The 56,658-nt window shown below is 65.3% G+C and carries 53 protein-coding genes (2 of these 53 only partly in view); 34 read left to right on the forward strand and 19 right to left on the reverse strand.

What is annotated here, in order from left to right; all coding sequences use genetic code 11:
- On the reverse strand, positions 1-2,699 hold the 5' portion of the coding sequence (locus tag J2X19_RS16505; protein ID WP_310374878.1) for a YhdP family protein. Its footprint begins 1,387 nt before the window's first position; the window shows 2,699 of its 4,086 coding nt (coding positions 1-2,699); it begins with the start codon at positions 2,697-2,699; its stop codon lies beyond the left edge, outside the window.
- Positions 2,700-2,768: 69 nt separating this feature from the next.
- On the opposite strand from J2X19_RS16505, the gene glnE reads away from it, so the two are divergent.
- The 6 genes from glnE to J2X19_RS16535 all read left to right on the forward strand — a co-directional run bounded on the left by glnE (position 2,769) and on the right by J2X19_RS16535 (position 13,935).
- A complete protein-coding gene (gene glnE, locus J2X19_RS16510) occupies positions 2,769-5,489 on the forward strand; it encodes a bifunctional [glutamate--ammonia ligase]-adenylyl-L-tyrosine phosphorylase/[glutamate--ammonia-ligase] adenylyltransferase (protein WP_310374880.1) in 2,721 nt (906 codons plus the stop codon).
- A 204-nt stretch (positions 5,490-5,693) separates the two neighbouring features.
- Positions 5,694-7,214 (forward strand): diguanylate cyclase domain-containing protein, encoded by a 1,521-nt coding sequence (locus J2X19_RS16515; RefSeq protein WP_310374882.1) that lies wholly within the window; start codon positions 5,694-5,696, stop codon positions 7,212-7,214.
- Between the two features lie 272 nt (positions 7,215-7,486).
- Positions 7,487-8,227, forward strand: coding sequence for a CerR family C-terminal domain-containing protein (locus tag J2X19_RS16520; protein ID WP_310374884.1), 741 nt, complete (start codon positions 7,487-7,489; stop codon positions 8,225-8,227).
- The gene (locus J2X19_RS16525; protein WP_310374886.1) at positions 8,224-9,630 is read left to right on the forward strand and encodes an efflux transporter outer membrane subunit; all 1,407 of its coding nucleotides are present in this window, start codon (positions 8,224-8,226) and stop codon (positions 9,628-9,630) included. The genes J2X19_RS16520 and J2X19_RS16525 overlap by 4 nt, the downstream gene beginning before the upstream one ends.
- 19 nt (positions 9,631-9,649) lie before the next feature.
- Positions 9,650-10,807 carry an efflux RND transporter periplasmic adaptor subunit gene (locus tag J2X19_RS16530; RefSeq protein WP_310374888.1) on the forward strand — a complete coding sequence of 386 codons (1,158 nt, stop codon included), beginning with the start codon at positions 9,650-9,652 and terminating at the stop codon, positions 10,805-10,807.
- Between the two features lie 11 nt (positions 10,808-10,818).
- Positions 10,819-13,935 carry an efflux RND transporter permease subunit gene (locus J2X19_RS16535; protein ID WP_310374890.1) on the forward strand — a complete coding sequence of 1,039 codons (3,117 nt, stop codon included), beginning with the start codon at positions 10,819-10,821 and terminating at the stop codon, positions 13,933-13,935.
- A gap of 125 nt (positions 13,936-14,060) precedes the next feature.
- On the opposite strand, the gene J2X19_RS16540 is transcribed toward J2X19_RS16535, so the two are convergent.
- Complete coding sequence (locus J2X19_RS16540; RefSeq protein WP_310374892.1) at positions 14,061-14,921, reverse strand: SDR family oxidoreductase; 861 nt, start codon at positions 14,919-14,921, stop codon at positions 14,061-14,063.
- A gap of 96 nt (positions 14,922-15,017) precedes the next feature.
- On the opposite strand from J2X19_RS16540, the gene J2X19_RS16545 reads away from it, so the two are divergent.
- Positions 15,018-15,440 (forward strand): winged helix-turn-helix transcriptional regulator, encoded by a 423-nt coding sequence (locus J2X19_RS16545; protein WP_310374894.1) that lies wholly within the window; start codon positions 15,018-15,020, stop codon positions 15,438-15,440.
- 107 nt (positions 15,441-15,547) lie between these two features.
- Here J2X19_RS16545 and J2X19_RS16550 read toward each other — a convergent pair whose 3' ends face one another.
- Entirely contained in the window at positions 15,548-16,486 is a 939-nt protein-coding gene (locus J2X19_RS16550; protein WP_310374896.1) for a DMT family transporter, read from the reverse strand.
- 52 nt (positions 16,487-16,538) lie between these two features.
- Here J2X19_RS16550 and J2X19_RS16555 point away from each other — a divergent pair, with 52 nt between their 5' ends.
- Positions 16,539-17,417: a LysR family transcriptional regulator gene (locus J2X19_RS16555; protein WP_310374899.1), complete on the forward strand. Its 879-nt coding sequence runs from the start codon at positions 16,539-16,541 to the stop codon at positions 17,415-17,417.
- 32 nt (positions 17,418-17,449) lie between these two features.
- Here the strand turns inward: J2X19_RS16555 and J2X19_RS16560 are convergent, their stop codons facing one another.
- Positions 17,450-18,415: a LysR family transcriptional regulator gene (locus J2X19_RS16560; RefSeq protein ID WP_310374901.1), complete on the reverse strand. Its 966-nt coding sequence runs from the start codon at positions 18,413-18,415 to the stop codon at positions 17,450-17,452.
- Positions 18,416-18,518: 103 nt separating this feature from the next.
- Between J2X19_RS16560 and uraD the strand changes: the two genes are divergently transcribed.
- The 7 genes from uraD to J2X19_RS16595 all read left to right on the forward strand — a co-directional run bounded on the left by uraD (position 18,519) and on the right by J2X19_RS16595 (position 28,589).
- Positions 18,519-19,094 (forward strand): 2-oxo-4-hydroxy-4-carboxy-5-ureidoimidazoline decarboxylase, encoded by a 576-nt coding sequence (gene uraD / locus J2X19_RS16565; protein WP_310374903.1) that lies wholly within the window; start codon positions 18,519-18,521, stop codon positions 19,092-19,094.
- Positions 19,095-19,114: 20 nt separating this feature from the next.
- Complete coding sequence (locus tag J2X19_RS16570) at positions 19,115-20,095, forward strand: Bug family tripartite tricarboxylate transporter substrate binding protein (protein WP_310374905.1); 981 nt, start codon at positions 19,115-19,117, stop codon at positions 20,093-20,095.
- Positions 20,096-20,861: 766 nt separating this feature from the next.
- Complete coding sequence (locus tag J2X19_RS16575) at positions 20,862-25,403, forward strand: PAS domain S-box protein (RefSeq protein ID WP_310374907.1); 4,542 nt, start codon at positions 20,862-20,864, stop codon at positions 25,401-25,403.
- Positions 25,400-26,338: a diguanylate cyclase domain-containing protein gene (locus J2X19_RS16580; RefSeq protein ID WP_310374909.1), complete on the forward strand. Its 939-nt coding sequence runs from the start codon at positions 25,400-25,402 to the stop codon at positions 26,336-26,338. The genes J2X19_RS16575 and J2X19_RS16580 overlap by 4 nt, the downstream gene beginning before the upstream one ends.
- A 257-nt stretch (positions 26,339-26,595) precedes the next feature.
- Entirely contained in the window at positions 26,596-26,919 is a 324-nt protein-coding gene (locus J2X19_RS16585) for a low molecular weight protein tyrosine phosphatase family protein (RefSeq protein ID WP_310374911.1), read from the forward strand.
- A gap of 52 nt (positions 26,920-26,971) precedes the next feature.
- Complete coding sequence (locus J2X19_RS16590; protein ID WP_310374913.1) at positions 26,972-27,592, forward strand: hypothetical protein; 621 nt, start codon at positions 26,972-26,974, stop codon at positions 27,590-27,592.
- 226 nt (positions 27,593-27,818) lie between these two features.
- Positions 27,819-28,589 carry a hypothetical protein gene (locus J2X19_RS16595; RefSeq protein ID WP_310374915.1) on the forward strand — a complete coding sequence of 257 codons (771 nt, stop codon included), beginning with the start codon at positions 27,819-27,821 and terminating at the stop codon, positions 28,587-28,589.
- Between the two features lie 43 nt (positions 28,590-28,632).
- Here J2X19_RS16595 and J2X19_RS16600 read toward each other — a convergent pair whose 3' ends face one another.
- Positions 28,633-29,535: a LysR family transcriptional regulator gene (locus J2X19_RS16600; RefSeq protein ID WP_310374917.1), complete on the reverse strand. Its 903-nt coding sequence runs from the start codon at positions 29,533-29,535 to the stop codon at positions 28,633-28,635.
- Between the two features lie 76 nt (positions 29,536-29,611).
- Here J2X19_RS16600 and J2X19_RS16605 point away from each other — a divergent pair, with 76 nt between their 5' ends.
- The 4 genes from J2X19_RS16605 to J2X19_RS16620 are packed head-to-tail and all read left to right on the forward strand — an operon-like array spanning position 29,612 to position 32,887.
- Positions 29,612-30,121: a cytochrome P460 family protein gene (locus tag J2X19_RS16605; RefSeq protein ID WP_310374918.1), complete on the forward strand. Its 510-nt coding sequence runs from the start codon at positions 29,612-29,614 to the stop codon at positions 30,119-30,121.
- A 13-nt stretch (positions 30,122-30,134) separates the two neighbouring features.
- A complete protein-coding gene (locus J2X19_RS16610; protein WP_310374919.1) occupies positions 30,135-30,848 on the forward strand; it encodes a DUF4405 domain-containing protein in 714 nt (237 codons plus the stop codon).
- A complete protein-coding gene (locus J2X19_RS16615; protein WP_310374920.1) occupies positions 30,836-31,687 on the forward strand; it encodes an aldo/keto reductase in 852 nt (283 codons plus the stop codon). Before J2X19_RS16610 ends, J2X19_RS16615 begins: the two co-directional genes overlap by 13 nt.
- Before the next feature lie 51 nt (positions 31,688-31,738).
- On the forward strand, positions 31,739-32,887 hold the full coding sequence (locus J2X19_RS16620) for an aldo/keto reductase (protein WP_310374921.1): 1,149 nt from the start codon (positions 31,739-31,741) through the stop codon (positions 32,885-32,887).
- Positions 32,888-32,922: 35 nt separating this feature from the next.
- On the opposite strand, the gene J2X19_RS16625 is transcribed toward J2X19_RS16620, so the two are convergent.
- Positions 32,923-34,047 (reverse strand): SLC13 family permease, encoded by a 1,125-nt coding sequence (locus J2X19_RS16625; protein ID WP_310374924.1) that lies wholly within the window; start codon positions 34,045-34,047, stop codon positions 32,923-32,925.
- Positions 34,037-34,540, reverse strand: coding sequence for a D-glycero-beta-D-manno-heptose 1-phosphate adenylyltransferase (gene rfaE2, locus J2X19_RS16630; RefSeq protein ID WP_310374925.1), 504 nt, complete (start codon positions 34,538-34,540; stop codon positions 34,037-34,039). The genes J2X19_RS16625 and rfaE2 overlap by 11 nt, the downstream gene beginning before the upstream one ends.
- 67 nt (positions 34,541-34,607) lie before the next feature.
- Here rfaE2 and J2X19_RS16635 point away from each other — a divergent pair, with 67 nt between their 5' ends.
- Positions 34,608-35,810, forward strand: coding sequence for an HD-GYP domain-containing protein (locus tag J2X19_RS16635; protein WP_310374927.1), 1,203 nt, complete (start codon positions 34,608-34,610; stop codon positions 35,808-35,810).
- Position 35,811: 1 nt separating this feature from the next.
- On the opposite strand, the gene J2X19_RS16640 is transcribed toward J2X19_RS16635, so the two are convergent.
- Positions 35,812-36,684, reverse strand: coding sequence for a ferritin family protein (locus J2X19_RS16640; protein WP_116607784.1), 873 nt, complete (start codon positions 36,682-36,684; stop codon positions 35,812-35,814).
- Positions 36,685-37,062: 378 nt separating this feature from the next.
- On the opposite strand from J2X19_RS16640, the gene J2X19_RS16645 reads away from it, so the two are divergent.
- The 9 genes from J2X19_RS16645 to J2X19_RS16685 all read left to right on the forward strand — a co-directional run bounded on the left by J2X19_RS16645 (position 37,063) and on the right by J2X19_RS16685 (position 45,376).
- Entirely contained in the window at positions 37,063-38,358 is a 1,296-nt protein-coding gene (locus J2X19_RS16645) for an NAD(P)/FAD-dependent oxidoreductase (RefSeq protein WP_310375346.1), read from the forward strand.
- On the forward strand, positions 38,355-39,089 hold the full coding sequence (locus J2X19_RS16650; RefSeq protein WP_310374930.1) for a DUF1365 domain-containing protein: 735 nt from the start codon (positions 38,355-38,357) through the stop codon (positions 39,087-39,089). Before J2X19_RS16645 ends, J2X19_RS16650 begins: the two co-directional genes overlap by 4 nt.
- 5 nt (positions 39,090-39,094) lie before the next feature.
- Positions 39,095-40,327, forward strand: a complete 1,233-nt coding sequence (locus tag J2X19_RS16655) for a class I SAM-dependent methyltransferase (protein ID WP_310374932.1) — start codon at positions 39,095-39,097, stop codon at positions 40,325-40,327.
- A gap of 74 nt (positions 40,328-40,401) precedes the next feature.
- Positions 40,402-40,863, forward strand: coding sequence for a chalcone isomerase family protein (locus J2X19_RS16660; RefSeq protein ID WP_310374934.1), 462 nt, complete (start codon positions 40,402-40,404; stop codon positions 40,861-40,863).
- The gene (locus J2X19_RS16665; RefSeq protein ID WP_310374936.1) at positions 40,860-42,107 is read left to right on the forward strand and encodes an MFS transporter; all 1,248 of its coding nucleotides are present in this window, start codon (positions 40,860-40,862) and stop codon (positions 42,105-42,107) included. Before J2X19_RS16660 ends, J2X19_RS16665 begins: the two co-directional genes overlap by 4 nt.
- Complete coding sequence (locus tag J2X19_RS16670; protein ID WP_310374938.1) at positions 42,104-42,628, forward strand: DUF3833 domain-containing protein; 525 nt, start codon at positions 42,104-42,106, stop codon at positions 42,626-42,628. Before J2X19_RS16665 ends, J2X19_RS16670 begins: the two co-directional genes overlap by 4 nt.
- Positions 42,629-42,692: 64 nt before the next feature.
- Positions 42,693-43,454 carry an SDR family NAD(P)-dependent oxidoreductase gene (locus J2X19_RS16675; RefSeq protein ID WP_310374940.1) on the forward strand — a complete coding sequence of 254 codons (762 nt, stop codon included), beginning with the start codon at positions 42,693-42,695 and terminating at the stop codon, positions 43,452-43,454.
- Positions 43,451-43,879: a nuclear transport factor 2 family protein gene (locus tag J2X19_RS16680; RefSeq protein ID WP_310374942.1), complete on the forward strand. Its 429-nt coding sequence runs from the start codon at positions 43,451-43,453 to the stop codon at positions 43,877-43,879. The genes J2X19_RS16675 and J2X19_RS16680 overlap by 4 nt, the downstream gene beginning before the upstream one ends.
- Positions 43,880-43,936: 57 nt before the next feature.
- Positions 43,937-45,376 carry a sensor histidine kinase gene (locus J2X19_RS16685; RefSeq protein ID WP_116607776.1) on the forward strand — a complete coding sequence of 480 codons (1,440 nt, stop codon included), beginning with the start codon at positions 43,937-43,939 and terminating at the stop codon, positions 45,374-45,376.
- Here the strand turns inward: J2X19_RS16685 and J2X19_RS16690 are convergent.
- Both J2X19_RS16690 and J2X19_RS16695 read right to left on the reverse strand, forming a co-directional pair.
- The gene (locus tag J2X19_RS16690) at positions 45,360-45,965 is read right to left on the reverse strand and encodes a DUF4337 domain-containing protein (protein ID WP_310374945.1); all 606 of its coding nucleotides are present in this window, start codon (positions 45,963-45,965) and stop codon (positions 45,360-45,362) included. The genes J2X19_RS16685 and J2X19_RS16690 overlap by 17 nt on opposite strands.
- A gap of 131 nt (positions 45,966-46,096) precedes the next feature.
- Positions 46,097-47,128, reverse strand: a complete 1,032-nt coding sequence (locus J2X19_RS16695; protein ID WP_405048674.1) for an SLAC1 anion channel family protein — start codon at positions 47,126-47,128, stop codon at positions 46,097-46,099.
- An 82-nt stretch (positions 47,129-47,210) separates the two neighbouring features.
- On the opposite strand from J2X19_RS16695, the gene J2X19_RS16700 reads away from it, so the two are divergent.
- Positions 47,211-48,164, forward strand: coding sequence for a GlxA family transcriptional regulator (locus J2X19_RS16700; RefSeq protein WP_310374949.1), 954 nt, complete (start codon positions 47,211-47,213; stop codon positions 48,162-48,164).
- Between the two features lie 30 nt (positions 48,165-48,194).
- Here J2X19_RS16700 and J2X19_RS16705 read toward each other — a convergent pair whose 3' ends face one another.
- From J2X19_RS16705 to J2X19_RS16720, 4 genes are all read right to left on the reverse strand, one after another.
- The gene (locus tag J2X19_RS16705; protein WP_310374951.1) at positions 48,195-49,031 is read right to left on the reverse strand and encodes a DUF4399 domain-containing protein; all 837 of its coding nucleotides are present in this window, start codon (positions 49,029-49,031) and stop codon (positions 48,195-48,197) included.
- A gap of 159 nt (positions 49,032-49,190) precedes the next feature.
- A complete protein-coding gene (locus J2X19_RS16710; RefSeq protein WP_310374953.1) occupies positions 49,191-49,580 on the reverse strand; it encodes a surface-adhesin E family protein in 390 nt (129 codons plus the stop codon).
- The gene (locus J2X19_RS16715; RefSeq protein ID WP_310374955.1) at positions 49,577-50,086 is read right to left on the reverse strand and encodes a GNAT family N-acetyltransferase; all 510 of its coding nucleotides are present in this window, start codon (positions 50,084-50,086) and stop codon (positions 49,577-49,579) included. The genes J2X19_RS16710 and J2X19_RS16715 overlap by 4 nt, the downstream gene beginning before the upstream one ends.
- A gap of 30 nt (positions 50,087-50,116) precedes the next feature.
- A complete protein-coding gene (locus J2X19_RS16720) occupies positions 50,117-50,998 on the reverse strand; it encodes a LysR family transcriptional regulator (protein WP_116607770.1) in 882 nt (293 codons plus the stop codon).
- Positions 50,999-51,106: 108 nt separating this feature from the next.
- On the opposite strand from J2X19_RS16720, the gene J2X19_RS16725 reads away from it, so the two are divergent.
- Positions 51,107-51,706, forward strand: coding sequence for a short chain dehydrogenase (locus tag J2X19_RS16725; protein ID WP_310374957.1), 600 nt, complete (start codon positions 51,107-51,109; stop codon positions 51,704-51,706).
- 86 nt (positions 51,707-51,792) lie between these two features.
- Here J2X19_RS16725 and J2X19_RS16730 read toward each other — a convergent pair whose 3' ends face one another.
- The 5 genes from J2X19_RS16730 to J2X19_RS16750 form a co-directional block, all read right to left on the reverse strand.
- Positions 51,793-52,236, reverse strand: coding sequence for an ABZJ_00895 family protein (locus tag J2X19_RS16730; protein WP_310374959.1), 444 nt, complete (start codon positions 52,234-52,236; stop codon positions 51,793-51,795).
- A gap of 74 nt (positions 52,237-52,310) precedes the next feature.
- Entirely contained in the window at positions 52,311-53,003 is a 693-nt protein-coding gene (locus tag J2X19_RS16735) for a YkgJ family cysteine cluster protein (protein WP_310374961.1), read from the reverse strand.
- Between the two features lie 29 nt (positions 53,004-53,032).
- Positions 53,033-53,464 carry a GNAT family N-acetyltransferase gene (locus tag J2X19_RS16740; RefSeq protein ID WP_310374963.1) on the reverse strand — a complete coding sequence of 144 codons (432 nt, stop codon included), beginning with the start codon at positions 53,462-53,464 and terminating at the stop codon, positions 53,033-53,035.
- 78 nt (positions 53,465-53,542) lie between these two features.
- Positions 53,543-53,980, reverse strand: a complete 438-nt coding sequence (locus J2X19_RS16745; protein ID WP_310374965.1) for a hypothetical protein — start codon at positions 53,978-53,980, stop codon at positions 53,543-53,545.
- Between the two features lie 159 nt (positions 53,981-54,139).
- The gene (locus J2X19_RS16750) at positions 54,140-55,057 is read right to left on the reverse strand and encodes a LysR family transcriptional regulator (protein WP_310374967.1); all 918 of its coding nucleotides are present in this window, start codon (positions 55,055-55,057) and stop codon (positions 54,140-54,142) included.
- A gap of 143 nt (positions 55,058-55,200) precedes the next feature.
- Here J2X19_RS16750 and J2X19_RS16755 point away from each other — a divergent pair, with 143 nt between their 5' ends.
- The 3 genes from J2X19_RS16755 to J2X19_RS16765 all read left to right on the forward strand — a co-directional run.
- Positions 55,201-55,776, forward strand: coding sequence for a flavodoxin family protein (locus J2X19_RS16755; protein WP_310374969.1), 576 nt, complete (start codon positions 55,201-55,203; stop codon positions 55,774-55,776).
- A gap of 37 nt (positions 55,777-55,813) precedes the next feature.
- The gene (locus tag J2X19_RS16760) at positions 55,814-56,260 is read left to right on the forward strand and encodes an ester cyclase (RefSeq protein WP_310374971.1); all 447 of its coding nucleotides are present in this window, start codon (positions 55,814-55,816) and stop codon (positions 56,258-56,260) included.
- Between the two features lie 187 nt (positions 56,261-56,447).
- Positions 56,448-56,658: the start of a methyltransferase gene (locus J2X19_RS16765; protein ID WP_310374973.1), read on the forward strand. The gene runs 971 nt beyond the window's last position; 211 of the gene's 1,182 nt are visible here — the first part of the coding sequence; its start codon is at positions 56,448-56,450; its stop codon lies beyond the right edge, outside the window.

Consider the following 56,658-nt stretch of genomic DNA (forward strand, 5'->3'; position numbering starts at 1 on the left):
ACATCGCGCACATAGTTGACCGAGCCCAGCCCCTTGAGCTCCAGCAGCAGGCGGTCGCGCTGCGGGCCCGGGGTAGCCGGCAGCAAGGTGTTTTCAAAGCGCAGCGGCAAGCTGGCCTCGGCGCTCTTGTTCAGCGGAGCCGGCAAAGCCAGGGCCAGGCCTTGCAGGCTGCTGGTGACGCTGGTTTCCAGCAGCCCCTGGCGCACGCCCAACACGGCGGAATAGGCCGCGCTGCCCGTGGCCTGGCGCGCCAGCTGGGATACCAGGCCCAGCGCCGGCGCCTGGCGCAGGCCTTCGGCCGTAGCCACGCCCTGGACCCGGAACAACAGGCTGCCATGCGCATCGCCGCCCAGATGGGTGGCCCCGAATACCGGACGGGTGCCGCCCTCCAGCTTGGCGTCGCCACCCAGCAGCCGCGCCTGGACGCCGGCCAGCGTGAAGCCGGTTTCGGTGAAGTTGACCGTACCGCGGGCTCGGCCCATAGGCAAGGTGTCGGGCGCCACCACCAGGTCGTTGCCCGCCAGGGTCAGGCTGCCCTGGACCTTGCTGTGGTCGATATCGTCAATCGGCAGCTGCAGCCGCAAGCGCAGATCGGCGGCGCCGCTGCCGGTGGCCTGGTCCAGTGCATGCGAGGTCATGGAGGCCAGGGGCGAACGCGCCACCAGGCCCAGCATGTCGTTCACCGGCCCCCGCGCCTGGCCGTTGAAGACCACCACCGAGCGGTTCAGATCCGCAATCGAGGCCTGGGCCTGGGTGATCTGGAAGCCCGCCGCACCGCTGAGCTTGCCAGTGGCCCGGTTCACCTGCAGCGAGGCACGGTCTATCACCAGCTCGCCCGAGAGCTGCTCCAAAGCCGGCCACTGCAGGGCTTCGCCCGGCCGCAGACTGGGCGGTACATAGGCGTAGGTGGCGTTCTGTACGTCGGCCGTGACCTTGAATTCGCCCTGCCGGCTGGTGTTGAACGGAAAGTCGTACAAATCGCCCTTGACCCGGAACTTGACCCGGCTGGCTGAGCCGGCGCGCACCGCATCGCGCACATAGTGGCGGGCCTCGGCATCCAGCTCCAGCGGCAGGTAGCGGTGTACCCGCGTGCCATCGGCCCGCGTCAGCTGGCCCTGCAGGTCCAGCACGCCGGGAAAGCGCGACTTGCTGGCCGACACCGCGGCATCGCTGGTGCGCCAGCCCAGCTGCAGATCGCCAGCCGCATCGGCATTGGCAAACCGCACATCGCTGAGCTTGACCGCCAAGGCGTCGCCGCTGTGCTGCCAGCTTACCGACGCAGACAGCTGGTCGAGCGGCACCACCGGCTCCTCGAAGATGCCCGGCAGGTCCAGCGCGCCCTTGTCGATGCGCAGCGTGGCCTTGCCGGCCGCCTGGTTGGCATCGAACTCCAGCGCCGCGCCGCGCACGCCGGGCCGGCCCTCTGCCAGCGTGCCAGCAGCCAGCGCCAGGCCACTGGCCCGGCCTTTCACCTGGTACTGCGTGGGCGCCTCCAGCGGACCGCGCCAGCTGGCATCCACCTGCTCGACCAGGCCTTGCGGCGCATAGGTGTCCAGGGCCGCGTGGGTGGCATCGCCCAGCGGAAGGTGCGCGGCAATGCGCGACAGCGTGGCCAGGTCCAGCCGGTCGGCACGCAGCTGGCCGCCCTCGGGCTGGCTGCGCACAAACAGATTACCGCCCGACCAGGGCAGGCCGGCATCGGTGGTGAACTGCAGGCCTTCGGTCGACAGCTCCATGCCGCCGGGTAAAGGCTTCACGCCCAGCCGGCCTTGCAAGGACTGCAGCGCCAGGGGCTCCAGATCGGTCGCCAAGGTGACACGGATATCCTGCAGAGCCACATCGGCCGTGCTGGCCAGCACCTGGCCGTGGCGGATATCGGCCCAGAGCCGCAAAGCCCCCACGCCCTGGGCGATGTCAAAGCCCAGATCCGCATGCTGGCGCAGCTGCGCCATGTCGACCCGCGGCAGGCTGGCATAGGCCGGGCCATCCCAGTCCTGCCAGCGGCCGCGCCGGGTGCTGAGCAAGGGCTGGCGGAACTGGGCCTGGACGCTGAAGCGCTCGCCCCATTCGGCCGGCGGCGAGGCATCCAGGCGCAGGTGGTGCCGCAGCCCCCGGTTGCGCATCACAAAATCTACCCCGCTGAGCGCCAGCGTGGGCGCGGCGCGCTGCTCGTCGGTCCAGCGCACGGTGCCGCCGCGCACCACCAGCTCGGTTTGGGAAAACAGCCAATCGGCTGCCCGCCCGTCGCTCTTGTCGGTCTGCGAGAAGTCCAGCCCGGCGATAAAAATCTTGCCGTCGGCGCTGCGGCGGATGTCCAGCGCGGGCTGGTCGATCACCAGCTGCTCGAAGCTCAGCTTCAGCAGCGAGGCCGGCGACAGCGCCGCCACGATCCTGGGCAACTGCAAGGCGGTACGGCCCTGGGCATCGAGCAAAGCCACATCGCGCAGCTCAAAAGTGGGGATCAGGTGTACCGATTCGGCAGAAATCGCGCCTATGCGCACCGGTAAGCCCAGTGCCCGCCCGACCTCTCTCTCCAGCTGCGGGCGAAACTCGCCAATTCGCGGCACAATCCAGCCGTGCAAAGCCCCCCAAGCCATGGCGAGCATCAGCCAGCCCGCCAGCACCACGCGAAGAGACCAGGTTGCTGCGGTAGCAGCCAGTTTGAGCAGACGCGAGGGCAAGGGCTTGGATTCAGTCATGGGACAGATGGATGCAACAGGAATTATGACTCCCGCCCCAGCGGGCATTGAATGCTTTACGGTGACGTTTTGTTAAACCTCCAGACTCCCCCTGCCGCCCTGTCGTTCCATTCACGTTTTGTGCAGCGCCTGCGCCGCCGCTATGCCGACCAGCTCGACCTGCTGCCTGCGGGCGCGCCGGTGCGTGCCAGCATGGAAGCCACCCTGGCCACCCTGCTGACCCAGGGCCTGGAACTCGGCGCCGCCCTGCGCACCCTGCGCCAGTTGGTGATGGAACGCCTGGTCCAGCTGGACTGCGATGAACAGGCGCCGCTGCAAGTGGTGACCCGGGCCGTCACCGAACTGGCCGAAATCGCCCTCGATGCCGCCTGCGAGCACGCCCAGCAGACGCTGGACGTCCAGCATGGCGCGCCCCTGGCGACCGACGGCCAACGCGCCCAACTGTGGGTGGTGGGCATGGGCAAGCTGGGTGCGCGCGAGCTCAACGTATCCAGCGACATCGACCTGATCTATGTCTACAACCAGGATGGCGACACCGCCGGTACCGCCGAAGGCAGGGGCCGCATTTCCAACCACGAATACTTTGGCAAGGTGGTCAAGACCATCTACAGCCTGGTGGGCGACACCACCGAACACGGCTTTGTGTTCCGGGTCGACCTGGCGCTGCGGCCCAATGGCAATTCCGGCCCGGTGGCGGTATCGCTGGACGCGCTGGAAGACTATCTGCAGGTGCAAGGCCGCGAATGGGAGCGCTTTGCCTGGCTGAAAAGCCGGGTGGTGGCGCCGCGCGCCTGCATCGCCGACGCCTGCGCGCTGCGCGGCGTGGTGCTGCCGTTTGTGTTCCGCCGCTACCTGGACTACGGGGTGTTCGATGCGCTGCGCAGCCTGCACCAGCAGATCCGCGAACACGCGGCCAAGCGCAGCGCCGGCCGGCCCGAGCGCGCAAATGACGTCAAACTGTCGCGCGGCGGCATCCGCGAAATCGAATTCACCGTACAGCTGCTGCAGGTGGTGCGCGGCGGCCAGTTTCCCGAGCTGCGCACCCGCCCCACGCTGGACGCACTGCAGCGCCTGGCCCGCGCCGGCCTGATGCCGCAGGCCACGGCCGATGCGCTGGCCGAGGCCTATACCTTTCTGCGCCGGGTCGAGCACCGCATCCAGTACCTGGACGACCAGCAAACCCATGTGCTGCCCACTGTCGATGCCGACCTGGCCTGGATCGCCGAAACCATGGGCTGCGCCGATTGCTGCGAGTTCCTGACCGCGCTGGACACCCACCGCGAAAGGGTGGCGCAAGAGTTCGACACCCTGCTCGGCGGCAAAAAGGAATGCAAGGGCTGCAACGGCAAGAGCGCCAAACCGGCGGTCGGCGACGCCAGCGGCGCCCCCGACCTGGCCAGCCTGGCCGAGCAGCTCGACCCGGCCCTGCGCGAACGCCTGCTGGCCTGGAGCGAAAGCCCGCGCGTGCTGGCCCTGCGGGATGTCTCGCGCGCCCGCCTGGCCCGCCTGGTGCAGCGCACCGCCGCCTGGCTGCGCGAGGGCCAGACCAGCCTGGAAGGCGTGCTGCGCTGGATGGACTGGATCGAGCCGCTGCTGCGCCGCGAAAGCTACCTGGCCCTGCTGCTGGAGCGCCCGGCCATCCACCAGCGCCTGCTGCGCCTGCTGGGCGCCGCCAAATGGCCGGCCCGCTACCTGCTCCAGCACCCGGGGGTGATCGACGAGCTGGCCGCCGAGACCATGCTGTCCGAGCGCTTTATTGCGGCCGAATTCGAAGCCGAACTCGAAGCCCGCCGTACCGCGCTGGCCCGCACCCAGGAGGACGACGACGAAACCCTGCTGAATCTGCTGCGCCGCGCCCACCATGCCGAGCTGTTCCGCACCCTGGCGCGCGACGTCGAAGGCCGCATCAGCGTCGAACAGGTAGCCGACGACCTGAGCGCCCTGGCCGAGGTGGTGCTGCGCGTCACCGCCCGCTGGTGCTGGCAACGGCTTAAAAACCACCATCTGGACGAGCCGCGCTTTGCCGTCATCGGCTACGGCAAGCTGGGTGGCAAGGAGCTCGGCTATGGCAGCGACCTGGACATCGTCTTCGTCTACGAGGACGAAGACGACCGCGCGCCCGAAGCCTATGCGAACCTGGTGCGCAAGCTGATCAACTGGCTGAGCGTCAAGACCGCCGAAGGCGATCTGTTCGAGATTGATACCGCGTTGCGGCCGAACGGCAACTCGGGCCTGCTGGTCACCACCATGAACGCCTACGCCAGCTACCAGGAAGGCCGCGGCAGCAACGTTGCCTGGACCTGGGAGCACCAGGCCATGACCCGCGCCCGCTGCGTGCTCGGGCCGAACGACCTGCACCAGCGCTTTGATGCGATCCGCGAGAACGTGATCACCGCGCCGCGCGACCATGCCGCCCTGAAGGCCGAGATCGTCGCCATGCGCGACAAGGTCCGCGCCGCCCACCCGGTGCGCGGCGGCCACTTCGACGTCAAGCACAGCAACGGTGCCATGGTGGATGCCGAGTTCGCGGTGCAGTTCCTGGTGCTGGCCTATGCCGCACAGCACCCGGCGCTGCAAGACAACGTGGGCAATATCGCACTGCTGCAGCGCGCCGAACTCTGCGGCCTGTTGCCGGCCGGCGTGGGCGAAGCCGCCGCCAAGGCCTACCGTGCGCTGCGCAAGGTACAGCACCAGGCGCGCCTGAACGAAGCCCCCACGCAGGTCGTGCCGCCCCTGCTGCAGGCCGAACGCGACGCCGTGCTGGCGCTATGGAAGGCCGTGTTCCACTAAGGGATGGTTGCTAGCGGCAGCGGATTTTTACCCGCATTGCCGCTGCGCGGTTCCAGCGCTAAGCTGTACCGCTATGACTGCCCTTACGTTCCCGCCATGGGCCCGTTGAAGCCACGCCCGCGTGCGACCCTGGGAATAGGCCCCCGGATCGTGGTCATGTTCACCCTGGTATTTAGTTTGATGGGCGGTCTAGGGCTGCTGGTCATGAAAAACAGCTTGCTGCCGGCCTTCGACAGCATCGAAAAGCGCTTCGCACAAGACAGCGCCAAACGCCTGCTGAGCGGCTTCGATGAGCAGCTATCCGGGCTCAGCGTATTGAACCGCGACTGGGCTTACTGGGACGAGCTGTACAACCATATGCTGCGACCGAACAAGGCATTTGAAAGCAGCAACATCGGCCCTCCCGCCATGTCGACATCGAACCTGAACGCAGTTCTGTTCATCGACCGCAAAGGCCGGCCCGCTGGCTTTGGCGCCCGCGCACTGGGCAACGGCCTGATGCCCCGCCAGGAAGACCTGGTGGAACCGCTGCAACGCCGCTGGGTCGGCCAGCCGGTACCCGCCCAATCCACCCAGTGCGGGCTCACGTTCATGCAGAAAGTGCTGGCGGCCGTCTGCTGGACGCCCATCGTCCACAGCGACGGCCGCGGTGCCTCGGTCGGTGTGGTGGTGATGGCCCGCGAGCTGAACGACAGCGCCCTGGCCGTCATCGCCCAGAACGCCGGCGCGGCCTTCTCCATCGAGCCCCACACCGGCCCACCGACGGCGGCCGCGCCCGCGCTGCTGACCTGGGAGCTGCCGAAGTTTCTGCATTTCGCCAACCGCAGCCTGACCGCGCTGTACGACGCCAGCAGCATCACACTGCGCTACCAGCTGCAAGACCTGGAAGCCCAGCCCCTGGCCTGGGTGCGCATGCGGCTGGAGCGGAACCTGGCGGCCCAGGCCCAGCACATCGTCAGCGATGTGGCTGTGCAGCTGGCCGTGGTGGCCCTGGCCACCGGCCTGGTGCTGCTGCTCACCGTCCACCTGTGGCTGGTGCGGCCGATCCGCCGGCTGCATGCCGATCTGGCGTCCCTGACCGCGTCGCGGCGCTGGGACAGTGTGCTGGCCTACGACCGGCCGGATGAAATCGGCGCGCTGACCCAGGGCGTGAATGCGCTGTTGCAAGTGCTCGGCGAGCAGGTGGAAGCGCTGGAGACCCTGTCCAGCACCGATGCACTGACCGGCATCGCCAACCGCCGGCAGTTTGACGAGCGCCTGGCCTACGAATTCGTCCGCCTGGCGCGGCGCCCCGCGCCCCTGTCCTTGCTGCTGCTGGATGTAGACCACTTCAAGCGCTACAACGACCTCTACGGCCACCCCATGGGCGATATCGCGCTGCAGAAGATCGGCGGCTTGCTGCAGAAGTTCTGCCGCCAGCAGGATCTGCCCGCGCGCATAGGCGGCGAAGAGTTCGCCCTGCTGCTGCCCGAGACCGATGCCGCCGGCGCCATCGCCCTGGCCGAGAAACTGCGCCAGGCGTTGCATGGCCTGGCCATCGTCCACGACCACTCGCCGACCGACCCGCTGGTCACCGCCAGCATCGGCATCGCCACCTGGGGCTCGGACCACCGCGGCGAGGCCAGCGCGCTGCTGCTACAGGCCGACGAGGCGCTGTACAGCGCCAAGCGCAGCGGGCGCAACCGCGTCTGCCACCGCCGCTACCCCGATCTGCCCGCGCACTGAAGCGGCTGACATAAAACGACACAAATAGATACGCAGTTGCGCAGACCTGCGGCGCCAACGCCGGCACCATAGCGCACTGGGTCCAACGCCCCCTGGCAGCGGCTGCGCAGCATCCCCCGAATGGGGGAAAAGCGCCGGCCGCGTGTGGGGAACAACGGCGCCAGCCCATTACGATGGCTCCCCCCAACCTGGCCCCGCAAGCACCGCAAAGCGCATTTCGCACCGCCCCACACTTCAATCAATCGTTTGATTTATATGCTCTAATGCCACCGATGCGCCGATCTCCAGCCCCCGCCACACCTACCCCCACCGAGCCCGAACGCCGCAAGCCGCGCAGCGACGGCATAGAAGCCCGCACCCGGCTGCTGCATACGGCGCTCAAGCTGTTCTCCGAAAAAGGCTTTGCCCGCACCTCGACCCGCGAGATCGCCCTGGCGGCCGGGGTGAATATTGCCGCCATCCACTACTACTTTGGCGACAAGACCGGGCTCTACAGCGCCTGTTTCACCGAGCCCCTGGGCGGCAGCCCGCGCGATGCGGTGGCGCTATTCAGCGACCCCGAACTCAGCCTGCGCGAAGCCCTGGTGCGCTTCTTTGCCGCCTATCTCGACCCGCTGAAGCAGGGCGAACTGGTGCGGCAGTGCATGCGCCTGCACATGCGCGAAATGTTGGAGCCCACCAGCCAGTGGGCGGTGGAGCTGGAGCAGGACATGAAGCGCCCGCACCTGGCCATGGTGGCGCTGCTGAGCCGCCACCTGGGCCTGGCCCGCGCCGACGACGGCGTGCACCGCCTGGCCTTCTCCATCAGCGGGCTGGCGATCCAGCTGTTCGCCTGCGGCGAGATGGTGGAAGCCATCCGCCCCTCGCTGGTCAAGACCCCGCAATCCATAGACCGCTGGAATCCGCCCTTGGTCGAATACGCGCTGGCCATGGTCAGCGCCGAGGCCGCACTCCGTTCAGTCCGCAGCCCTGCCACGTCAGCGCCGCGCAAGCGCAAGGAAAAACCTGTATGAAACACCTCCGATGGACCCTGGTGGGCACAGCCGTCTGGCTGTCCGCCTGCGCCAGCACCGCGCCGCCCACCAGCGCGCCAGCCCAGGCGCCCGCCCAATGGCAGGCCCCGCTACCGCACCAGGGCCAGCTGGGCGACCTGGCCAGCTGGTGGCAGCGGCTGGACGACCCGCTGCTGGTGCAGCTGATAGACGCGGCCCAGAGCGTCAGCCCCTCGATGGCCTCGGCCGCATCGCGCATCGGCCAGGCCCGCGCCACCGCGGTGGGCGCAGGGGCCGCGCTCATGCCTAGCCTGGATGCGACCGCCAGCGCCAGCCGCGGCGTGTCGCAACCCGCCGTGCCCATCGCCAGCACCGCACAGGCCGGGCTGCAGGCGGCCTGGGAGATCGACCTGTTCGGTACCAACCGCGCCGCGCTGAACGCCGCCCAGGCCCGCCAGCAGGGCGCGCAAGCCCAGTGGCATGACGCCAGGGTGGCGGTGGCGGCCGAGGTGGCCAGCCAGTACGTGACGGTGCGTGCCTGCGCGCTGCTGCGCGGCCTGGCCGGCGAAGACGCGCAATCGCGCCAGGAGACCGCCCGCCTGTCGGGACTCAGCACCCGCGCCGGCTTTACCGCGCCAGCGGTGGACGCCCTGGCCCGCGCCAGTGCCGCCGAAGCCAAGAACCGCCTGGTGCAGCAGCTCACCCAGTGCGACATCTACCTGAAGGCCATGGTCGCGCTGACCGGCCTGCCCGAAGCCGATTTGGCACAAAAACTGGCTGCAGCGCCCATGCCTCCTGCGCAAATAGCTCTTTTTTCCATAGCATCCATCCCTGCCCAGGCGCTGGCCCAGCGGCCCGATATCTTCAGCGCCGAGCGCGATGTAGCGGCCGCCAGCTTCGACGTGGGCAACGCCCAGGGCCAGCGCTACCCGCGGCTGAGCCTGAGCGGCGCCATCGGCGGCATGCACGTGCGCTCGGCCGGGGCCAGCGACAACTTCAACACCTGGTCGATCGGCCCGCTGGCGCTGTCGCTGCCGCTGTTCGACGGCGGCCAACGCAGTGCCAATGTGGATGCCGCCCAGGCCCGCTACACCGAGGCCGTGGCCGTGTACCGCGGCAAGGTGCGGCAGGCGGTGCGCGAGGTGGAGGAAGCCCTGGTGAACCTGCGCAGCAGCGCCGACCGGGCGGCCGACACCCAGGTCGCCGCCGAGGGCTACCAGGCCTCGTTTGCCGCCACCCAGGCGCGCTACCAGGCCGGCGTGGCCAGCCTGCCCGAGCTGGAAGACGCGCGCCGTACCGCCCTGGCGGCCGACACCAATGTGATTGCCCTGCAGCGCGAACGCCTACTGGCCTGGGTGGCGCTGTACCGCGCCGTCGGCGGTGGCTGGACCAGCCCCGCCGACAGCACCGCCAGCCTGCCCTAAATACTTACCGGACACCCGCATGACACCCATCGCCTTCAAACCCAACGCTATTGTTTTCGCAGCTGCTCTGGCAATAATCACCTGCGCTGGCGGCCTGTTTGCCACGTATTCGCGGGCGGCCGACGAAGACAAGGTGGCCCAGCCCAAGGCGGCGCTCACCGTCACCACCGTGCAGCCGCAGCAAAGCCCGTGGACGGTGCAGCTCAGCGCCAACGGCAACGTCGCCGCCTGGCAAGAGGCCAGCATCGGCAGCGAGGCCAACGGCCTGCGCCTGCTGGAAGTGCGCGCCAATGTGGGCGACGTGGTGCGCGCCGGCCAGGTGCTGGCCACCTTTGCCGCCGACAGCGTGCAGGCCGACGTGGCCCAGGCCAAGGCCAATCTGCTGGAGGCCGAAGCCAATGCGCTGGACGCCGCCGGCAACGCCAGCCGCGCCCGCACCCTGCAGACCACCGGCGCCTTGAGCGAGCAGCAGATCAACCAGTACCTGACCACCGAGCAGGTAGCCAAGGCCCGGGTCGAGGCCGCCAAGGCCACCCTGGTGGTGCAGCAACAGCGCCTGAAGCACACCCAGGTGCTGGCGCCCGACAGCGGCACCATCAGCGCCCGCAGCGCCACGGTAGGCGCAGTGCTGGCCAGCGGCACTGAGCTGTTCCGCATGGTGCGGCAAGGCCGGCTCGAATGGCGTGCCGAAGTCACCGCCGCCGAGCTGGAACGCATCAAGGTCGGTACCCAGGCCCTGGTCAGCACCGCCAACGGCACGCCGGTCAAAGGCAAGGTGCGCATGGTGGCGCCCACGGTCGACCCGCAAACCCGTATGGGCCTGGTCTATGTGGACCTGCAGAGCAATTTGCTGAAACCCGGCATGTTTGCCAAAGGCGCCTTCGAGCTCGGCCAGAGCGCCGCGCTGACCGTGCCGCAAACCGCCGTGGTAGTGCGCGACGCCTTCAGCTACGTCTACCGCGTGGGCGCCGACAAGCGCGTGGCCCGGGTCAAGGTGCAGACCGGGCGGCAGATCGGCGACCGGCTGGAGATCACCAGCGGGCTGGACGCGAACGCGCTGCTGGTGGCCAGCGGCGCGGGCTTTCTGAACGACGGCGATCTGGTGCGGGTTGTCGAGACTTCTAAGCCAAATACGGCTCCAGCGCAGGCAAAACCTGCGCAAGCAGCTAGCAAATAAGGAGCATCCAGATGAATGTCTCCGCCTGGTCCATCAAGAACCCGATTCCGGCCGTCATGCTGTTTGTGCTGCTGACCTTTGCCGGTCTGCTGTCCTTCAACGCCATGAAGGTGCAGAACTTTCCCGACATCGACCTGCCCACGGTGATCGTCACCGCCAGCCTGCCCGGCGCCGCGCCGGCCCAGCTGGAAACCGAGGTCGCGCGCAAGCTGGAGAACTCGATTGCCACGGTGCAAGGCCTGAAGCACATCTATACCTCGGTGCAGGACGGCAGCGTCACGGTGACGGCCGAGTTCCGTCTCGAGAAAGCCGTGCAGGAGGCGGTGGACGACGTACGCTCCGCCGTGGCCCGGGTCCGCAGCGACCTGCCGGCCGATGTGCGCGACCCCATCGTCAACAAGATGGACATGGCGGCCCAGCCGGTGCTGGCCTTCACCATCCGCTCCAGCAAGCTGGACATCGAAGCCCTGTCCTGGTTTGTCGACAACGACGTGACGCGCAAGCTGCTGGCGGTACGCGGCGTGGGCGCGGTGACCCGCGTCGGCGGCGTGACCCGCGAGGTGCAGGTGGCGCTGGACCCGCTGAAATTGCAGGCCCTGGGCGCGACCGCCGCCGACATCTCGCGCCAGCTGCGCCAGGTGCAGCTGGACAGCGCGGGCGGCCGTACCGACATCGGCAGCGGCGAGCAACCGGTGCGCACCCTGGCCACGGTGCAGACCGCCCAGGAACTCGGCCAGCTGCAGCTGGCGCTGAGCGATGGCCGGCGCATCCGGCTGGACCAGGTGGCTTCTGTGCGCGACACCACGGCCGAGCAACGCTCCGCCGCCCTGCTGAACGGCCAACCGGTGGTCGGCTTCGAGGTCTCCCGCAGCCGCGGCGAGAGCGAGGTGGCGGTGGGCACGGCGGTGCAAAAGGCGCTGGCCGAGATGAAGCTGCAGTACCCCGACATGGAGCTCACCGAGTCCTTCAACTTCGTGGCGCCGGTGGAAGAGGAGTACACCGGCTCCATGCACCTGCTGTACGAGGGCGCGATCCTGGCGGTGGTGGTGGTCTGGCTGTTCCTGCGCGACTGGCGCGCGACCTTTGTGTCGGCCGTGGCGCTGCCGCTGTCGGTGATTCCGGCCTTCATCGGCATGTACTGGCTGGGCTTCTCGGTCAACGTGATCACCTTGCTGGCGCTGTCGCTGGTGGTCGGGATTCTGGTCGACGACGCGATTGTGGAGGTGGAGAACATCGTGCGCCACTTGCGCATGGGCAAGACGCCCTACCAGGCGGCGATGGAGGCGGCCGACGAAATCGGCCTGGCGGTGATCGCCACCACCTTCACCCTGGTGGCGGTGTTTTTGCCCACCGCCTTCATGAGCGGGATTGCCGGCAAGTTCTTCAAGCAGTTCGGCTGGACCGCCGCGCTGGCGGTGGTGGCCTCGCTGCTGGTGGCCCGGGTGCTGACGCCGATGATGGCGGCCTACATCCTCAAGCCCCTGGTCGGCGCCGAGAAGGAAGCCGGCTGGCTGCGCATCTACATGCGCTGGGCCACCTGGTGCCTGAAGCACCGGGTGCTGACCATGGTGGGCGCGACGCTGTTCTTCTTCGGCTCGATCGCGCTGATCCCGCTGCTGCCCACCGGCTTCATCCCGCCGGACGACAACTCGCAAACCCAGGTGTACCTGGAACTGCCGCCCGGCTCCACCCTGGCCCAGACCAGCGTGTCCGCCGAGCAGGCGCGCAGCCTGATCGCCAAGGTCGAGCATGTGAAGAGCATCTACACCACCATCGGCGGCGGCAGCGCGGGCGGCGACCCGTTTGCCCCGGCCGGCGCGGCCGAGGCGCGCAAGGCCACGCTGACGATTTTGCTCAGCGACCGCGGCGAGCGGCCGCGCAAGCAGGGCATTGAAAACAACATCCGCGCCGCGCTCGAAGCCCTACCGGGTGTGCGCAGCAAGGTCGGCCTGGGCGGCTCGGGCGAGAAGTACATCCTGGTGCTGACCGGCGAAGACCCGGTAGCCCTGCAAGCCGCCGCGCTGGCGGTAGAGAAGGATTTGCGCACCATTCCCGGCCTGGGCAGCGTGGCGTCTACCGCCAGCCTGATCCGCCCGGAGATCGCGGTGCGGCCCGACTTTGCCAAGGCCGCCGACCTGGGCGTGACCAGCAACGCCATCGGCGAAACCCTGCGCATTGCCACCGTGGGCGACTTCGATGTGTCGCTACCCAAGCTCAACCTGTCGCAGCGCCAGGTGCCCATCGTCGTCAAGCTGGACGACGCGGCGCGCAAGGACCTGGGCGTGCTGGAGCGCCTGGCCGTGCCCGGCAGCAAAGGCCCGGTGATGCTGGGCCAGGTGGCGACGCTGGAGACCAATGGCGGCCCGGCGGTGATCAGCCGCTACGACCGCTCCCGCAACGTGAACTTCGAGATCGAGCTGTCCGGCCTGCCGCTGGGCGACGTGACCGCTCTGGTGCAAAAGCTGCCCGCCATCCAGCAGCTGCCGCCCGGCGTGAAGGTGGTGGAAATCGGCGACGCCGAGGTCATGGGCGAACTGTTCGCCAGCTTCGGCCTGGCCATGCTGACCGGCGTGCTGTGCATCTACATCGTGCTGGTGCTGCTGTTCAAGGACTTCCTGCACCCGGTGACCATCCTGTGCGCGCTGCCGCTGTCGCTGGGCGGTGCTTTTGTGGGCCTGCTGATCGCGCAGAAGAGCTTCTCCATGCCTTCGCTGATCGGCCTGATCATGCTGATGGGCATCGCCACCAAGAACTCCATCCTGCTGGTCGAATACGCCATCGTGGCCCGCCGCGACCACGGCATGACCCGGGTCGAGGCCCTGCTCGACGCCTGCCACAAGCGCGCCCGCCCCATCGTCATGACCACGCTGGCGATGGGCGCCGGCATGCTGCCCATCGCCCTGGGCTGGGGCGCGGCCGACAGCAGCTTCCGCAGCCCGATGTCGGTGGCGGTGATTGGCGGCTTGATCACCTCGACGGTGCTGAGCCTGCTGGTGGTGCCGGCGGTGTTTACCTATGTCGATGACCTGGAGCATTGGTTCAGGCGCATGGGTGCGAAGCTGCGTGGGAAACCGGCCCCAGCGCCGGCGCAGCTGCCACCGGCACCGCAGACCCAGTTGCTATCGTAATAAAAGCTGCTGGCGCAGGTGGTACCTGCGCCAGCAGCCATTTTTGTTTAAACCCTGGTACAGCCTCTGCCATGCCACGCGTTGGGGCAGCGCCCTCCACGCCTGTGCAGAGTGGAGGTGCGTGGTCAAGCCGAGATCTCGGCCAGCCACTCTTGCAGTGTGCGCGGCGTCAGCCCCAGCAGGCGCTGTGCGCTCTGGGCTTGGGTGATCGTATTCGCGGAAGACCTGGCCTGGGCCTGGTAGCCCGCGACGACCCCCGCAGCCGCACCAGCACCAAACAAGGGGGCGATCATCTCGCCGAAGGCTTCTGGCTCCAGGCTGCTGAACGACACAGGGCGATTCAGGTAACGCGCAAAGGCTTCTGCCAAATCCACGCCGGCAATCCCGGGCGACTGGCCCACGCCGACAAGGCCCGTCACGGAAGCGTCGAGCAGCAGGCGCTCAGCAGCCTCGGCGACGTCCAGATGGGAACTCCAGGACACCAGGAGATCTGCCCGCAAGGGATAGCGAAGAATCCCCGCCGACTTCACCGGTCCCAGCACGACGGGGTTCAGCAGATTTTCGAAGAACAGGCGCGGAGCGACCACCGCGAGCGAAACGCCCGACTGCTGAACTTCGCGGATCAGCGTTGCAATCGCGCTGTCAGGCGGGTTCTGCAGGGGTGAATCGGGCTCGTCTACCACCCAGCCGCTGGTGGAGATCACCACCCGCGCGGGCTTGGCGCGTGCGACAGCCTGGGCAATGTTGCGCGCATAGACCAGGCGCTCGGGCTCCGAAACCACCGGCAGATGCACGAAAACGCCGTCGGCACCCCAGTAAGCCTCGGCCAGCGAATCCACCGATGCGTTGTCCACCGCCACTGCGGGAACATCCTGGATAGCAGACGGGTTACGGACTGCAGCAACAGCCCGCTTGCCGGACTGGGTCAGACGCGCCAGCAGCGGGCCGCCTTGGGCGCCCGTGGCGCCGTGGATTACATAGGTCATGAGAGAAGGCTTCTTTCTAATAGTGCTGTTATTGGAGTATTGATGGTCTAAGATTTGCATCAGTTACGTCAAATGCACTAATGGAGATTCCTGAACATGGAGCAGAAAACGACAGCTTGCTGCGGCGTGGCCCGCTTCCTGACCATCCTGGATGGCCCCTGGGCCACGCTGATCGTGCGCGAACTGCTGCACGGCCCCCTAAGATTCACCCAACTGAGGGAGGCGCTGCCAGGTATCAGCGCCCACACCTTGACGCACCGGCTCAAGGGCTTTGAACGCAACGGGCTGGTCACACGCACCGCCTATGCGGAGACACCCCCCAGGGTCGTCTACGAACTCACACCTCTGGGCGAGGGGCTGCGCGACGTGCTGGAGGCCATGAAAGTATGGGGCGACGCCTTGCCGCCCGATGCAACGCCAGAAAAACCAATCCAGGACACTGGGGATGCGGCTGCATCTGACACGAACGCCGATTGCCCTTTTAGTCAGCTCGGCAAGAGCATCGCAATAGTGAAATGAAACGAAGTGAATGCGCAGGCTGAAGATGGCGGTGGTCTTTGCAGTGCCCCGGTCAACGAATTGCAAGCACGGTTGACCAATCCGCTCCAAGAAATGTTCTTGCCTGCTCAGGGTGGAGCGCGTTTGGAGGACTCCATCAGCTGGCGCCTTCCAAGGTGCATCAACAGCATACCCAAGATAGCCAGTGCCCCACCGGTCAACAACGATGCAGTGAAGGGTTCTGCCAGCCAGAGGCTGGAGAACACCATGCCGAACAGCGGAACTAGCGACATGTATGCCGCTGCCGACCCTGCTCCCAATACCTTCACCCCGTTCAAATACCACGCGTAAGCCAGAGCTGTTGCGCCCAAGGCAAGCGCAAAAATGCTGTACCAAGCCGCTGCGGGTGCGTCGGCCAAGTGGCCCCACGCAGCTGGCCCCTCCAGTGCCATGCTGGCGCCGAGAAGTAACACCGCGCCCATGACTGCGGTGGCGGTTGCGGTGGTGAGTGCGTCGACCGTAGCGAGCACCATCCGGCCAATCAAGGTGTAGCCCACCCAGCATGCTGCACAGCCCAGCAACAACAACTCTCCAGCTCCCGATGGGCCAGCATGCAGGCCAGCCACCGCGCCTCCGCTGAGGGCATACAGCGCCCCTGCAACAGCAAGAACGACGCCGGTGCACATAACCCAGTTCACGGCTTCGCGGAATAGCAGCACAGCGAACAGCAGTGTCAGGACCGGGTTGAAAGCCACGACCATGGCGGCCTTACCTGCCGGGACGGTTTGGAGGGCCAGTAAAAAGAAGATGGAGTAACCCAGCACGCCCACTGCGGATGCGCAGCCCAGTCCCGCCCACTGGCGGATGCTGAGCACACGCAGTCCTCCCATGTGGCCACTGCGGTACAGCCAAAGCAGAAGCACGGCGCTCGCCAACAGAAAGCGCAGGCTGGCAGCTGCCAACGGCGGCATGGCCTGCGCGACGACCCGCCCCCATGGCCAGGAAGCGCCCCACAAAGCAGCCATGCAGACCAAACCCACATGCGTGGAATATCGAGAAGAGTTCATGAGAGCGGTACTATCCGCTCTTGAAGACTCATCGTCGAATGAGCAAATACTCATGACCTTCACGCAGCTGGAAATCTTCTCCGTACTCGCCAAAGTGGGCAGCTTCTCGAGGGCGGCAGCGGCATTGGGCATCACACAAAGCGGCGTCAGCCACGCCTTCAAACAGCTGGAGAGCGAGCTCGGCGTCAGCCTGCTCATTCGCGAGAGTGGTACGCCCGTATTGACCGATATAGGCGCCCGCCTCCTGGTGCGGGCGAATGACATCCTGCAACAGAAGGAAGCTCTGCAGCAGGAAGCAGGCCTGGAGCAAGGTATTGCGCGAGGAACTCTGCGCATCGCCTCCTTTGGCGCCACCTCGTCCCTGCGCCTATTGCCCTCGTTGCTGGCGCGCTTTCAGAAAGCGCATCCATTGGTCGAGGTGCATATAGACGAAGTGGTGGATGGCGTGGTGGTGCAACACTTGCTGGAACGGCGCGTGGAACTGGGCTTTGTGGTTTTGCCCGACGAGCGGTTTGACACCTTGTCTTTGGTCGTGGATGAACTGGTGGCGGTGTTGCCAGCATCGCATCCGCTGGCGTCAAAGCCATCGATCAAAGCACAGGATCTTCACGACCAGCCGTTTATTCGCACCTCGGCAGGCTCGGGTCCGCACATCGACCAGTTCCTGGCAGCACAGGGGGCCATCCCCAAGACACTGTTTCGGTTTGAACAACTGAGCTCGATGATGGGGTTTGTGTTGGCAGGCAATGCTGTCGCCATAGCGGCCCGTCTTGCGTTACCGGAGCCACCTGCAGGCGTTGTCTACCGGAGCCTTCAGCCGCGCAGGCCCCGAGAGATTGCCTTGGCTGCCTTGAGGTTTGACAAACTGTCGCCCGCGGCGAAAGCATTTGTGGAAATAGCCACCAAGCATCGAAAACGCCTGCAGAGCTGACGCTTTGCTTCTGCGCCAGAAGCATTTTTCGTCTAAACCTTGGATACCGCTTCTGCCATAACCGTGCGCGCACCTTGTGCACGGGCCGCCGCAAGGCAGTCCTGCAGCGCTTGGATGAGCCGCTCGGACACCAGCTTCACGACCGGTCCGGGCGGCTTGGTGGCATCCACGGCCACGCTGATCTCCTGGGGTTCGGCCCCCCGGTCCCGGATCGGGATGAAGACCAGCTGTCCGGTGGCCAGCTCCGACGCCACGTCCAGCTCGGACGTAAACACCACATGGTTGCCGCCCAGCGCCAGCTGCTTGACCAGCTGCAGCGAGTTGGTCTCGGTATAGCGGCGCGGTTCCTTGAACAGCCAGCTGTACTGGGCCTCCAGGTAACGCCGTATCGTCAGCGCCTTGCTCTGCAGCGCAACCGGGTGGGCCATGGCCTCCTGGAAACTCACCGTCTCGCGCTGCACCAGCGGGTGGCCGGGTGCCACCACGCAGCCCAGCGGCAGCGCGCTCTTCCAGAGCACCAGCAGTTCCCGGCGAGGTTTCAGGTTGAAGATGGCGGCCAGGTCGGCCTGGCCGGTCAGCAGTGCAGCCTCGGCATCGTCGGGGGTGGCCAGCGCGATGGACAGGCTGACCAGCGGATGCTGCACACCCAGATCCCGCACCAAGGCAGGCATGACGCTGGTGGCATGGCTGTCCATGGCCACCAGCGACACATGGCCCTGGTGGACGCCCTGGAGGCGCCGGATCTCGGCGACCACGCCACGCTCGTCCTGCAGCCAGTGGCGCGCCAGCGTGATGAGTGCGTCGCCCGAGGCCGTCAAACGCATGCCGCGCGGCAGCCGCTCGAACAAGGGCACGCCGAGTTCTTCCTCCAGCTGCAGGATCTGCCGGTTGATGGCCGACGCCGCCACGTGGAGTTCGCGCGCGGCCTTCTGGATGGAGCCCGAGCGCGCAACCTGGTCGGCGTAGCGCAGTCCGGCGGGAACAAGCGAATGGCGCATGGATAGGTCAGGAGTAGTGCAGGCAGAGTGTACTAATTTTGCGTATGCAGCACTGCAAAAATGGTGATGGACGGCAATGATTTGCGTCCCTAAGATCCGTTGCATGAGCACACAATCCAGCCTGAAACACCTCAACACCTGCGCACCCGAGGTCTTTTGCGCCACCCTGGCCGACATCTGGGAGCATGCCCCCTGGGTGGCTCACGGCGTCGTCGGCCAGCGCCCTTTTGCGACGGTCGATGCCTTGCACACAGCGATGGTGGAGGTGGTGGCCGCTCTGGACGAGTCTGCACGCGTGGCCTTCTATGCCGGACACCCGGAGCTGGCCGGTGACGACGCCCGCCGGGGCACGATGACCGATGCGTCGATTGCAGAGCAGGGCACGCTTTCACTGGCGCAGCTGGACACCGTTGATGCCGAGCGCTGGAGCGCGCTCAACCGGGCCTACCGGGCGCGCTTCGGCTTCCCGTTCATCCTATGCATCCGCCGCCACACGCGAGAGTCGGCCTTGCAGGCGTTCGAGCAGCGGTTGGCACACGACCGCAGCACCGAGCTGGCCACCACACTCGGCGAAATCGCCGCCATCACCCGCCTGCGGCTGGACCACCTGGTGCCCGATGTGCCCGATGTGCCCGATGTTTCCCATGTTGCCTGCCACGGCGAATCCATTCCTTCCTGACCTACCTACCGGAGCTATCCATGAACACTCGACGCAGAATGTCCCTCCTGGCGTGCGCGCTGGGCCTGCTGGCCACAGCCATGCCCGCCAGCGCCCAGGGCAGCTATCCCGACCACCCGGTGAAACTGCTGGTGGCACTGCCTGCCGGCGGCGGGGTGGACATCATTGCGCGCCTGATCGGCCAGAAGCTGGCCGCTGCCACCGGCCAGCCTTTCGTGGTGGACAACCGGGCCGGAGCCTCCGGCCGCATCGGCCTGCCGGTGGTGGCCAAGGCCACGCCAGACGGCTACACCTTGATGGCTTCACCCGCCTCGTTCCTGACCACCAACAAAAGCATCTTCAAAGAGCTGCCTTACGACCCGCAGGCAGATTTCGCCCCCATCACCAAGCTGGCCAACCAGTCCATGGTGCTGGTGGTCAATGACAAGCAGAAGTTCCCCAGCGCTGGGGCGCTTCTCGCCGCAGCCAAGGCCAAGCCCGGTGGTCTGAACTACGCCAGCTCGGGCGACGGCAGCCCGCAACACCTGGCCGCGCTGATGTTCGAAACGCGGGCGCAGGTGCGCATGACCCACATACCTTACAAAGGGGGCGCACTGGCCATCACCGACCTGCTGGGTGGCAACGTGGACCTGCTGTTCGCGCCCCTGCCCGAGGCGCTGCCCTACCTCAAGTCCGGCAAGCTGACAGCGCTGGCGCTGATGAGCGACAAGCGCTCGGCGCTGATTGCCGACGTGCCCACAATGCGCGAAGCAGGCATCCCGAACATGGTCATGCAGACCTGGATCGGCCTGCTGGCTCCAGCGGGCACGCCCCGCCCCCTGGTGGACCAGCTGAACCGCCAGGTGCACGCCATCCTGCAGAGCGAGGACGTGAAGAAACAACTCTATGAGATTGGCATGGACCAGGCGCCCACCACACCCGAACAATTCCAGCAAACCATCGCACAGGAGATCGCGCTGCATGCCGAACTGGTGAAGGCTTCGGGGCTTGTGCCGCAATAGGGGGCAGCAAAGTCGGAACACCGCAGCCAGCACCGGCAAGAGATCCGTCGCCCCGCGATGGATCGCGGCGGTGCCAGCGCAGTTGTCGCCGGAACCGCAAACCCAGCTGCTATCACAATCAGAGCTGCCAGTGCAGGTACCATCTGCGCTAGCAGCCTCCGGGGCATAACCCTTGCCCCAAAATCGGCGAGCCACACGCCAGCCAACTTCCACAGCTGCGTCTCAGTGGAATATCCACGAAGCAGCACATCGTAAGACCGCAGTGGATCTGAAGCCATTGTTCAACGCCTATCGCAGCAGTTGGGGTGCGGCGACCTCATCACCTCCACGGCGCCAAGCGTGCTGAAGCTGCCGGTGCACTCCAAGGGCTAAACGTCCTCCAAATTGGGGAAAGAATTGCCCAGCCGGTCAAAGGCAAACGTAACAATATCTTCGCAAGTTTGCGCTCTGATGTGGTTAGCCCTTGGCGGGAGAAAGCCCCCATGCACGCCCCGGTGAAATCGGCAGCCGCATTGACGAAAGTGATTGCCCTGCCCACCACCGCAGGCGCTCCGAACATGCCGGAGGGCTCCTTCCGGACTGATCTCTGTCCGTGGCCTGGAGCGCGGTGCATCGCGGGTAGATGGCAGGTCCAACCCATGGCAAACTGCAATAAGCCGGAAACCGATATTGCAATAGGGAGGTACTTCTCCGTGAACTCCGGGTGCAGACCGATGGCGTACAGACCATCGCACGCTGCATTTCACCCAGAACCAAGGAGCCCACCATGCTGCGGCTGAAATCTATCGTGCAAGTGTTGTCGGCCAACCGCCTGACGCTATGGGCCATATTGGTACTTTGCGTTTTCGATGCTGCCATCGTCTGGCTAGCCGGCCAGCAGGCGCATGCTTACACCAAAGAACAGCAGGAATCGAGGCTGACCGCCCGTACCCAGGTCATCACAAAGGCATTGGAAGAGAGCCTTGCCGAGTTTCGCAGTGATGTTATTTTTCTATCCAAGTTGCCTCCGATTTCAGGCATGGTGCGTGCCAGTCTACCGGGCGGCTACGACGCCATGGAACAGACGCCGCTGTCGCTATGGCAGCAACGTCTGCAAACCATTTTCAGCGCCTACGCCCAACACAATGCCAACATCACACAGGTGCGCCTGATTGGGATAGCCGACGCAGGGCGTGAACTGGTCCGCGTCGACCGCCTGGGCGACACCACGACGATCACGCCGGACAGCCAGCTCCGGACCAAGGGCGACCGTGACTATTTCCAGGCCACCGCTTACTTGGGCCCCGGTAAGGTGCACGTCTCGGACATCACGCTGAACCGCGAAGACGGCAAACTGCAGCAGCCCATCGTGCCCACACTGCGGGTGGCCACGCCCATCTTCGATGCGGACGGAAAACTGTTCGGCATGGTGGTCATCAACATCCACGCCCGCGTGCTGCAGGCCCCCCTGCAAGACAAACTTCCACCGCAGTTCGTGGGCTATCTGACCAACAGCCAGGGAGACTTTCTGTTCCATCCGGACGCCCAACGCAGCTTTGGCTTCGAACTGGGCCATCCCTGGCGCTGGAACGATGCGTTCCAAGCCCTGCGCCCTGCCGAGCCAGGACAGGTCTACCAGGACTATGTGGGTTCGGCTGGCACCATCCACGCGACCGAGCGAGCCATTACCCTGGATGCCAACGATCCCAGCCGCGTGCTGCACGTCATCATGACCGTGCCCAACGACGTGATCACCAGTGCCGCCAACCATGCCCGCGCCATGGCCTTGCTTGCCGCCATGGTGGGCAGTTTGCTGGTAGGCGGGTTCGGGCTGCTGCTGATGCGCCAGCGCCGCCGGGCCGACGCGCAGCAGGCCCAACTGGCCGCCATCGTCGAAAGCTCGCATGACGCCATCATCGGCAAAACATTGCAGGGCCAGGTGCTCAGCTGGAACGCTGGCGCCGAGCGCATCTTTGGCTTCACGGCCGCGCAAGCCGTAGGCCATAAGCTGGCCGACCTGATCGTGCCGCCAGCGTTGATTTCCGAGGAAATCGACATTCTGCAGCGCATCGGACAGGGCGAGGTGATGTCCAGCTTCAACACCGTCCGCCAGCGGCGCGATGGCACCCAGCTGGATGTGTCGGTCACGGTGTCACCGATCTACGCCAGCAGCGGCCAGATTGTGGGTGTCTCCAAAACAGTACGCGATATCAGCGCCCAGAAAGCAGCCGAAGACCAAGTCCATGCATTGAATGCCAATCTGGAACAACAGGTGCTGGAGCGCACAGCGCAAGTCGAACACTATGCCTCGCTACAGCGGACCATTCTGTCCAACGCGCCTTACGCCATCATCGCAACCGATACCGAGGGTATCGTCACCCTGTTCAACCCGGCTGCCGAGCACATGCTGGGTTACACGGCGCAGGAGTTGCTGGGCCAGCTGACCCCCGTGAAGTTTCACGTAGCCGAAGAGATACAAGCGCGTGCCCTGCTGTTCTCGCAAGAATTGGGCACACCCATTGCAGCCGGCTTTGAAGCACTGGTAGCCAAAGCCCGCCGCAACCTGCCCAATGAAGAAATATGGACCTATGTGCGCAAAGACGGATCACGCTTTCCGGTATTGCTGTCGGTATCCGCGCTGCGCCAGGACGATGGGGCGATCAACGGTTTCCTCGGCATTGCTTCGGACATTTCACTGCGCGAACAGAATCGGCGCGAACTGGTCTCGACGCGCGACCAGTTGCTGACCGCAGCCACGGTAGCCGAGCTTGGCATCTGGACCTGGCATTTGTCCGACAACAGCTTGGTCTGGAATGAGCGGATGTACCAAATCTACGGCCTGCCCCTCTCGCAGCAGGAGGTGGGGGCGAAGTACGAAGACTGGTACGCGCGGGTGCATCCTGACGACGTGGAGGCCGCCGCCGCCCAACTGATAACGGCTATCGAGGGCCATAACGCGTTCGACACCATATTCCGCATCGTGCACTCGGACGGGAGCATCCGCTTCATCCAGGCCGCGGCTTTGGTGGAGCGCGATGAAAAAGGCCAGGCCCTGCGTATGCTGGGCATCAACCGCGACATCACGCAGCAGCACGAAACACAAGAGCTGATGCGTTCCGCCAAGCTCGCAGCAGACCGCGCCAACCAGGCCAAATCAGAATTCGTGGCCAATATGAGCCACGAAATCCGCTCACCGATGAATGCCATTCTCGGCATGCTGCAGCTGCTGCAAAGAACCCCGCTGGATGAACACCAGCAGGACTACGCCACCAAAGCCGAGTCGTCTGCGCGTGCGCTGCTGGACATCCTGAACGACATCCTCGACTTTTCCAAAGTAGAAGCTGGCAAACTGGCACTGGACCTGCACCCCTTCAATCTGGACAAGCTGCTGCGCGATATGGCGGTCATTTTGTCGGCCAATTTGGCGGGCAAGGAAATCGAGCTATTGTTCGATGCAGACCCCGCTCTGCCAAAGTGGGTCGTGGGCGACGCGCTGCGTTTGCAGCAAATTCTGCTCAACCTGGTGGGCAATGCCATCAAGTTCACCGCGCGGGGTGAAGTCGTGCTGTCAGTGGCGTGCGTGGCGCAGGAGCCAGCCGGGCTGTCGATCGCATTTACCATCCGCGATACCGGCATTGGCATCTCGCCCGAGCAATGCCAGCATATCTTCCAAGGATTTGTCCAGGCCGAAGCATCCACGACCCGGCGCTACGGCGGCAGCGGACTGGGGCTGGCCATCTGCCAGCGCTTGGTGCAGCTCATGGGCGGCAAGCTCACTGTCGACAGCGTGCTGGGGCAGGGGAGCAGTTTCCAGTTCACCATCACGCTCCAGCCGATCGAGCCGCAACTACAGGCCCAAGCTCCGTGGAATTCGCAATTGCAACACCTGAATTGCCTGGTGGTGGACGACCATCCGGCCGCCCGCCAGGTGCTGGTCGAAATGGTGGCCTCACTCGGCTGGCAGGCCGACATTGCCGAGAACGGCGTCGATGCGCTGGCGGCAATGGCGCGGCGCGGCGCAGAGCAGCCCTACGACGTGGTGTTTATCGATTGGCGCATGCCGGCCCTGGACGGCTGGGAAACCAGCAAGCGCATACGCCAAAAACTCCCCCACCATAAGACGCCGCTGATTGTGATGCTCACCACCTATGAGCGTGAACTGCTGGCACACAAGCAAACGCAGCAACCCGGCGTGGTCGACGGCGTACTGATCAAACCCATCACGGCGTCGATGCTGTTCGACGCCGTTGCCAACGTCAGGGTGGAACATCTTCCGAAACCGCTGTTGGGCATGCCAGCACCCGGATCACAGCGCCTCGCAGGCTTGCGCCTGCTCCTGGTGGAAGACAACCTCACCAACCAGCAGGTGGCCTCCGAACTGCTGAGCCTGGATGGCGCGCAGGTAGAAGTCGCCGGAGGCGGAGAAGCCGCGTTGGAGGCAGTGCAACGCGCCGATCCGCCGTTCAACGCCATTCTCATGGACGTCCAGATGCCCGGCATGGACGGCTATACCGCCACGCGGTCTATCCGCGCGCAATTCGGGCACAGCGCACCGCCCATCATTGCCATGACGGCCAATGCCATGGCGGCTGACCGCGAAGCGGCCTTGGCTGCAGGCATGGTCGACCATGTCAGCAAGCCATTCAGCCTATCGCAGTTGGTCGCGGCCATACTGCGCCACGCACGCCCATCGGTCACAGCGGCTGCACGCCCGGAGGCGGCAGACCCGCCGGGCTGGAACAGCAGTTCAGCCCTGGCCCGGCTGGATGGCAATACCAAGGTCTTCCAGTACAGCTTGCTCAGCTTCGCTGACGAGATGGATGCCTGGACCGGTCAATTGCAAACGGCAGTGGCACAACAAGGCCATGGCGAGGCGGCAAGGCTGCTGCACACCTTGAAAGGTTTGGCCGGTACCGTAGGTGCGGACCAGCTGGCCACGGAAGCAGCCCAGGCAGAAGAAGCGTTGGCGGCAACCATGGGGCGCGAGATGCGGCTGGATGATTTCAGCGCAGTGCTGGCGGCGGGCCGGACCGTCCGTCCTGCCGTACGCGAGCTTGCCGCCCGGTTCGCCCCTGGTACCGTGCTCACGCAGACTAACAGCGCCCCCGATACACCCGATTTGCGCACCAGGTTGGCCGAGCTCATACGTTTGCTGGATATGTCGAATTTAGAGGTTTTTTCGGTGTTCGAGCAGCTGCAGCAACGCCATGGCGCGCATATGTCGGTTGAGTTCACTCCGCTACGCCAAGCACTGGAAAAAATGGAGTTCGCACAAGCCTCTCGCTTCTGCACCCAGCTCTTGCGACACTTGGAAACGGGGCCGACATGAACATCCCAGCAATGCCATCCTTATCCCCTGATCTCGGCCAACGCCGGGGACAGCTGCTGGTGGTAGATGACCAGCCCATCAACATCCATGTCATCCACCAGGCGTTGACCGCCGACTACGACGTGTTCGCCGCCACCAGCGGTGAACAAGCGCTGGCTTTTTGCCAGAAAACATTGCCCGATCTGGTGCTGCTGGACGTGGTGATGCCGGTCATGGATGGCCTGGAGGTATGCCGCCGACTCAAGCAGAACCCCGATACACAGAATATTCCGGTGGTCTTCATTACCGCCTACCAGCATCCAGAAGAAGAAAACATTTGTTGGGCAGCCGGTGGCGTCGATTTTGTCAACAAGCCCGTCAATCCGGTGACCCTGCGCAACCGGGTAAAAGCCCATCTGACCCTGAAGTTCCAGGCCGACATGCTGCGGATGATTGCTTTCAACGACGGGCTCACGCACATCGCTAACCGCCGCTATTTCGACGTGCGGTTGGAGGCAGAGTGGCAGCGCTGCAGTCGCAATGGCTCCACGCTGGCGCTGTTGATGATCGACATTGATTTTTTCAAGCGCTACAACGACCGCTACGGTCATCCGACGGGCGATGACAGCCTGCGACAGGTTGCTGCAGCACTCACCGCCAACCTCAACCGCCCCTTCGATCTGGTGGCCCGGTACGGTGGGGAAGAATTTGTTTGTCTGCTGCCAGACACCGACCTGGCCGGTGCCACGGCCATTGCAAAGAAACTGGAGCTGGCGGTACGCCAATTGGGCATCGAACATCTGGGCTCTGACATCGGCCAGGTGATAACCATCAGCGTGGGCGTTGCCGCGTCCCACCCTGACCAACATAACACCAGTGCGTCACTGGTCCAGCAAGCCGACGTGCAACTCTATCAAGCCAAGCAGCAAGGACGCGGACGGGTATGCGCCGGATAGTGCATGTGCCGAATAGCGCCTGCTTTCACCGTCTCAAACCCCATAATATTTATGCCCCTAGCGCATATTCCATCTGCGGTATAAGCTATTTTTTATATAGCAAATAGTTGCCCGCAGCCTAGCGCGGCTCCAGCCGCCGGAAACGGCAGCGACCGAAGTAGCAGAAGCATTAAGGCGCTATCGTAATAAGAGCTGATAGCGCAGGTGGAATATGCGCTAGCGGCTCTTTTTCCTAAACTTTGGATGCAATTTTTGCCATGCCACGCGTACTCTTCATCTGCAGCCGCAACAGACTGCGCAGCCCTACCGCGGAGCATGTCTTCTCCACCGTACCCGGCATAGAAACAGACTCCGCCGGCCTGGCGCCGGACGCTGATTGTCCGTTGAGCGCGGACCAGATCGAATGGGCCGACATCATCTGCGTGATGGAGAAACGGCACCGCACGCAGCTGGCCCAGCGGTTCAAGCGGCACTTATCCGGCAAGAAAGTGGTGTGTTTGGACATACCGGACAACTACCAGTTCATGCAACCGGAGTTGGTGGCACTGTTGGAGAAACGGGTGTCGGGGCATCTACGTTAGATTTGCGTATCGGCCTAGAGCAGCCCTTCGCCTTCGCTATGAACTATTCACCATGCTTAAAAGCCAGTCATTGAGTCTTGAGGAAATCCAGGCTATCTGGGTACCCTATCGAGTAGCGGCCGTCCAAAATGCAGCTTGGGCTCTCGACCTAATGGCACAAGTGTCAACCGAGGTATCTGTGCAGGCGACTATCGCCGGAAAAATTCACCTCGAGGGAGACTTGGCGCTGTTTCTCAACCCAATCATTGAAAGTGGGTTTATGCACGCACGAGCGTTGCTGGAGTTTTTAGGACTGGCGGTGAAAAACGGGAAACTGATCACCGTCGCACGGCGTCAGCCTTCAGATGTAGCAATAGAGCACTATTGTTGGCATGACAAACAACTTCCAAAGGTGTCACCTGATGAAGTGTTCGACGCTATCAACATGCCACGTATCGTGGTCGAATGGGCCCTAGTCGGCATTGTTGAAAATACGAATAAATTGCTGGCCCATGTCACTACGGGCGAAGTATTGTCTATGGCCATGCTAGGTCAGATTCAAGTTGCCCTTGAGGGTATGCCGGCATTAATTGGTCGCTATTTCTATGCAAGGCTAGGTCTCTCGCCCGAAGCCAATATTGGGAATGCTCATTGGAGAAATTCTCGTGGCATGGTTCACGAAGTGCAACGTTAGATTGCGCGCACGAGTCGCAAACAGAAATTGGCCCCCTCATGAATACTGACACAAACGTGCTTATCGGATGCGATAGACAGCACGATCACGTTGGCCAGTGAGCTGAGCATTTGAATGGACTACAGCCCACCGCAAAAGCGCTTGCCTCCCCAACGCCCTCCCGGTTACCCTGAGCCCCATGTCATCAAGCCGCCACAATTTTTCGCTAGTACCCATCGAAGCAGACATGCGCGTTCTATCCTGGTGGCGGGCGCTGTGCGCCATTGCGGTGCTGAATGTGTGCCTGTGGCTGGCCGTGCTGCACATGGGGCCGGGCAGCGGTATTTACGCGGGGCTGCAGCTGGCCTTGTCGGGCGTCTACGTGCTGGTGTGCGCATACCGCTCGGTGCTGCCGCGGGTAGACCTGGAGCGGCTGGTGGTGGTGGACACGCGGCTGTCCAGCATCTTCCTGGGCCGCAGCGCAGCCACGGTGGCTGAGATCTGCTTCGCACTGCAGCTGGGGCTGTTGGTGCACCAGCTGGGCGTGCATGCCGGCCTGCCGTGGGTGCAGATGGCGGCGTGGGCGATACCGGTGTTCATGGTGGTGGCCCAGGGCTTTTGCTGGCACAGCGTGCTGACGCTGAACCACATCACCCAGGCGGTCGAGTCCTCGCTGTGGGCGGCAGGCTTTTCGTGGATGGCGGTGCTGCTGGGCGCCGTGGCCCTGGGCAGCAGTGGCTGGGTCCAGGCACTGGCCGTCGCCGGCATCCTGGGTTCGGTGTCCTTCGTGGCCTATGTGCTGTGCGTGGACGTGCCGATGTACTGGCGCCGCTACCAGCACGGCCGCGCCCACGGGCTGGCCTATATGCGGCTGGACCAGGGCGCGCGCGACGCCTGGCTGCGCCGCGTGCCCAGCGGCAGCTGGGCGGCGTGGAAGGCCGATGCGCTGTGGTTGACGCCTTACTTCAGCTTCGGCGTGTGGGTCAGCATCGCGATGGTGTTCGTGCCCGGCGCCTGACGCCCCCCACGCCTCGGCCATCGGGATTGGCAAACGGAATGAACTACCCGCTGCCGGTGTCGCTGGTGTCATATCGCAGCGCATCCACCACCAGCGCCAGCGCAGGCGAGGAGCGCCGGGTCGCGTAGTACAGGTGGTAACCGCTGTAGGTAGACGACCAGTCGTCCAGCACCGACACCAGGGTGCCATCGGCGAGATGTTGCTCCACCTGGTCGTGGCGAACCCAGGCCAGTCCGTGGCCACCCAGGGCCGCCGCAACGATCAGCGGGTTGGCGTTGAAGGCCAGTCGGCCTGAAACGCTGACATTGAAGCTTCTGTCACCCTCGTGGAACTCCCAGCTCAGCAGGCCGCTGTGCGTCGGCAGGCGGCGGCCGATGCAGTCGTGGGCCTGCAAGTCTTGCGGTTTTGCGGGGGGCAGGCGGTTGGCGAAATAGGCTGGGGCGCCAACCACGACCATGCGCATATCGGGCGCGATGCGCACGGCGATCATGTCCTTGTCCACGTCGTTGCCCAGGCGCACGCCAATGTCAAAGCGCTCGGCAACGATGTCGACGAAACGGTTGTCGCTGCTGAGCTCGAGCTGGATCTCCGGGTACCGCGGAAGCCAGGGCTCGAGCTTGGGCCACACGACCGTGCTGATGGCGTTCTCGGTGCCGGTGATACGCACCTGGCCTGCAGGCTTGCCACGCAGTTCGCTCAGGATCTGGAGTTCGCCTTCAATATCGGCGAAGCGCGGACCCACGGCCTGGTACAGGCGCTCGCCCGCTTCGGTGGTGGACACGCTGCGCGTCGTGCGGTTGAGCAATTTCATGTCGAGCCTGGACTCGAGCGCCTTCACCGTCTGGCTGAGGGCCGAAGGCGATAGCCCCATCTGCGCGGCGGCGCGCGTGAAGCTGCCGGCGCGCACCACGGCGGCAAATGCGGCCAGGTCATCGAAACGGGTCATTATTTAACCAGGCTTAAAAGGCTATGCAGATTAAGTAGTCTAGTCATCGAATGACGGCGTGTCTAGACTTGTCCGCATGCACCCAGAACCGCAAGCTTTCGCCCAATTTCGCTCCGCCCTCCGCGCCTTGTTCTTCCCGGTGGCGGGGACGGTGGCGCTGGTCGCCTTCCTGCTTTCGGCCATAGGCGCCCGCGCAGAAGTGAACCGGGTGACCTTCCCCACCAACCTCGACCGGCTGGTGCACTACACGACCGTCAAGCGTGGCGAGGTTACCGAGCACCTGCTGACCAGCCAGGAAGCCATCGATGCCATCAAGCTGGGCAAGCTGATTCCCAGCGGCACGCATGTGGTGCTGGTCGACTACCGCGACAACAAGGTGTTCCGGTACTTCGTGATGGAGAAAAAGGACGGCTGGGGCGCTGAATTTGCCCCGGCGCGGCGCACCGGCGACTGGCAGTTCCAGCACTTCAAGGCGGACAAGACCGTCAACCTGAGCGAGAACAGCGCCCGCTGCCAGTCTTGCCACCAGGGCCGCGAGGACGATCAGCACCTGTATACGCTGGGCGACATGAAACGCTTCAAGTGAAAGGCGTGACGTGGTGAAGAAGTCTTTTCTGCTGCGGCTGGTGCTGGATGGCGTGGCGGCCGGTCTGATGGTGGCTGGATTGGCCTATTACGGTCTGGGCAATGCAGCGCACGAATGGATCGGAACGGCAATGTTCGTTCTGGTGCTGGTGCATAACCTGTTCAATCGGCGCTGGTGGGGCCAGGTCGCGCAGCCGCCGCGTCAGCCGCGCGGCGGCTTCGATAGGGCTTGGACGCTGTTGTTGCTGGTTGGCATAGCGGCACTGCTGCTGACCAGCGTCTCGATTTCCCACAGTGTCTTCGCCTTCCTGCAACTGGGTGGCGGGTTCACCGCAAGGCAGGTCCATACGCTGGCCGCCTACTGGGTAGTGGTGCTGGTGGCGGTGCATCTGGGTGTGCGGTGGAAGCGGGTGATGCTGGCCGTTGGCGGCGCACTGCAGTTGCCCCAGGCTGGCCCGCTTCGCACATGCGCGCTGCGACTGCTGGCCGCAGCCATCGCGGCCTATGGTGTGAAAAGCTCTTTTGTCATGGGCGTGGGCGGCAGGCTAGCCATGCAGATGCGCCTGGACGGCTGGGACTTCGAGGCCTCGACCGCCGGATTCTTCGTTCACTGGATCTCCATCGTCGGGCTCTATGTCTTTCTCACGCACTACACGCTGGCCTGGATGCCGCGCTCGGTGAACAACCGGCCCAAACCATTGGTGAAGGAACCCACATGCAACACGTAACACTCAACAATGGCCTGCAGATGCCCATCCTCGGTTACGGCGTCTTCCAGATCCCCGACGCCCAGGAATGCCAGCGCAGCGTGGCCGACGCCATCGCATGCGGCTACCGCCTGATCGACACGGCGGCTTCGTACATGAACGAGGAAGCGGTCGGCAAAGGCCTGCGTGCCAGCGGCGTAGCCCGTGAAGACCTGTTCGTCACCAGCAAACTCTGGGTGCAGGACACGGGCTTCGAGCGCACCCGCGAGGCCATCCACAAGACACTGCATCGCCTGCAACTCGATTACCTTGACCTCTACCTGATCCACCAGCCATATGCAGACGTTCACGGATCGTGGCGTGCGATGGAAGAGGCCTACCGCGCCGGAAAGCTCCGGGCCATCGGCGTCAGCAATTTCCACCCCGACCGGTTGATGGACATCATGGCCTTCAACGACATCCAGCCGGCCGTGAACCAGGTGGAGGTCAATCCTTTTCACCAGCAAATGGAGAGCGCAGACTTCATGCGCGACAACGGCGTGCAGGCCGAAGCCTGGGCACCGTTCGCCGAAGGACGCAACAACCTGTTCCAGAACGAAAAGCTGACGGCCATCGGTGACAAGCATGGCAAATCGGTCGGGCAGGTGGTGCTACGCTGGCTGGTGCAGCGCGGCATCGTGGCCCTGGCGAAGTCAGTGCGCAAGGAGCGCATGGCCGAGAACCTGAACGTCTTCGACTTTGAACTGTCGGCTGCGGACATGGCCGACATCGCCACCTTGGAGACCGGCACCAGCAGCTTCTTCTCGCACCGCGATCCGGCCAGAGTCAAGTGGATGAGCGAACGGCGGCTGGATATCTGACGCGCGCACCTGGCCCCAACACACCAACCCCACAACAGGAGAACGTCAGCCATGGCGAAGAACATCCATTCCGCATCCGACCGCCGAGGCTTTCTGCTGTCGGCCGGCACTCTCGCCGCAAGCTCGTTGGCCACCAGTGTGGCCACGGCGCAAACCATGGGCGCCAGTGCGTCTGCCACGGCCAGCCCCCTGGGGTCGAGAAAACTCGGCACGCTCCAGGTTTCCAGCATCGGCCTGGGCGTGCAGAACATGGGCCGCACCTACCAGACCACGGTGCCGAGCCGGCCCGAGATGGTCAACATCATCCGGCGCGCCTTCGACAGCGGTGTGACCTTCTTCGACGCCGCCGAGGCCTATGGTCCGCACGAGGTCGAGCGCATCCTGGGCGAGGGCATCGCGCCATTCCGCAACCAGGTCGCCATCACGTCGAAGTTCGGCTGGAACATCGACCTGCAGACCGGCCAGCGTCTTCCAGGACTCATCAGCCGGCCCGACCACATCAAGCTCGCCGTCGAAGGCATGCTCAAGCGTTTGCGCACCGACCGCATCGATCTGCTGTACCAGCACCGCGTGGACCCCCAGGTGCCCATCGAGGATGTCGCCGGCGCCATCAAGGAGCTGATAGCCCAGGGCAAGGTGCTGCATTGGGGCTTGTGCGAGATGGGCCCTGGCACGCTGCGCCGTGCCCACGCGGAATTGCCGGTAAGCGCTGTTCAGAACGAGTATTCGATGCTCTGGCGCGGCCCCGAGAAATGGGTGCTCCCCCTGTGCGAGGAACTGGGAATCGGCTTCGTGCCCTGGAGCCCGCTCGGCGTAGGTTTCCTGACGGGCGCTATCGACGCGAGGACGCGGTTTGCCGATGGCGACATCCGCAAGATCGAATCCCGCTTCGCGCCGGAGAACCTGCCGCGCAACCTGGCACTGGTGGAGCTGCTCAAACGTTGGGCCGCAAGCAAGGCCGCCACCCCTGGCCAGATCGCGCTGGCTTGGCTGATGGCCAGAAAGCCATGGATCGTACCGATCCCGGGCACCACACAGATGCCGCACATGCTTGAAAACATCGGCGCTGCAGCCGTACGCTTCACGCCACAGGAGTTCGCCGAACTCGATGCAGCCGTTGCGGCGATAGAGATTCAAGGTGCACGCCTGCCGGACAGCGTGCTGGTGTACTCCGACGTGGAAGCGCCGTTAAAACGTTAGTCGGCGCATATTCCACCTGCGCTAGCAGCTATTTTTTACATAGCAAACAGCAGTACCCACCCCACCGCCGCCCCGGCCACCAGAAACGGTACCGACCACACGTGGAAGCTGATCCAGGCGCGCTTGTCGGGCGCCATGCGCAGGGCGATCAGATTGGCCAGCGAGCCGACCATCAGGCCGAAGCCGCCGATGTTGACGGCGTAGGCCAGTACCTTCCAGTCCTTGGAAAATTCGGCCAGCGCAATCGCCGCGGGCACGTTGCTGACAATCTGCGAGGTGGCGATGCCGGCCCAGAACAGGTGCATGGGCTGGGCCAGGCCCCAGCCGGCCAGGGCCTGCTGCACCACGTCCAAGCCGACCAGCAGGCGCAGGTCGATGAACATCAGCACAAACACCAGCAGCAGCCCCCAGTCGATATGCGCGAGCACGCGCCAACGGATGCTGCCCAGGCACAGCAGCACGGCCAGCAAGGCCCAGGGCGCGTAGTGCAGGTCGGTCAGCACCAGGAACACCGGGTACAGCAGCAGCGACACGGCGAGCAGGCGCTTGTGCAGCAGGTGCTCGGACTGCGGATCGCTGGTCTGCAGCAGTCGGCCGGAGAAGGCCAGCGCGGTCACCGCCCACAGCAGCAGCATCAGCACCGCCACCAGCGGCAGCATGTGCCAGACGAACTGGGCGAAGGACGTGCCCGACAGCTGCCAGAGGAACAGGTTTTGCGGGTTGCCGATGGGCGTCAGCGCCGAACCGGCGTTCACCGCCAGCGCCTCGAACACCACCAACCGGGTGGTCGGCAGCGGGGTGATGCGGCAGATGCCCAGGGTCAGCGGCACGATGACGAACAGCGCCACGTCGTTGGTCAGCACGGTGGACAGTACGGCAGCGGCCGTCACCAGGCAGAGGGCCGCCGCGCGTTCGCTGGTCATGTAGCCGACCAGCCAGTGGCCCAGGCGGTGCAGCGCGCCGCTGGTTTCCACGCCCTGGGTCAAGGCCAGCAGGCCGGTGAGGGCGGCGATGGTCGGCCAGTCGACCAGGGCCGGGTAGCTGGGCAGCGGGGTGCGGCTGACCAGGCTCAGGCCGACCAGGGCCAGCAGCAGGATTTGCAAAAAGCGGTCTTTGCGCAGCCCTTGCCAGGCCCGGGCCAGCAGGGCTTTAAACGCCATGCGGCCGCTGGATCTTGCGCACCAGGGCGGTGGTCGAATAGCCGTCGACAAACGGAATCGCCAGCGCGGTGCCGCCGTAGGCCTGCACCACGGCGGTTTCGGCCAGCTTCTGCATATCGTAATCGCCGCCCTTGACCAGGATGTCGGGACGCAGCGCGGTGATCAGCTCCAGCGGCGTGTCTTCGTCGAACCAGGTGACCAGGCTGACCGACTCCAGCGCGGCCATCAGCACGGCGCGGTCGGTCTCCTTATTCAGCGGCCGGTCCGGGCCCTTGCCGAGGCGGCGCGCCGAGGCGTCGCTGTTCAGTGCCACGATCAAGCTACCGCCCAAAGATCGGGCCTGGGCCAGGTAGGTGGCGTGGCCGCGGTGCAGGATGTCGAACACCCCGTTGGTGAACACCCAGGGGCGGGGCAGGCCGGCCAACTGGGCGGCCGCGTCCTCGCGGTTGCAGATTTTGGCAAGAAAAGCGGGGGGGGCGAGGGTGTCGGTCATCCATAAATGCTAGCAGGCTCAAGCAGGCAGTAGATATGTCGATACTGAACTGATAACCTTTACGACCATGAACCTTATTGCTGTCAACGTTTCCACCCTGCGCCTGGGCCAACCGCTTCCATTTGCCCTGCGTAACGAACAGGGTGTGCTGCTCGCCCACAAGGGGTATGTGATCAACGACCGCGAAGAGATCAGCTACTGGACCTCGCGCGGCATGACCCTGTGCGTGGACGTGGACGCCGCCGACAACCACCGCGCCTACGTGGGCAAGCTGTACGAGATGGTGCGCTCGGACACACCGCTGGGCGATATCGCCGACATGCAGCTGGCCGCCGCCGACCTGGACAAGGGCGATGCACGCGAGGTGTCGGCCATCCCCGACTGGACTGCCTTGCAGATCCGCGCCAACGGCCTGCTGCGCGACCCGCAGAACGAGCAGTTCCTGCCGCGGCTGGACAAGCTCTATACCGAACTGAACCAGCTGGTCGAGCAGCACCCGGACGCCACGCTGTGCGCGCTGATGCATTTGTCGGCCACCGAGATGCAGATGTACAGCGCCACCCATGCGATGCTGGTCTATGTGGTGTGCAGCCTGGCGGCGCGCGAGGTGCTGAACTGGCCGGCCGACCTGGATGCGACCCTGGGCAAGGCCGCGCTGACCATGAACATCGCCATGACGGCAATGCAGGACGAGCTGACCCTGCAGAACCAGGCGCTCACCGCCAAGCAGATCGAAATGGTCGAGCAGCATGCGCAGCGTGCCTTCAGCATGCTGGTGGCCATGGGGGTGGACAACGAAAACTGGCTGCTGGCGGTGCGCCACCACCACGACCGCTCGCCCGGACCGCTGGGCGGCAAGACCGTGGCACTGCGGCTGGCGCGGCTGATCCAGCGGGCCGACACCTTTATCGCCCGGCTCTCGCCGCGCGCGGGCCGGCTGTCGATGCCGCCCAATGCGGCCATGCAGGCCTGCTATTTCGACGAGAAAAAGCATGTGGACGAAGCCGGCGCGGCGCTGATCAAGGCTGTAGGCGTGTATTCGCCCGGGGTCTATGTGCGGCTGGCGAATGGCGAAATCGCCGTGGTGATCCGCCGCAGCGCCAATACCACCGCGCCGCGGGTGGCGGTGATCATCAACCGCGAAGGCATGCCCACCGGCGAAATGATCGTGCGCGAGACCAATACCGCCATCCACAAGATCATCGCCCACGTGCCGCACCGCGACGTCAAGGTGCAGGTGCAGCTGGAGCGCCTGCTGGCGCTGATCTAGCTCAGGTAGCCGCTGGTGTGGGCGGCGTGGCAGCCGCGCTGTCGGCCAGCTCTTTGCTGATCTCTTTGCGGTAGCGGTTCAGCTCTTGCACGGTCTTGAAGCTGCGGTCCATCAGCAGACTCAGGTTGTGCAGGATGCGATCAACCACCTTGCCCTCCCACACCGCGTCGAACTTGATCTGCGTGTCCAGCCAGTGCTCCAGCCACTCGGGATTCGGCAGGCGGCTCTGAATGGTGTCGCGCGGAAACAGGCTCTCGTTCACGTGCAGATTGGTCGGGTGCAGCGCCTGGGCGGTGCGGCGGGCGCTGGCCATCAGCACGCCCACCTTGGTGAAGGCGGTACGGGCTTCGTTACCCACGTTGTTGATGGCGCGCTTCATGTAGCGCAGGTAGGCGCCACCGTGGCGGGCTTCGTCCTGGCTGAGCTTGGTGTAGATGTTCTTGATCACCGGCTCGGAATGCCATTCGCTGGCCCGGCGGTACCAGTGGTTCAGGCGGATCTCGCCGCAGAAATGCAGCATCAGCGTCTCCAGCGCAGGCGCCGGGTCGAACTCGAAGCGGATGTCGTGCAGCTCTTCTTCGGTGGGCACGAGATCGGGGCGGAAGCGGCGCAGGTACTCCATCAGCACCAGCGAATGCTTTTGCTCTTCAAAGAACCAGACCGACATGAAGGCGGAGAAATCGCTGTCGTCCTGGTTGTCGCGCAAGAACATCTCGGTGGCCGGCAAGGCCGCCCACTCGGTGATGGCGTTCATCTTGATGGTCTGTGCCTGTTCGTCGGTCAACAGGCTCGGATCGAAGTCAGCCCATGGAACATCTTTTTCCATATTCCAACGCACGGCTTCGAGTTGCTTAAAAAGTTCAGGGTAGAGCATGGCAATCCTTCATAACTGGCTTCATTCTAGGCGGTTGGGGTGACATTGCAGGCTGGCGGAAACACCGGGGCGCGTGGAAAATAAAACTTGTTAGTCACAAAGTGACTGATTGGTATATTATCACCCTATGCGATCTACCCGCTTCACATTCCTTTACCCCTCCGCGGTGGCACGGCCCGGGAACTTATTGCGGCCGGTGCCGCTCCATAGCCGGGTTGCTGCATCTGCGGTACACACCTTTTTCTGGCAGCGAAGCCGTCCGCACACTGTGTGCAGGCACGATACCCCGGGGCGGTTCTCCTCCTCCCTCACTCCCTCGTTCGCATCGGGGTGCTTCGCAGCCACTTTCCTTCGCCAGGCGGCCTGATGGGCGCGCCGCTGAAACTGGCCATCGTCGGCTCGGGCATTTCCGGGCTGGCGGTCGCGCACCGGTTGCGCGGCCAGGCCGACATCACCCTGTTCGAAGCCGGCAGCTACTTTGGCGGCCACACCCATACCGTCGACCTGACCCTGCCCACCCCCGGCGGCCTGGTCACGCACGGGGTGGACACCGGCTTTCTGGTCTTCAACGAGCGCACCTACCCGCAGCTGATCGCCCTGCTGGCCGAGCTGGACGTGGCCACGGCCAAGACCGACATGTCGTTCTCGGCGCAGATTCCCCCCAGCACGCCGGACCAGCGCTATGTGGAATGGAGCGGCAGCACGCTGGGCAGCGTGTTCGCCCAGCGCCGCAACCTGTGGAGCCCGCGCTTCTGGGGCATGCTGCGCGACCTGCTGCGCTTCAACCGGATCACCACCCGGCTGGCTTTGGACAACCACGACGCCGCCCTGGCCCAGCCGCTGGGCGAGTTTCTGGACCAGCAGCGCTTCGGCACAGCCTTCCGCGACTGGTACTTTCTGCCCATGATGGGCTGCATCTGGAGCTGCCCGACCGCGCAGATGCTGCAGTTTCCGGTGGCCACCATGGTGCGCTTCTGCCACAACCACGGCCTGCTGCAGGTGCTGAACCGGCCCCAGTGGTGGACGGTCACCGGCGGCGCGCGGCATTACGTGGACAAGATCGTCGAGAAAATCGCCGACAGGCGCCTGAACAGCCCGGTACAGCGCATCGAGCGCCTGGCCGACGGCGTGCAGATCACCAGCCAGACCCACGGCTTCGCGCGCACCGAGCGCTTCGACAAAGTGGTGCTGGCCACCCATTCCGACCAGGCCCTGGCGCTGCTGGCAGCCCCCAGTGCGGCCGAGCAGGCCACCCTGGGCGCCATCCACTACCACGCGAACCGGGCAGTGCTGCACACCGATGCCTCGCTGTTGCCGCACAACCCCAGCGCCTGGGCTGCGTGGAACTACGAGCGCGCGCCGGCCACGGATACCGAATCCAGCCGCGTGTGCCTGCACTACTGGCTGAACAAGCTGCAGCCGCTGCCCTGGAGCCAACCGGTGGTCGTCTCCTTGAATCCAATCCGCGAGATCGCGCGTACCCATGTCATGGGCACTTTTGACTACGCACACCCGGTTCTGGACCTGGCCGCCATCGCGGCGCAAAAGCGCATGCCCGACCTGCAAGGCCAGCAGAACACCTACTTTTGTGGCGCGTGGATGGGCTACGGCTTCCACGAGGACGGCCTGAAAGCCGGGCTGGCCGTGGCCGAGCTGCTCAAGGCCGGGGTATGAACCAGGCACAGATAGGCTTCGGCCAGGTCCGCCACACCCGGCTGCGCCCGGTGCGCCATGCCTTCGCCTACCCGACCTACTTTCTGATGCTGCCCATGCGCTCGCTGGCCGGCAGCCCGCTGGCCATCAACCGCCGCGCGGCCTTGAGCTTTTATGACGCCGACCACGGCGACGGCCAAGGCAGCGCCCTGGCCTGGATCGAAGCCCTGCTGCAGCGCGAAGGCATCACCGATGCCGACGGCGAGATCTGGCTGCATTGCTACCCACGGGTCTTCGGCCATACCTTCAAGCCGGTGAGCTTCTGGTACTGCGAACGCGCCGACGGGTCGCTGCGCGCCATCGTGGTCGAGGTCAACAACACCTTTGGCGAACGGCACTGCTACGTGCTCGACCAACCCCGTTACGGCGTCGAGCTGACCGCCGCCAAGGTGTTCCACGTGTCACCCTTCTGCCCTGTCGAGGGCGGCTACCGCTTCCGCTTCATGCGCGCCGGCGACAAGACCGTGGCCCGCGTCGACTATGACGATGCGCAAGGCGCCCTCATAGCAACCAGCGTCAGCGGCAGCCTGCAGCCCATCACCGCCGCCAGCATCCGCCGCGCGCTCTGGCGCTACCCGGCGATGACCTTCGGCGTGGTCGCGCGCATCCACTGGCAGGCCTTCCAGCTGTGGCGGCAGCGCGTGCCGTTTTTCAGCAAACCCGTGCCCCCCAAAGATTTTGTGACGAGATAGCGACAATGAACAACAGCACCACTGCCTCCGGTTTTGCCGTCCCCTCCGACGCGCCCGCCGCGGCCCGCACCGCGCTCAAGCTGTTGCAGCGCCTGCGCCACGGCAGCATCACCATGCAGCTGCCCGACGGCAGCATGCAGGTGTTCGGCAACCACCAGCAGCACGGCGACGCGCCGACCGCGGCCATGACGCTGAAGAACTGGAAACTCTGCGCGGCAGCCCTCAAGTCGGGCGACATCGGCGTGGCCGAAACCTATATTGCCGGCGACTGGACCACGCCCAACCTCACCGACCTACTGACCGTCTTCATCTGCAATCGGCAGGAAATCGAAGACGTGGTGTACGGCCACTGGATCGGCCGGCTCTGGTACCGCATCCAGCATTTGCTGAACCGCAACACCAAGGCCAACAGCCAGAAGAACATCCACGCCCATTACGACCTGGGCAATGCCTTCTACACGCTGTGGCTGGACGACAGCATGAACTACTCATCCGCCTGGTTCGAGGGCGACCTGGACCGGCCGCTGCGCGAGGCGCAGAACGCCAAGGTACGCCGCGCGCTGGCCATGGCGAATGTGCAACCCGGCGACCGGGTGCTGGAGATCGGCTGCGGCTGGGGCGCGCTGGCCGAGATGGGCACCACCGAATTCAAGGCCAGCGTGACCGGCGTGACGCTGAGCACCGAGCAGCTGGCCTTTGCCAACAGCCGCATGCAGCGCCTGGGCATGGACAGCCGCGCCGACCTGCGCCTGCAGGACTACCGCGACATCAGCGACGCGCCCTTCGACGCGATCTGCTCGGTGGAGATGGTGGAAGCCGTGGGCCGCGAATACTGGCCCACCTACTTCCAGACCGTGGCCCGCCTGCTCAAGCCCGGCGGCCGCGCCTGCATACAGAGCATCGTGATCGACGACAGCCTGTTCGAGCGCTACATCACCAGCACCGACTTCATCCAGCAGTACATCTTCCCCGGCGGCTGCCTGCCCTGCCCGCGCGAGTTCCGGCGTGAAGCCGCCGCGGCCGGGCTGGAGGTGGTGGACGAGTTCGCCTTCGGCCCCGACTACGCCGAAACCCTGCGCCGCTGGCGCGACAAGTTTCTGGCCGCCCGCAGCCAGGTGCTGCAGCTCGGTTTTGACGAAAGGTTTATGCGCTTATGGGAGTTCTACCTGGCCTACTGCGAAGCCGCCTTCGACAAGGGCAATATCAACCTCGTGCAGTACACGCTATTAAAAAAATAGCTGTCTGCGCAGGTACTCTCTGCGCCAGCGGCCTGTTTTGCTTAAATTTATGGGCAAGCGAGCTGCCCAGCGAAGTGGCCGCTGCCGTGCCGCAGGCCAGCCTCAGCGGCAGCACGCGGCTGAAGGTCTGGGGCTTTGATATCTACGACGCCCAACTGTGGGTGGCGCCCGGCTTCCAGGCCGCGCGCTACGCCGACACAGCGTTCGCGCTGGAGCTGCGCTACCTGCGCGACTTCAGCCGTGCCGACATCGCCCGCCGCTCGCTGGCCGAGATGCGCCGCAGCGCGCCGATGTCCGACGCCCAGGCCCAGGCCTGGCAGCAGAAGCTGGCCTCGGCCTTTCCTGATGTACAAAAGGGCGACCGCATCCTGGGCATCTACCTGCCGCAGACCCGCACGGCCCGCTTCCTGACCAACGGCCAGCCCACCGGCGAAGTCAGCGATGGCGACTTCGCGCGCCTGTTCTTCGGCATCTGGCTGTCGCCCGACACCTCGGAGCCGGCCATGCGCAAACAGCTGCTGGCGGGCCATCCATGAGCTCGGCCGCCTTCAGCGCTCGCAACGGCTTCGCCTACGGCCTGATGGGCCTGCCGCTGGCCTTTGTGGCGCTGCCGCTGTACGTGCTGCTGCCGCACCACTACGCCACCACGTTGGGCGTGCCACTGGCGGTGCTGGGGCAGATTCTGCTGGGTGCGCGGCTGTTCGACGGACTGATCGACCCGCTGCTGGGCCGCTGGGGCGATGCGCTGTTTGCCCGCTCCACCCGTGCCGTGCTGGGGGTGGCCGCCATGGCGGCGGTGTTGATGGCGCTGGGCTTTTGGGGCCTGTTCTTTCCGGCCACCCGGCAGCATGTGCTGCTGTGGGCCGCGGCCCTGCTGGTGCTGACCTATACCGCCTACAGCACCCTGGGCGTGCTGCACCAGTCCTGGGCCGCGCTGCTGGGCGGCGACGAGGCCCAGCGCAGCCGCCTGGTCGGCTGGCGCGAAGGCCTGGGCCTGGTCGGCGTGGTGGTGGCCAGCGTGGCGCCCACGCTGCTGGGCCTGCCGACTACGGTACTGCTGCTGGCGCTGTGCCTGGCCCTGGGCTGGCTGGCCTGGACCCGCGCCGTCGGCCCGCAGCCGCAGCGCCAGGCCGTGCACCGCGCCGCGCTGTGGCAACCGTTTGCCAACCCGGCATTCCGCCGGCTGCTGGCGGTGTTCTTGCTGAACGGCATTGCCAGCGCCGTGCCCGCCACCCTGGTGCTGTTCTTTGTGCAAGACCGGCTGCAGGCGGCCGAGGCGCTGCAGCCGCTGTTCCTGGCCACCTACTTTGCCTGCGCCGCCCTGTCGATTCCGCTGTGGCTGCGGCTGGTGCCGCGCTGGGGGCTGGCGCGCACCTGGCTGGTCGGCATGGGCGTGGCGGTGGCGGCGTTCGTGTGTGCGTCCCTGCTGGGCGCGGGCGACAGCGTGGCCTTTCTCACCGTCTGCGCTGCGTCCGGCATGGCCCTGGGCACCGACCTGGCCCTGCCCGGCGCGCTGCTGGCCGGCATCGTGCAGCGCAGCGACCGCCAGACCGCAGGCCTGTACTTCGGCTGGTGGAACTTTGCCACCAAGCTGAACCTGGCCCTGGCCGCCGGCCTGGCCCTGCCGCTGCTGGCCTGGCTGGGCTATACCCCCGGCGCCCAGGATGCGGGCGCGCTGCACGCCCTGACGGCCATCTACTGCCTGCTGCCCTGCGTGCTCAAGCTGGCCGCGGCCGGCGCGTTGTATTTGCTCATCATTCGCTCCAAGGATTCCTTATGAAACGCCGTCTTCTCCTACTCGCCAGCAGCGCTGCCCTGGCTGGCTGTGCCGGCCCCCAGCTGGCCGACTACGCCAACCAAACGCCCAAGCTGGACCTGCGCAGCTACTTCAACGGCAGGCTGGACGCGTATGGCGTGTTCACCGACCGCTCCGGCAAGGTGGTCAAGCGCTTCACCGTGCTGATGGTGTGCAGCTGGAGCGGCGACGACGGCGTGTTGGACGAATCCTTCACCTATTCCGACGGCACGACGCAAAAGCGCGTCTGGCGGCTGCACCGCGAGGCCGATGGCCGCTACAGCGGCCGGGCCGACGACGTGGTGGGTGCGGCCCTGGGCGCGCAAAGCGGCAACGCCTTCCACTGGCAGTACACGCTGGCGCTGCCGGTCGACGGCACGGTCTACCAGGTGCAGATGGACGACTGGATGTACCTGGTGACCGACAAGGTGATGCTGAACAAGGCCCGCATGAGCAAGCTCGGCATCCACCTGGGCGAAGTCACGCTGTCTTTTACCAAACCCTAAGCCAAATCGGACCCTGGCGCATATTCCACTAGCGCAAGCAGCTATTAAAAATAGAGCAAACAGCATGGCACTGAATCCCCCCATCACCGACTGGCGCGGCAAGACCGTGTGGCTGATCGGCGCCTCCAGCGGCATCGGCCGTGCCACGGCGCAGCTGCTGCACGGCCAGGGCGCGCAGGTGGTGGTGTCGGCCCGCCACGCCGACGCGCTGCAGCGCTTTGTGGCCGAGCACCCGGGCGCGCACGCCCTGCCGTTGGATGCCGCCGACCCGGCAGCCCTGCGCGCCGCCGCCGACGGGCTGGAGCAGCTGGACGCGGTGATTTACTGCGCGGGCTACTACCGGCCGCAGCGCGCCACCGCCTACAGCCTGGCCGAGATGCAGCAGCACCTGCAGGTCAACTACGTGGGCGCGCTGCATCTGCTGGACGCGGTGCTGCCGCGGCTGCTGCGGCAAGGCCATGGCCACATCAGCCTGGTGGCCAGCGTGGCCGGCTACAGCGGCCTACCACAAAGCCTGGCTTACGGGCCGACCAAGGCCGCGCTGATCAACCTGGCCGAGACCCTGTACCTGGACCTGCACGACCGTGGCATCGGCGTCAGCCTGGTCTGCCCGGGTTTTGTGCAAACCCCGCTGACCGCGCACAACGACTTTCCCATGCCGGCCCTGATCACCCCCGAGGCAGCGGCTTTTGCGATACTGCGCGGCTGGCGGCGCGGCCAGTTTGAGATCCACTTCCCCAAGCGCTTCACCCTGTGGATGAAGGCCCTGGCGCTGCTGCCCTACCGCGCCTACTTCCCCGCCATCCGCAGAATGACAGGACTATGACCCCAGCCGTCGAGCAGATCGTCTCGTTCTTCGAAACCCTGACCCCGCAGAGCCTGGCCCGCTGCGGCGAGATCTATGCGCCCGACGCGCGCTTCAAAGACCCGTTCAACGATGTGCGCGGCCTGCCGGCCATCCAGGGCATTTACCAGCACATGTTCACGGCCCTGCACGCGCCGCGCTTTGTGGTGCACGAGCGCATCGTCCGCGGCCCGCAGTGCTTTCTGACCTGGGACTTCCAGTTCCGCTTCAAGAGCTACCACCCCGGTGTGACGCAAACCGTGCACGGCGGCTCGCACCTGCAGCTGGACCCGCAGGGCCGCATCACCCTGCACCGCGACTACTGGGACGCGGCGGAAGAGCTGTACGAAAAACTGCCGGTGGTCGGCGGCCTGATGCGCTGGATCAAGCACCGGGTGAACACGTAAGCTGGCCGCGGGGTGGTGTGGCTAAGATGCCCGCATGCACAGGCCCCTGAATCCACCGTGAAAATCTTCCAGCGCGAGCAACGCTCCCTGTTCGGCGAAATCCTGGACTGGATGCTCACGCCCCTGCTGCTGCTGTGGCCGGTAAGCCTGGCGCTGACCTGGCTGGTGGCGCAAGGCATTGCCGGCAAGCCCTTCGACCGCGCGCTGGAGTACAACGCCCAGGCGCTGTCGCAATTGCTGGTGGTGTCGCAACCGCACCAGGCGCAGTTCAGCCTGCCGCTGCCGGCGCGCGAAATCATGCGGGCCGACGACTCCGACCAGGTCTACTACCAGGTGCGCGGCGCGCATGGCGAACTGCTCAGCGGCGATACCGACCTGCCGCTGCCGCCGGTCGACGAAAAGCCCGCCGAAGGCCCGGTGCACCTGCGCGACGACGAGATGCGCGGCCTGGACGTGCGCGTGGCCTACCTGTGGGTCAGCCTGGACCTGCCGGGCAACCCGCTGGCCCTGGTGCAGGTGGCCGAGACGCGCGAAAAGCGCTCGGTGCTGGCGGCCGAAATTATCAAGGGCGTGATGCTGCCGCAGTTCGTCATCCTGCCGCTGGCGGTGCTGCTGGTCTGGCTGGCGCTGGTGCGCGGCATCCAGCCACTCAAGCAGCTGGAAGAGCGCATCCGCGCCCGCACCCCCGACGATCTGAGCCCGCTGGACGAAAAAGCCGTGCCGCTGGAAGTGGCGCCGCTGGTGTCGTCGGTGAACGACCTGCTGACCCGGCTGAAGGATTCGATTGCCACCCAAAAACGCTTCCTGGCCGACGCCGCCCACCAGCTGAAAACCCCGCTGGCCGGGCTGCGCATGCAGGCCGACCTGGCGCAGCGCGAGGGCACCAACACCGCCGAACTCAAGCGCTCGCTGCAGCAGATCGGCCGCTCCAGCATCCGCGCCACCCATACCGTGAACCAGCTGCTGGCCCTGGCCCGGGCCGAGAACAGCGGCGTCAGCCAGAGCCTGCAGCTCTGCGACCTGGCGCGCCTGGCCATGGAGGTGGTGCGCGACTCGGTGCCGCGCGCGCTGGAGAAACGCATCGACCTGGGCTACGACGGCGCCGAGCCCGGCAGCCCCGGCGTGCAGATACAGGGCAACCCAACTTTGCTGAAGGAGCTGGTGCGCAACCTGGTGGAAAACGCCGTCCACTACACGCCGTCCAGCGACGCACATCCGGGCATCATCACCGTGCGCATACTGGCCGCCCCCGACGGCCAGGGCACGCTGCTGCAGGTGGAAGACAACGGCCCCGGCATTCCCCCCGCCGAACGGGAACTTGTGTTCCAGCCGTTCTACCGGGCGCTCGGCACGGAAGCCGATGGCTCCGGCCTGGGCTTGTCCATCGTGCAGGAGATTGCGCGGCAGCACCAGGCACGGGTGCTGCTGGAAGACGCGCACACCGGCGCGTTGCCGCCGGGCCTGCGGGTGGAGGTGTGGTTCAGCTCAGCAGTTTGATCAGCGCATCCGGGTGGATACCCAGGCCCACCAGGCCCGACACGCCCATCAGCAGCCCAAAGCCGGACGGCACCAGGCTCAGCATGTACAGGGCCGGCAGCTGCGTCAGCGAGGCCACGGCCAGCATGGAAATGGCAATGGCGACCAGCGCATCGCACAGGTCAAACTGGTCGTCACGGAAGTTCAGCGCGTCGTAGCTCGCCTGGTCCTGCTCGGCCTGGGTTTTGAGTTCGGCCTTCTTCTGGTCTTCCTTCTGGGCCAGGGATGCATAGGCGCTGATCTGTTCCTGGTAGGCCGCCTGCTGGGCCGGCGCCACCACGGCCATGGCCTGCAGGCGCAGCTGGGCCAGCGTGGCGTTGGCGATTTCCTCGCGCACATTGCGCGCCTGGTAGAACTGCCAGTGGTCCAGCTTGTCGGCCTGGGCCTGCTGCATGGCTTGCACGATGTTGTCGTCCTTGACCTTGCAGATACCCAAAAAGGTGGCCAGCAAGGCCACGGTAATGGCCACCGCCGGGTTCAGCCAGCGGCGCTTGGCGGGCTTGCGGGCGGGTTTGGCGGATTCAACGATATCGAGAGGGTCCAATTCCACGGTCATGCTCCTGTAGCCGGCCCGCCACCGAAGGGCGGCCGGGCCATACAGGCTTGTAGCAGCAGTAGCGCTCGTTTTCTTAGGGCAGGCTTAAAGCTACGGCCCCGCGCTGCGCCGGGATAGCCGGTGGATTACTTCGGGGACTTCAACAGCTGTCCGTTCAGCGCGATCCGCAGGGTGCGCAGCGTCAGCACTGCCAATACCAGGCTGAGAGCGGCCAGCAGGCCTATGGCCAGCAGCCAGTGCGGCGCGCTCGCCCGGAACTCCGCATATTTCAGCGCCGCATTGGCCAGCGCAGCCATAGGAAAGCTGATCGCCCACCAGCCCGCAGAAAACGGGACGCTGGGGCGGAAGACTTTGGGCGCGACCACCGCGAACATGAACAGCGCAAAGTAAAACAGCAGCGCACCAAAGCGGTCCATGCCGCCAACGATATTGCTGTACGCGAGGCAACCCACCGCAAAGGGCGCGACCAGAATCATCAGCGACGGGGTCATGCCGGGCGCCAGCGGATCGCGGTGCACCAGCCGGTTGACGATCAGCGCGAAGAGCACGAGCGCCAGCACGGCGCCCACCGCGCCGGCCAGCAGATTGACTTCCGCCACCCAGGCCATGGGCATCTGTGCGCCGGTGACCGGAATGTCCAACGTGGCCACGCACGGAATAATCCAGGCCGGCACGGCGTGCGACGCGTCAACCTGGCCTTTGAGCAGGCGGGACACCACCACGTAGCAGAGCGTGAGAGTCGCCAGCACACCCACAGACCAGAGCGCGCGCGCAGCGGTCGCACTGTACGGCCCCACCACAGCCGACAACAAGAGCAACGAGATCGCGATGGTGCCAAAGAAGTTGCCGGACACCGGATGCTGAAACTCGGCCTGCACGGCCTCGGGATGCTTGGCGAGCTTCGCCAGATAGCCCCCTGCCAGCAGCAAAAAGATGCCCACCGCAAATGCCCCGATGGCCTCGCCAATCAGGGCCGGCGCACCCAGGCTGCTGTGCGCCAGCCGCCAGGCCAGGGCCAGCCCGGACAACCCCATGACCGAAGCAAACAGGTTGATGGGCAGATTGCGTACCGAGCTGGCGCCGGGTGGATAAAAAACCGGCAGGGACGGGTGGATGGACAGGCTTGGCACAACAGGCTCCTTTGGCTGAATTTGCATGAGATGCTAGTTTCTGCCAAACTTCGACCGCCGTCTCGGCCAAGCCAAGGCGTTTTCCGCCAATCATTGGGCCATCTCTGCCATGCGTATCGCCATACTCGCTTTTCCCCGTTTCCAGCTGCTGGATGTCGCCGGGCCTGCGGACGTTTTCGCCGAGGCCGCACGCCAGCTCGGCAAGCCCCGTGCCTATGAGGTGCAGGTGATCGGCGCCGTAGATGGCATGCTGAAAAGCAGCGGCGGCTTGCGCCTGGCCGTCGACGCCACCGTGGCCACGCAGCGCGGGCCTATCGACACCTTGCTGGTCGCAGGCAGCCCGAATATCGAGGACATGGCCAGCGACGTACCGTTGCAAGACTGGCTCCGGCGGCAGGCGCGCAGCGTGCGGCGCTATGGCTCGGTATGCACCGGCGCCTTCGTGCTGGCGGCGACCGGACTGCTCGACGGCAAGCGGGTAGCCACCCACTGGAATTCGGCCGCCCGCCTCGCGGCGGCCTATCCCGGCACCTGCGTCGAAGCCGACGCCATCTATGTGCAGGACGGCAAGCTGTTCACCTCCGCTGGCGTGACAGCCGGCATGGACCTGGCCCTGGCGATGGTCGAAGAAGACCACGGCCGCGAACTCGCACTGCGCGTAGCGCGCGAGCTGGTGATGTTCCTGAAGCGCCCCGGCGGCCAGAGCCAGTTCAGTGCCCACCTGGCGGCGCAGACATCGGAACGCTCGGATGTACGCGCAGTGCAGGACTACGTACTGGCGAATCTGAAGGCCGATTTGTCGGTACCCGCCCTGGCCGCACGCGCCGGCATGAGCGAGAGGAGCTTCGCACGCATCTTCCGCAGCCAAGCCGGCACAACGCCGGCCGAGTTTGTCGAGAACGCCCGCATCGACGCGGCCCGCCGCCTGGCCGAAGAATCGGACTTGCCCGCCAAGCGCCTGGCCGATGCGGTGGGCTATGCAAATGTGGACGGCTTCAGGCGGGCCTTTGCCCGCCGACTGGGGGTGAGCCTGGTGGAATACCGCAGGCGCTTTGCTGGATGACGGTCTGACAGCCCGACCGCCGCAGTCTTTTCAAGGCCCGACCGAGAACGCCGTGGGCTGGGTGCGCGCCACCACGGCCTCGGGGCTGGCCACGTTGCGCACCAGCTCCAGCTGCGCGGTGTACGCGCCCTTGGGCGGGTTCAGCCAGGCCTCGGTCTGGCCCGACTTGAAGTTCAGCACCTCGGGCTTGGCACCCGGGCGGTTCAGCAGCAGCCGGAAGTAATGCGTGTCCGGCAGCTGCGCGGCCACCGGCGCAATGTTGAAGCCCGAGGCATGGAACACCAGGCGAAACGGCGGCTGCAGCAGCGCGCTGTCGGCCACGCCCAGCAGTTCCACCCGCGGCAAGCCCAGCACATCGGCCGGCGCCAGGCCCGGCTTGCGCTGGGACACCGTGAGCTTGAGCGGCTTGCTGTAGACGAAGTAAGGAATATGGCCCTGGTCGGCCAGCACCAGGCGCAGGGTATGGGTGCCGGGTGGCAGGTCCAGCACGGTTTCCATCTGGCCCTTGCCGAAGTGGACGTAGCTGGCCGTAAAAGGCAGCGGCTTGGTGAAGTCCAGCGGCAAGTCCTGGTTCAGCAACAAATGGTGGTGGCCGGCCATGCCGACCTTGTGGCCAGCCGGCACTACGCCGCGCATCGACAGGCCAAAACGCACCACGAAAGGCGACTCGACCACAGCGCCATCCTGCAGATTGCTGAAGTACGCGCTGGGGCTGCGTTGCGGCGGTGGAAACAGCCAGGGGTGGACCAGGCTTTCATCGGCCTGCGCGGCCTTCAGCGGAGCCGCCTCGGGGCCGGCGGCTCCCGCCGGTAACGCGGCCAGACACCAGGCCCCGCCCAGCCATACCACCACCCGTTTCGCTTGCATCCACATTCGGCATATCTCCCTGAGAAAAACCGACCCAGCCGCGCGTTGCGCGGACTGTGTCGGCTTTGTAAAGAATGCACTCTACCTCAAGAGAGACAGGCTTCAGATGCTATAAATTAAATAGCAATGCAACAATTTGTTAGCGCTATCCATCCCATCTCAGGAATGCACGCAGGCCATGTCGACGATGCGTTTCACGATGGTGTTCGGCGATGCCAGGTTCCAGCTCATGGGGCCGTGCTCGGAATGCACCATCTTGCCCTGGCCCATGGCTTGCGGGTGGTCGGACGAATAGATGCGGCGCACCCGCCGGCCCGCGCAGTCGATCTCGATCTGGTCCTTGGACGAGGCAAACGGCCCGCCTGCGCCCACCTGCGGCGCGCTGTGGTCGCGCAGTATCCAGACCATCACATTGGCGCCCACCTTGGGCGAAATCGCCGAGTCGATATAGAACACCGAGGTCTCGCTGGTGGAGATGCGCACCCAGTCGGCCAGCGCCGGGCCGCAGCCCAGGGCCAGCAGCAGGGGCAAGAGCAGATGCTGGTTCATGCCAGCACCGGCGGCACGGGGTGCAGGCGCGCCATGGCCAGCGCATCCACGTAACGCCCCTGGCGCAGCGCATAGCCGCGGTGCGTCCCCTCCAGCACAAAGCCCTGGCCCTGGTACAGGCGCTGGGCCGCCAGGTTGTCGGCATAGACGGTGAGTTCCAGACGCAGCAGGTTCAGCCAGTTGTCGGCCAGGTCGATGGCGGCTTTCAGCAAGGCCGTACCCAGCCCCTGGCCCTGCCGGTCGTCGCGCACCGCCATGCCGATGCCGGCCACATGGGCGCGGCGCGGCTGCGGCACCGGGTGGATGCCCAGGTGGCCGACCACCTCGCCCTGGACCACAGCCACCAGCACGCGGTCGTGGGCGCCCATGCCGGCCAGCCGCTGTTTCCACACCTCGCGCGACTGCAGCGGAATCTGCATGGTGCCGGCAGCCGCCAGCGGCTGGGCGTAGATCTGGGCGATGGCGGCGTAGTCGTCCTGTTCGGCGTGGCGGATGGTGGTCTGCATGCGGCTTATTCGGTTGGGGGGAAATGCATCTTAGCCTTGCGCCTGCAGCACATGGGCGACAAAGCGGCTGAGCTTGGGCAGCTGGCGCCGGTCCGGCGCATACACCAGGTGGACCGGCCGGGGCGCGGGCGCGCAATCCTGCAACACCTCGACCAGGCGGCCGCTGGCCAGGTCGTCGGCCAGCAGCACCCGGGGCTGCAGCACCAGACCCAGGCCACACAGCGCGGCGGTGCGCAGGCTGTCGCCCTGGTTGCAGGTGAAGCGCGATTGCTCGGGCCAGTCCACGGCGACGCCGTCCTCGCGCAGCGGCCACCCGGTACGCCCGTTCCAGACCGAATGGCGCAGGCAGGTGTGCTGCGCCAGGTCGCTGGCGCGCAGCGGCCGGCCCTGCCGCTCCAAATAGGCGGGTGCGGCCGCAATCACCATGCGGTAGGGCTGCAGCGGCCGCGCCACCAGGCTCTGGTCGACCACCGGGCCGATGCGCACCGCCACGTCCACCCCGTCGCCTACCAGGTCGACCAGGCTGTCGCTGAGCTGCAGCTCGACCCGCACCTGCGGGTTGTGCAGCAGGAAGTCGGCCACCAGCGGCGCCACTACATGGTTGCCCAGCGTGGTCGGCGCGCTGACGCGCAGCAGGCCTTGCGGCGCGGCCCGGCTGCGCTCCACCGCCGACTCGGCCCAGCGCACCTGCTCCAGCACACGCTTGCAGTCCTCGTAGAAGGTGGCCCCCACCTCGGTCAGGCTGTGCTGGCGGGTGCTGCGCTGCACCAGGCGCGCGCCCAGGTGCGCCTCCAGCAGCCGGATGTGCTTGCCCACCATCACCGCCGAGATATTCAGCTGCCGGGCCGCAGCGGCAAAGCTGCCGCCTTCGACCACGGCCACCATGACCTCCATGTTGCGGAATTTATCCATCGCTATTCAGAACCATTGGTTAGTAGATAAAGAAGTATCAACTACTTTATGCGCTGGCGCATTTGCAAAACAATCGGGGCTTCACCACTTCTGACCCAGGAACAACGTATGAAAATCCTCTTGATCGGCGCCCACGGCACCCTCGGCCAAGCCGTCCAGGCCAATCTGGCCGCCCGCCACAGCATCGTCAGCGTAGGCCGCAACAGTGGCGACTACAGGGCCGACCTGGCCCAGCCGGCCAGCCTGGCAGCCCTGTTGGACAAGGTCGGCAAGGTCGACGCCATCGTCAGCGCCGCCGGCAATGTGCACTTCGGCCCGCTGGCCGAGATGACGGCCGAGCAGTTCAACATCGGCCTGCAGGACAAGCTGCTCGGCCAGGTGCAACTGGCCCTGCTGGCCCAGCGCTACCTGAACGACGGCGGCTCGGTGACGCTGACCAGCGGCATCCTGTCCACCGATCCGATCCGCTATGGCGCCAGCGCCTCGGCAGTGAACGGCGCCATCGAAGCGTTTGTGGCCGCTGCCGCCCTGGAGCTGCCGCGCGGCCTGCGCATCAACGCCGTCAGCCCCACGGTGCTGACCGAGTCCATGGCCGCCTACGGCGCCTACTTTGCGGGCTTCGAACCGGTCTCCGCCGAGCGCGCGGCCCTGGCCTACCAGCGCAGCGTGGAGGGCGCGCAGACCGGGCGGGTGTACCAGGTGCAGTAAGCAATACGCTTGGCCTGAAACCCAACGGCATGCAGCACATGCCGCCAAGCGGCCTTCTGCTGTTGCACGCCGCTTGGAGCGAAGGGCTAAGCGCCGGCCTTCGCCAACTTTTTGGCCTGCTGCTTGGCAAAAATCTTGCCCGCATAGCCAACCGTAAAGTAGATGCCAATAGCGTGCAGTGCCATCACGAAAGCGACCCCCGTGAGCAACGCCCCGACGGGGAAAGCCCCTGCGGAACCCAGCAGAGGGATGGCAACGGCCAGCTGGATCAGCAAATCGATAGTGACCATGCCCCACACCACCCGTGTCTTTTCGGCCGAGGTGAAGTAGCGGGCATTCTTCTCACCAAACGCCAGGCAGGACCACCACGCCGCGCCTATCAGTACCCCGGCGTTCACACCGGAGTTGGGCTGTACGCCCGCAAGCCCAAACCCCACCAGCACGACCACCACCAAGCCGATGTAGGCAGCCGCAAAACGTATGAAAACGCCCGATATCTTCAAGGTGGATCTCCTGGTGGTGAATGCCATGCGTGCCGCGAAAACCGCGGCACCGACGCGCTGATCTTAGCCACCGCACACATGCGGTCCGGATGCGCCAGCGCCTAGGGCGGGGCCACCTCAAACACTGGCTCGCCCGCTTGCCACCGGCTGAGGGCCGACGGGTCGCGTAGCGCCAGCAGCACGGCTTGTACCAGCTCGTGCGGCTGGGCGTCCAGGCCGCGCTGGCGGTAGGCCGCGGCGGTACCCAGCTGCAGCGCCTCGGCATGCACAGCCAGCTCCAGGCTCTGCGGAATCAGCGCGGCATCGCTGGCACACGCGGCCACATCGCGCGAATGCGCCTTGCGGCAGGCAGCCGGGCGCACCGCGTAGAGGGTGCACAGCTGTTCGGCAAGAAAGGGACAGGCCGGCCGGCGGCTCCAGGGCGCATCCTGTGGGCTGGCGTGCGGGGTCTGCACTGCCAGGTAGGCCTGGAGCCGCGCCAGGGTCTCGGCCTGCTCCAGCAGTGGCCGCGCGGCCAACACACTGGCAATCTGGAAGATCTCGGGCGCCATGGCCTCGACCCGGGCGTGGCAGCAATGGCTGCAACCGGCCGCGCAGTCCAGCTGCACGCCCTGGTCGCGCACGGCAGCCACCACGCTATCCACGCCGCGCTGCAAATGCCGCACAAATGCCACCACTGCCCAGCCGTCGGGTTGCGCCTCCAGCCCGCGCTGCGCCACCTGCTGCACCTGGTCGACGGACTGCAGGAATGCGGCCTGCTCTTCGGGCGTGAGGGCCAGCGAGGGTGGTGTCATGTGTGGCCTGGTCCGTGGAAAAAATGCGGCTAAGCCGAAGGCCGGTGCATCTCCATCAGCCGCCCCGGATTCGCCAGCGCGGTGAAGCCAAACTGCGCGTACAGGCTATGCGCATCCCGCGTGGCCAGCATGAAGCGGCGCAGGCCTTGCAGGTCGGGGTGGGCCAGGATGATGGCCATCAGCCATTTGGACAGGCCCTGGCCGCGGTGGGCTTCAAGGATGTAGACATCGGCCAGATAGGCAAACGTGGTTTTGTCCGTGACAACCCGCGCAAAACCCACCTGCTGGTCGCCATGGAACAGGCCAAAACACAGGGAATTCGCCGCCGCGCGCTCGACCCGTTCGCGCGCGATGCCGGGTGACCAGTAGCTCTGCGCAAGGTAGGCGTGGACCGCAGCCAGGTCCAGCTGCTGGGGGTCGGTGCTGATGCGGTAATCACCGCGTTGGCTGCTGGTGTGCATGCTGAAAATCCTGATGAAATGGGCCGCTAGCGCATGCAGCATCTGCACGAGCCGCTATGCATTCAATAGTAAACCGGGCTAGCCCGTGGCGGTCCAGCGGCAGGCGCCGTCGGCACCGACATCGATGCCGGGGTTTTCCACAAAGCTCGTGCCCAGGCCGCTACGCTTGTGGGTATAGACGAAGCGGTTGATACGCGCGCCCTGGGTTTCCACCTCGTAGCTGCCCAGGGTCTGGCCGCCGACGATCTCCAGCCAGACCGTGGTGAACGCAAACGGCCGGCCGGGTGCGGTTTCCACATGCGATTCGCGCATGCGCACCAGGCTGATGGGCCGGCTGTTGGTGCCGTAGCGCACGAAGCCGCCGCTCCAGCCGCTGGCCTCGTCGCCCACGGTACTGAACTGCAGCAGGATCGGTTTTTTGGCGCCCTCGGCGAACAGGCAGCGGGTAGTGAAAACTCCGGCATCGGCAGCCGGCGCCAGCGCGGCCATCAGCAAGGTCAACAGCAGGAATCGCATGGTCCAAAGTCCCCAGGGTGGCGGAAGGGGCACTATACATTCGACGATACAGCGGAGAAATTCACAAGAAATAGGCTTCTAGCGCATATTCAACCAGCGCGAGAAGCTACCGAAAATGTAGCACCCGCGCGCCACGGCATGGCCATGGAGGCATGCATGCTAGCCGCCCGGCGCCAATGCCCCGAACTTCTCCACGTACAGCTGGCTTACCCAATCGATAAACACCCGCACCCGCGGGGCCAATTGGCGGTGGAAGGGGTAGAGCACCGACACCGGAATCGTTGGGCAGGGCCACTCGGCCAGCACCTGCACCAGACGCCCGTCGCGCAGGTAGGGCTCCATGTGGAACCGCGGCACCTGCACCAGACCGCAGCCGGCCAGTGCCGCGGCGGTGTAACAAGCGGCATCGCTGACAGCGATCCAGCCGGCGGTTTTGAACTCCACCACCTTCCCATCCAACAACAAGGACATCGGGTACGCCGTTTTCTGGCCACGCGCAAAAAATGACACGGCCTGGTGTTGCGCCAGCTCGGTCGGGTGTTGTGGCGCACCGTGCGCGGCTAGGTAGGCCGGGCTGGCGCAGATCAGCTCGGGCATATTGGCCAAGCGCCGCGCCACCAGCGTGGAGTCGCGCGGTTGACCCGCACGCACCACGCAGTCAATGCCCTCGCCGACCAGATCGACTAGCCGGTCGCCGCTGCTCAACACCACGTCGATCAGCGGGTAGCGCTGGCGGAATTCGGCGATGCGTGGCAGCACGATCAGGGTGGCGTGCGAACCGTGCAGGTCCAGCCGCAGTGTGCCGCGCGGGTGCTCGGCGCTGCCGCTGACGGAGGCCTCGGCGTCTTCCAGATCGGCCAGCACGCGCTTGCTGCGCTCATAGAAGGCCCGACCGTCCAGCGTGGGCTTGACCTGGCGGGTGGTGCGCTCCAGCAAGCGGGTGCTCAGGCGGGTTTCCAGCGCCTTAATGGCATGCGTGGCCGTGGCGCGGGGGACGTTGAGCTCACCGGCCGCAGCGGTAAAGCTGCCCATTTCGACGATGCGGATGAAGAGATGCAGGCCCTCGAAGCGGTCCATATTGTTGATTTCAGTTGAATTAAGTTTCCAATTTATCAGGCTTTATTCATTTTTCATCAACCGACATGATCGTCGCCACGGGCAAGGACCACCTCCTGCACAGCCCGTACCCCTCCATCGCAACGCCTACACAGAAAGTTTTTATGCCCCATATCGCTATCGTTTATTTTTCGCAAAATGGCACTACCGCCCTGTTGGCCGAAGCCATCGCGCATGGCGCCACCCAGGCCGGTGCCCAGTCAGAGCTGCTGCGCATCGAGGAGTCGCAGTTCACCGGCAGCCGTTGGAAGGACGACACAGTACTGGACAGGCTGGCCCAGGCCGACGCCATCGTGTTCGGCGCGCCGACTTTCATGGGCGGCGTGGCGGCACCGTTCAAAGCCTTTGCCGACGCAACCAGCCAGGTGTGGTTTCACCGCGGCTGGGTGGGCAAGCTGGCCGGCGGCTTCACCATCAGCGGCAGCGCCAGCGGCGACAAGCTGCACAGCCTGGCCTATTTGTCGATATTTGCCGCTCAGCACGGCATGCTGTGGGCCAACTGGGACGCGATGCCGCGCCAGCCCGACGGCACCAACCGCTTTGGCAACTTCCTCGGCCTGGCGGCACAAAACCCCGCGCCCCCTGGCACCCCGCCCGCGCTGGAGACTGCCGATGCCGTGTCGGCCGACCGCTATGGCCGCTACCTCGCCGCACTCGCCACCCGCTTGGGCACGCGCTGAACCGGCACCACATTTTTCATCCCGGAAAACACCTCCTATGACCACCGCACCTACGCTCCTCACCCCGCTATCCGCCGCCGAAATCCAGGCCATCGAATGGCTATACCGCTCGTTCAGCGATAACAACCCCAACCTGCTGGACCAGGCCGTCACGCCGGATTGGCAGGACGTGCCGCTGGCGCCCGGCCAAGGCCCTGGCCCGCAGGGCCTGAAACCCATCATCCAGGCCTTCAAGACCGCTTTTCCAGGCATGCAGATCGTGATCCACGAGATCACCGGCTCGCGCGGGCGCGCTGCCGTGCGGGCCGAGATCCGCGGCACACACCAGGGTGAATGGTTCGGCATCCCGGCCACCCACAAGGCCGTGAAAATCGCGCTACACGAATTCCACCACCTGCAGGATGGCCGCATCACCCACACCTGGCACTTGGAAGACTGGTTCGGCATGTTCCACCAGATCGGGGCGCTGCCGCCAGCGCTGTAATCCGGGTGGGGTAAGCCCGACGCACAATTTATAGGGAAAAGGCCGTTGGCGCATATTGCATATGCGCCAATAGCTCTCAAAATAATAGCAACAAGTGGTTTGCTCGCTGCGTCAACCAGGCATGCACGCCACAGCCCACACGCCCCGTCTGTTAAAAGACCCGGTTACCCACCGCGCAAAGCCTGCCATGCCGACCACTGAATCCGCCACCCACCCCACCATCCACTGGACCGAGGCCGACCAACCCCAGACCGCCCGCTGGCGCTCCGAGCGCGGCGCGCCCGCGCCCAAGCGCGTGGTGCTGGCCGACGACACCTTGTCGGCCGACACCGCCTACCGCCTGGCCTGCGAGGGCACGGCCCTGCTGTGGCGTGGCGACTTCCACAACGCCCGCCAGT

It is taken from the genome of Rhodoferax ferrireducens, assembly GCF_031458075.1.
GTDB classification, from domain to species: Bacteria; Pseudomonadota; Gammaproteobacteria; order Burkholderiales; family Burkholderiaceae_C; genus Rhodoferax_B; species Rhodoferax_B ferrireducens_A.

Coding starts and splice junctions, on each gene's coding strand:
- J2X19_RS16515 (WP_310374882.1), top strand. CDS start 5,694: ATGAAAAACAGCTTGCTGCCGGCCTTCGACAGCATCGAAAAGCGCTTC.
- J2X19_RS16520 (WP_310374884.1), top strand. CDS start 7,487: ATGCGCCGATCTCCAGCCCCCGCCACACCTACCCCCACCGAGCCCGAA.
- J2X19_RS16525 (WP_310374886.1), top strand. CDS start 8,224: ATGAAACACCTCCGATGGACCCTGGTGGGCACAGCCGTCTGGCTGTCC.
- J2X19_RS16530 (WP_310374888.1), top strand. CDS start 9,650: ATGACACCCATCGCCTTCAAACCCAACGCTATTGTTTTCGCAGCTGCT.
- J2X19_RS16535 (WP_310374890.1), top strand. CDS start 10,819: ATGAATGTCTCCGCCTGGTCCATCAAGAACCCGATTCCGGCCGTCATG.
- J2X19_RS16540 (WP_310374892.1), bottom strand. CDS start 14,921: ATGACCTATGTAATCCACGGCGCCACGGGCGCCCAAGGCGGCCCGCTG.
- J2X19_RS16545 (WP_310374894.1), top strand. CDS start 15,018: ATGGAGCAGAAAACGACAGCTTGCTGCGGCGTGGCCCGCTTCCTGACC.
- J2X19_RS16550 (WP_310374896.1), bottom strand. CDS start 16,486: ATGAACTCTTCTCGATATTCCACGCATGTGGGTTTGGTCTGCATGGCT.
- J2X19_RS16555 (WP_310374899.1), top strand. CDS start 16,539: ATGACCTTCACGCAGCTGGAAATCTTCTCCGTACTCGCCAAAGTGGGC.
- J2X19_RS16560 (WP_310374901.1), bottom strand. CDS start 18,415: ATGCGCCATTCGCTTGTTCCCGCCGGACTGCGCTACGCCGACCAGGTT.
- uraD (WP_310374903.1), top strand. CDS start 18,519: ATGAGCACACAATCCAGCCTGAAACACCTCAACACCTGCGCACCCGAG.
- J2X19_RS16570 (WP_310374905.1), top strand. CDS start 19,115: ATGAACACTCGACGCAGAATGTCCCTCCTGGCGTGCGCGCTGGGCCTG.
- J2X19_RS16575 (WP_310374907.1), top strand. CDS start 20,862: ATGCTGCGGCTGAAATCTATCGTGCAAGTGTTGTCGGCCAACCGCCTG.
- J2X19_RS16580 (WP_310374909.1), top strand. CDS start 25,400: ATGAACATCCCAGCAATGCCATCCTTATCCCCTGATCTCGGCCAACGC.
- J2X19_RS16585 (WP_310374911.1), top strand. CDS start 26,596: ATGCCACGCGTACTCTTCATCTGCAGCCGCAACAGACTGCGCAGCCCT.
- J2X19_RS16590 (WP_310374913.1), top strand. CDS start 26,972: ATGCTTAAAAGCCAGTCATTGAGTCTTGAGGAAATCCAGGCTATCTGG.
- J2X19_RS16595 (WP_310374915.1), top strand. CDS start 27,819: ATGCGCGTTCTATCCTGGTGGCGGGCGCTGTGCGCCATTGCGGTGCTG.
- J2X19_RS16600 (WP_310374917.1), bottom strand. CDS start 29,535: ATGACCCGTTTCGATGACCTGGCCGCATTTGCCGCCGTGGTGCGCGCC.
- J2X19_RS16605 (WP_310374918.1), top strand. CDS start 29,612: ATGCACCCAGAACCGCAAGCTTTCGCCCAATTTCGCTCCGCCCTCCGC.
- J2X19_RS16615 (WP_310374920.1), top strand. CDS start 30,836: ATGCAACACGTAACACTCAACAATGGCCTGCAGATGCCCATCCTCGGT.
- J2X19_RS16620 (WP_310374921.1), top strand. CDS start 31,739: ATGGCGAAGAACATCCATTCCGCATCCGACCGCCGAGGCTTTCTGCTG.
- J2X19_RS16625 (WP_310374924.1), bottom strand. CDS start 34,047: ATGGCGTTTAAAGCCCTGCTGGCCCGGGCCTGGCAAGGGCTGCGCAAA.
- rfaE2 (WP_310374925.1), bottom strand. CDS start 34,540: ATGACCGACACCCTCGCCCCCCCCGCTTTTCTTGCCAAAATCTGCAAC.
- J2X19_RS16635 (WP_310374927.1), top strand. CDS start 34,608: ATGAACCTTATTGCTGTCAACGTTTCCACCCTGCGCCTGGGCCAACCG.
- J2X19_RS16640 (WP_116607784.1), bottom strand. CDS start 36,684: ATGCTCTACCCTGAACTTTTTAAGCAACTCGAAGCCGTGCGTTGGAAT.
- J2X19_RS16650 (WP_310374930.1), top strand. CDS start 38,355: ATGAACCAGGCACAGATAGGCTTCGGCCAGGTCCGCCACACCCGGCTG.
- J2X19_RS16655 (WP_310374932.1), top strand. CDS start 39,095: ATGAACAACAGCACCACTGCCTCCGGTTTTGCCGTCCCCTCCGACGCG.
- J2X19_RS16665 (WP_310374936.1), top strand. CDS start 40,860: ATGAGCTCGGCCGCCTTCAGCGCTCGCAACGGCTTCGCCTACGGCCTG.
- J2X19_RS16670 (WP_310374938.1), top strand. CDS start 42,104: ATGAAACGCCGTCTTCTCCTACTCGCCAGCAGCGCTGCCCTGGCTGGC.
- J2X19_RS16675 (WP_310374940.1), top strand. CDS start 42,693: ATGGCACTGAATCCCCCCATCACCGACTGGCGCGGCAAGACCGTGTGG.
- J2X19_RS16680 (WP_310374942.1), top strand. CDS start 43,451: ATGACCCCAGCCGTCGAGCAGATCGTCTCGTTCTTCGAAACCCTGACC.
- J2X19_RS16695 (WP_405048674.1), bottom strand. CDS start 47,128: ATGCAAATTCAGCCAAAGGAGCCTGTTGTGCCAAGCCTGTCCATCCAC.
- J2X19_RS16700 (WP_310374949.1), top strand. CDS start 47,211: ATGCGTATCGCCATACTCGCTTTTCCCCGTTTCCAGCTGCTGGATGTC.
- J2X19_RS16705 (WP_310374951.1), bottom strand. CDS start 49,031: ATGCAAGCGAAACGGGTGGTGGTATGGCTGGGCGGGGCCTGGTGTCTG.
- J2X19_RS16710 (WP_310374953.1), bottom strand. CDS start 49,580: ATGAACCAGCATCTGCTCTTGCCCCTGCTGCTGGCCCTGGGCTGCGGC.
- J2X19_RS16715 (WP_310374955.1), bottom strand. CDS start 50,086: ATGCAGACCACCATCCGCCACGCCGAACAGGACGACTACGCCGCCATC.
- J2X19_RS16720 (WP_116607770.1), bottom strand. CDS start 50,998: ATGGATAAATTCCGCAACATGGAGGTCATGGTGGCCGTGGTCGAAGGC.
- J2X19_RS16725 (WP_310374957.1), top strand. CDS start 51,107: ATGAAAATCCTCTTGATCGGCGCCCACGGCACCCTCGGCCAAGCCGTC.
- J2X19_RS16730 (WP_310374959.1), bottom strand. CDS start 52,236: ATGGCATTCACCACCAGGAGATCCACCTTGAAGATATCGGGCGTTTTC.
- J2X19_RS16735 (WP_310374961.1), bottom strand. CDS start 53,003: ATGACACCACCCTCGCTGGCCCTCACGCCCGAAGAGCAGGCCGCATTC.
- J2X19_RS16740 (WP_310374963.1), bottom strand. CDS start 53,464: ATGCACACCAGCAGCCAACGCGGTGATTACCGCATCAGCACCGACCCC.
- J2X19_RS16745 (WP_310374965.1), bottom strand. CDS start 53,980: ATGCGATTCCTGCTGTTGACCTTGCTGATGGCCGCGCTGGCGCCGGCT.
- J2X19_RS16750 (WP_310374967.1), bottom strand. CDS start 55,057: ATGGACCGCTTCGAGGGCCTGCATCTCTTCATCCGCATCGTCGAAATG.
- J2X19_RS16755 (WP_310374969.1), top strand. CDS start 55,201: ATGCCCCATATCGCTATCGTTTATTTTTCGCAAAATGGCACTACCGCC.
- J2X19_RS16760 (WP_310374971.1), top strand. CDS start 55,814: ATGACCACCGCACCTACGCTCCTCACCCCGCTATCCGCCGCCGAAATC.